Genomic DNA, 46,992 nt, shown 5'->3' with positions numbered 1-46,992 from the left:
CCCGGGAAGATTTTGTGGGAAGAAGTGATTTAACCTTGTCTGGCAGGTGCTCCTCTACTTGGTGTATACTGGCAAACACCTCACCTTTGGCTATAGGTGTATCAGGTAGTCAGGCTGTAACCCAATAATACAACGGTGGAAAACACCTACTTCATAAACAAGCATAATAAATCTGTCTGAAAACTTGTGTTATTGTTTACAATGATCGTACTTTTCAACTCAAAGTACTTTATACAAAACCAATGAAAGAACAACAAGAGTACGTAGAAACCCTGACTGAGATTAGATCATTGATGGAAAAATCTTCCCGTTTTTTATCATTAAGCGGGCTTTCGGGCATTTTTGCTGGCGTATTTGCCCTCTTGGGTGCAGGTGCTGCCTTTGTATATCTTAAAGCACCTTACGCAGACTATTACACACGGGCAATCAATGCAGACGATAGTATCAATATAGATTTTCTTACCTTTTTCATCATCGACGCTTTAAGTGTATTAGTACTTTCATTGAGTGCCGGGGTTTATTTTACCTGGCGCAAGGCCAAACGTAAAGGATTAAAGCTCATGCCCAAGCCTGCCGTGCGTCTTTTTTGGAACCTCATGATTCCGCTTGCTACGGGAGGGCTTTTTTGTGTGGTACTGGGTTATCATGGATACTTTGCTTTAGTGGCTCCCTGTACACTTATTTTTTACGGGCTGGCTTTAGTAAATGGTAGCCGATACACCCTCAACGAAATTCGCTACCTGGGCATCACCGAAATTGCTTTAGGGTTAATTTCTTCTTTTCTAATCGGCTACGGTTTGTTATTTTGGGCGATTGGTTTTGGAGTATTGCATATTGTGTATGGAGCACTGATGTGGTACCGCCACGAAAGATAGGCACACACCAAGGCGTAAAACACAGCAAAACAAGGGTTTAAGGGGGTATTATGAGCATTATAGAAGGATTAAATAAGGCGTTTGAAAATAAATTCAGAATTGGCACTATGGCTATTCTGGTAGTAAACGATTGGGTGGACTTTAACACTCTCAAAAAACTACTGGAAGCGTCGGATGGAAACCTGGCGAGTCATTTGACAGCCCTTGAAAAAAAAGAATACATTAGGCTAAAAAAAGAATTTGTGGGACGCAAGCCTCGAACTTCTTATCAGGCAACTAGCTAGGCAAAAAAGAATTCAGGCACACTTAAATGCCCTTGAAAAGCTTTTAAAGGGTTTTTGACCCTCAAAAAAATCACTCATTATAAAAGTGTATTTTTTTTGTACATACACTTTGTAAAATAAAGTACTTTCTAAGGCAATGCTTATGTATGGCAATTATTTAATTACGAATGACGAATGAGTCAATTACGAACCGACCGCAGGGAGCTCTGCGTAAGCTAATTACGAATTGGTGAATTACGAATTACGAATGGGCGCGAAGCGACGCTAAAGCTACGAATTACCAACTCCTAACTAATTCGCAAATATGATAATTTAAAGCTAAAGGCTAAGAGCTCCCTACAAACAGTTAAACAAAAGCTAAAAGCCAATCGTAGCTCAAGAAAAGGCTAAAGGCTAAAAGCTCCCTACAAACAGTTAAACAAAGGCTAAAAACTCATCGTAGCTCAAGAAAAAGCTAAAGGCTCCCTACAGACAGTTAAACAAAAGCTAAAAGCCCCCTACAAACAGCCAAAAAAAGCTAAAAGCTCATCAAAAGGCTAAAAACTACAGTCTACTGACTCCCGACTAATCACTCGCTGCTTTTGACAGGAATAATTGCCACTGAAAACTTACAAATACGACGGCGCTCGTCTACTTCCAGGTAGTCTTTAATATCGCGGTAAGGGTAAGTTTCGCCCAAACCAATCACATTGTCAGGTTGGCGTACTATGTTGGCTTTACCCACCTCTTTGAGCGCCTTGTCAAGGTACTTGTATACTGACTTGGCACGCAAACGCGACAGTACTTTATTGAGGTATTTTCTGTTTTGGGGGTAGTTAATGCCCTTTTTGGGGCTCGGCATAGGTCCAGGAGCATTTTGTTTTAGCAAGGCAATAAGGTTAGGTCGACGCAATGGTTCTGCGTCGCTGTATCCGGTGGTGGTTATTTCTATCTGAAGCGATTGGGTAGCATCTAACTTGCCTTCATACTTGCCCAGAGAGTCTTTTACCTGCTTGACAAACAAATTGATACGTGACTTTACATCTGCACTCAAGGCAAACTCTCCTGACTCGAAAGTACCTTCTGATTTTACGGTACCAGTACCTACGTTTACAAAATCGTTCATCATGAGCAATAGGTTAATTTCCTCATCACGCTTTTTGCGGTACTCACGGGTAAGTTTTTCTATTTTTTCCGAGTCTTTTTTTATATCCAGCGACGCAAGCATTGTTTTACGGGCTTTGAGCTCAGTTTCAAGTGCTTTGAGTATGGGCAGGTAGCTTTTAATGGCATTGTTTGAGTCGTCTACCAACTTATTTTGAATCTTGTTTTCGAGCGTTTTTATGATATTCAACTGTGAGGTGGTCGCTATGATATTCTCATCCAGTGCCTGTTTGCGGCTATTTCTGAGCCCGGTACAGCTATAGCCAATGGTGGCCAGCAAACATAAAAAAAACAGATTTTTAAGCATTATTATGTGTTTATCAATCTCAAAAGTAGGCATCTCGTCAAACGTATATCAATATTAGCAAATTCGGGCAAATATCGCAACTAATGCCGTAGCACGCGCAGGTTTTGGCATAAAATGTTCCCAAACATTGCCCGACTTACCCCTTTACATCTATTTTTTTCTTAGAGTAGGCACTTGTTTTTAATAATCGAGTCTTATTTTTGACAAACTTGCTCAAGCAATGACCACCCAATTAGCCAAAAATAAAACACAGATGTTGGACAAAAATACCCAAACCAGTTCTATAGAAAGAGCCTTGCCTTTTGTGATTGCTTTTTTGCTGCCATTACTCAACTTTATAGGCGATGTTGCCCGGCAAAAATCACTGGATATCATAGAGTTTTTGCCTCGTTGGGTATGCATTAGTTTGTTTTTGCTTATTTTATGGTACTTCAACAACCAAATAGCACCTACTAAAGGAGGTAAGTTTTTGTTCACTTTTTTGCTGGGCAACCTGGGGCTTACCGCCTTTTACCTGTTCATTCTTTCCCGTTTTTTTTCAGTCAATTTTCAATTTCTTTCTACTCCACTTGGTTGGGCAGCCGGGCTTAAATTTTTACTGGCTTCGTGGTTGTTTACCGCTATTCAACACACCCTCAAAACCACTAAGTCGGTGGCTACGCTCAAAGCCGAAAACCTTGCCCTAAAATCTGAAAAATACAAAGCCGAACTAGACCAGCTTCGCAAACAGGTAAACCCTCATTTTCTGTTTAATTCGCTCAGTACTTTACGCACCATGATCAGGTCAAACAACGCCAATTCAGAAGATTTTGTAATGAACTTGTCCGATGTGTACCGCCAAATATTGCAAACACGTGCTACCAACACCGTGACGCTTAAAGAGGAGGTGGATTTTTTGAATGCATATATTTATTTGCTCAAGGTAAGGCACGAAGACGCCCTGCATGTAGACATTCAACTTGCCCCTGATGCCTTGGCTTACAGTTTGCCAGCATACGCCTTGCAACTATTGGTAGAAAACTGCATCAAGCATAATATTGTATCGACGAGCCGTCCATTGACTATCAAAATTTATCAACAAAAGCCCAGTAGTGTAACTGTGGCTAACAATTACCAACCCAAAGCCCCACAAGAAGATTCGCTGGGGGTGGGACTTGACAACCTCCGCAACCGTTATCAGTTGATGGGGCTCGACAATGGACTCACGGTTAGCCAAAACGAACACGAATATGCGGTCACCCTTAATTTATATTAAAAAATGAATGTATTGGTAGTAGAAGATGAACGACGAACTGCTGAATTGCTTACTGAGTTTATAGAAGCCAAAGCAACCTACCTGGTGGTGCAGGTGCTCGACAGCGTAGAAGCTACAGTAAATTACTTAAAAAAACACCAGACACAAATTGATATTATGTTTTTGGACATTCAGCTTGCCGACGGACAAAGTTTTGTGGTGTTTGAACAGGTAGAGGTAACCATACCTGTGATTTTTTGCACAGCTTACGATGAGTTTGTCATGAAAGCGCTCAAAAACAATGGCATTGACTATATTCTGAAGCCTTTCAAAGAGCAAGACATTTACCAATCGCTTGCCAAGGTTCAAAACCTACAGCAGGCATTGGGCAAAAACCACCCAAATATACCACAGGTAGCCCAGCAAATATTGGCACAAGCCCCCTACCCTGCTGACCAACCCACCTTGCAAAGGTCTTTTTTAGTGCGTTACCGCGATAAAATGGTTCCGGTAGAGGTAACAAAGATTGCTTTTTTTCATTTAGACAATGACACTGTTCATGTGTATGGGTTTGATGGAGAAAAGCAAGCCATTTTTAAACGCCTTGACGAGATTGAGGCCGTCATTGATCGTCAGCTGTTTTTTAGGATCAACCGCCAGATGATTGTAAACCGGGTGGCTGTCAAAGATATTGAACCTTACTTTAACCGAAAAATGGTGGTAAACCTCCACTTTGCTATTCCTGACAAGGCCATTGTCAGTCGTTTAAAGGTCACTCCTTTTCTGGAATGGTTGGAAAGACCGAGGTAAGTAAGTCAGGCTTTGTGCCAAAGGTTTATGCAAGGTAGAATTGCCTCCCAAATAGTTTTATAAGTGATGCAAAATTATATATTTGTGGTTTGAGTGTTTCATTGTACCAATTTTGTAAACCAAAACACATAGTGTAGGTGTTTTCAATGGATGAACAGGAAGTAAATACCAAGATTGAACATTTGCTGCGGTCGGCAGATAAAAACAACATTGAGCTTGCGTTTCAGCTTTGCGTAGGGCTTGGAGGCAACTATGGCTCAAGGGTGCGGATAGCCTTGCGAAAATACCCAGTGTTGTGTGTAAGGCACGGGCTAGAACTGGACTTTTGGCAAGACCTCACCGAGCTTTACCTCATTATGGAGCGCCTGGACAAGTTTCCGGAAGAAGCTTTACAAATGTTTGCCCTCAAAGAAATAAGCCTGAACCAAAATAAAATTACGCAAATACCTCTAGAAATCACACAATTGACCCGCCTGGAATATTTAAGCCTCAGGCACAATCAACTGACTGCGGTGCCTGCCGAGATTGGGCAATTGACCAACTTGCAAACATTGAATTTGAGCGGCAACCAACTGACTGCTTTGCCTGCTGAAATAGGGCAATTGCAGAACCTACAGTATTTTACTTTAGAAAAAAATAAGTTGACCACCTTGCCCCCCGAAATTTATCAGCTCACCAACCTTATTGGGCTCAGCATTGAGAGCAATCAGATCAAAGAGTTATCGCCAGAGTTAAAAAACCTGCAATGTCTGGAACACCTCAACATTGCCGATAATGCCTTTTCTGAGAGGGCAATCAAACAAATACAAGAGTGGTTGTCGTACACCAATATTAGCTTTTTTAGGTATTATTAGCAATTAGGGCTGTACGAAGTTTTAAAAATCTTTGATATACAAGGATTTATATCTAAATCAAGGGGCTAAATGTAGGGGCAATCCCTTGTGGTTGCCCACACGAAGAGCAAACATGAGCGTATAAAACGTCTTTTAAAGGAATAAACGATCTTATTTGAACTCGCTTTAACCCTATAAAATGCTTATTATCAGTAATTTACAAGACTTCGCACACTCCTAATTAGCAACCGGAAATATCTACAAGACTCAAGCGATAAGCCACAAGTGCCCCATGTTATGCAAGTAGCCTTTGTAAAAGTAAGTCCTTAGATACCAATGTATATCGGTACTGCAAACCTGTTCTATAAACTACCATGGTTTTATAGCACATTGATTTTTAATGGCTTATGAAATATGTAGAGGGGAACGCTGACAAGGTTTTAGGTACTAGCCACGCTTCGCAAACCATACAAGCATTTAAAAAAGTCCCTACCCTTCTTTATGCTGCATAAAATCAATCAATTTTGCGTAAAATACCCCTTCTCGTAATACCTCTTCATTGCCCAACAACACCACTTGTTCACGGGCACGGGTAAGCGCCACGTTTAGTTTTTTGTCTACGGTTTGCTCAGCATTAAAAGCCTGTAGGTTTTTGAGTTGTTCGGGATGGTTTACTGCCATAGAGATAATGATGATTTCACGTTCGCTGCCTTGGTAACGCTCCACGGTATCAATGCTCACTTTGTTTTGCAGGTCTTCGTCGAGTTGCCCATAAATCTCGGCAATTTGGGCACGATAAGGCGTAATAACGCCTACAGTTTCGGCAGTAAAGGTCTCTCCATACATCTCTCTTACCACGTGAAGCAATTGTACCACTCGTTGGGCTTCTACCCGGTTAATCTTATTATGGGGCTCTAGCGGTGACGCCCAAAACAACAATCTATGTTGGTTGAGCCAGGGCTCTAGCTCGCTTTGGGTGTGTCCCTGGGGGTGCTGCAAGCTTGCCTTTTGTCGCTCAGTGCCTATTTTTAGTTTTTTGTAAAAATGCTCATTCACAAACTGGGTAATGTCTTGGTGCATGCGAAACTGGGTAGTAAGCATAGCGTAGCAATCGTGCCAGCCTCGGTTTTGGGCATTGGTCAGCAGCCGCTCAAACATAGAAATGCTCAAATCTTTGATGCCCATTTCGTGCAAATCGGTTTGTTGAGTTTGGCACTTTTCGGCATCCTGGGTGACCACGGCGGGCAACTGTTTTTCGTCGCCAATCAAGATAAACCGTTTAAAACGAGGCAGCACCCCACACAAATGCGGCTCTAACAGTTGCGATGCTTCGTCTATGATCACCGTATCGAAGCTTTTAATACTGAACAAGTTCAAATGTTTGTAAAATGATGCCACGGTAGAAACAAATACGTTGGTTTCGACCAAAACCTGATGCATTTCCTTGACCAACTTGCCCTTGCTGATGTTGCTCAGGCTATAAGGCGCATTTTCTTTGCTGCTGCCCAGTCTAATCATTCGTTGTTGGCATATAGGGTAAATCTTCTTGCAAATTTCATCTACTGCCCGATTGGTAAAAGCCAGCAAAAATATGTTTTCTTCGGTGTGGTGGAATAAATGATTGACCATTTGCGCCAGCATTGCCGAAGTTTTGCCCGTGCCCGGAGGTCCTTGTAGCAAAAAATAATCTTGAGCAGCTAAAGCCTGATTCAAAATATGGTTTTGTTCTGCATTGAGGCGTTCAATCTCAATGCCTGGCAAGTTGCCAAAACGTGGCTGACTTTGCCCCAACAACATATCTTTGCGTTTGTCGGGAATAGACAAGTAATAAGCCAACGACGCCAGCAAGTCGCGGTTGCCGCTCTCTAATAAATTGGGCTCTAGCACCCAGTGGCGGTGTTTTTGCAAAAACTGCTCGTCGATGTGCTTGTTCCACGCCTGTACGCTCACCTCGGCTGCGTTGATGTGCACAATGTTGCATTTGAGCAATTGATATTTCAGTGCCGACAGGCTACCATCGGAATTCATGGGGTACAGCACGGCAATATCGCCCTTACGAAAGGTAGTAACACTGGTACGGGTTTGGTTACGCTGAAAAACCAAGGTAGACGTGTCGAGGTCGGAACGGGTAAAGTCAAGGCTCAGGTTTTCGAGCAGACTAAAGTTGGCTGTTTTGTCTTCTCGCGAGTTTTTCCACAGGTTGGCAAACCCATTCTGAAAGTCGTTTTCGGTAAGCCCAATCTTAGCCGCTATGTTTTCGCGCACCACCAATCCGGCAAAAGCCGTAAAATACGCTTTGTCTATTTCACGGCAACTGCGCCACATTTCGTCAAATATCTTGGCGTCATCTATCACATAAAAAGGCAGCTTACCCGCCTGAATCCGATTGAGCAATTGATCAAAAATCCTAGAGTTCTCGCGGGCAATCATAAAATCCAGAAACACCATCTGGTTGCGTAATAGCAAGGCATCTTGTTGTTCAAAATTGAGCTTGCCACAGTTACGCAAATGCTCTCCCTCTTCGGCTTGCGAGTACAAAATGGCACTAATGCCCCGTCGTGCCTCGAAGGTGTCATCCAACAAAAGATTGTAACAAGCCACCTGTACCAAGTCGTTTGCCCAGGCTTTAGAGCGCACCGGGGGCACACTTTTGGTGCTTTTTAACTCTATAATTTCCTTCAGGTTTTGTTTGTCCTGGTCTTCTTCGTGCTCAATCAACACATCGAGCCGCCCCTGTAACCCATAAGTAGACGACAAAAAAGTGGGCTCGGTAGTGAGCCTTTGCTGGTGGTATTTTTTCACAAATTGCTTGAGCGTAGTAAACTGGGTTTTGAGGTTGAGGTAAATTGCCCGGAGTTTGTCCTTTAAAAAAACCGCCTCTAAGAAACTCTTGTATAACGCCCCCTTGAAGGCATCTTCGTAGCTTATTTCTTCATTGTCAATCAATTGGTCAAGCATTTCATTGATCAGGTTTCCTGTAAAGGTGGCTTCCGACCCAGTGAAAAACCGCAAATTGCCCAACAAATAGTTGTAAGACGACCGCCCCCCAAATCGATCTACACAGCGGGCTATAGCCGAAGCATCTACCAAATAATCAGGTTCAAGTACCAGGTTGGAGCTTTCGGTAGTGCGAAAATTACTTGCCAGTGGTTTGGGAGTATCTTCGTCGCTTTCGCTGATGGGTTGCACTGCCAGGTCGGTCACATGAATGGTTTGGTAAGGCTGGGCAAACCTCCCAAACTGACTAATGGCTTTATAATTGGTGTCGGTCACTTGAATACACGCCCTGCCAAAGTGTTCGGTTTCGCATATCAGCATACAGCGCCCTTTGCCATTGTTGAGCAGTTCATAGCCTGTAGTACGCAAAATAACCGCCCGCAACAAGTCTATTTTCTCTGCCGGGTCGTTGCGTTGATACAACGAGGGCAAGTCAGCATCTTTGTATAAATTCAATAGCTCGGAGGGCACAGTTTCTTGCGAAAAATGATACACCAAACCTGCCACTATTTGCACTCCTGCCATTACCTGCCAGGGTGCAGGCGCAAAGCTGTCTTGGCGCTGGGTACGGCGGCACAAAATACGCCAGCTATGAATCTCGTCTTCAAAGCTTTTGTCAAGATCGTAGGCTTCGCACACAAAACTAATTTGGGCAAAATGGCTGTAAAAAATCTGGGATTCCTTCGCCGTAATTTCTTTGATAAGGTTATAAAAAAGTGCATTCAATTGAATAGTAGCCGAACGCAAGTCGTGCAACTCTTCGGTGGTAGGTGTAGGGGGAGCTTCTTCTGTGGTTACGTGCTCTAGTTGTATGCCTTGGGCTATTACCGTAAGGCTGTTGTAAAAGAAATTGGCGGCAATGGGAGATACTATAAAATACATACGCACTTGTCAACTTTTGGTGTATCGAAGGGGCAAGTTAGGCATTTTTTGGGCTTGTTGGTATTGGGTAGTTTTTTTTACTCCACCAGTGCTACATTTTTATTATACAAATCGTACCAGGGTATTATGCGCTAAAACCGTTTGAGCGTGTTTTTGCCTTGTAAGAATGCTGTAAGTTTTTAATAGAGAAAAAACTCTTTTAGCGAAATTTCACAAAACAGTATTCGTGATTTTCAGTTTTATTTATAATTATTCAAGAACTTTTGTGACTATAAGTACAGTATCCTGTTTTTAAAAAAAATATGTCATAAATTTGGAATACTGCCCTTTATAACAATCACTCTATTTACACGTTAACTACATTGAAAACTGCCAAAATCAGCCTAACAAATATACAAGTTGAAGGTGCATTATTACACATATATTATCAGAAAAAATTAAATGTTACTTGGAACAATACACCATGCATAAACAATGGGTCATTGCCGACATTCACGGCTGCTATAAAACGTTTGTCAATCTATTAGAATATAAAGTACAGTTATCACAGGACGATCAATTATTTTTATTGGGAGATTATATTGATCGTGGATCAGGTAGCAAAGAGATCATCGATTATATTGTAAACCTGCAAGAATCGGGGTATAAAATATATACACTTAGAGGCAACCACGAAGACGTACTCTTGCGTTGTTATTGGGCGCTACAGTCTAAGCAGTGGACTCTCGAAATAGAGGAACTGTTTGCTGGCTGGATAAGGCACGGAGGCAAGGCTACCTTGCAGAGCTTTGGTGTACAAGCCCTCGGCCAAATCCCTTCTCATTACGTTCAGTTCTTAGAAAATCTACGTTATTATTACCTGCTCAACAACCACGTGTTGGTACACGCAGGGCTCAACTTTCGCCATACCAATCCTTTTTTAGACATTGAGTCTATGTTGTGGATTAAAAATTTTGCTGTAGAAGCAGAAAAAATTGAACACCGCAAACTGGTACACGGGCACGACCCCAAGTCGCTCGACTATATCAAACAGTGCATTAACAACCGTAGCCTGACCATTCCTTTAGACAATGGCTGTGTATACGAAGGTTCAGGCGGAATGGGCAATCTACTGGCGCTGGAGCTTAACTCTAACCAACTAGAGGTGCAACGCAATGTAGAGTATAAGCCTCTGTTTTTGGTGGCTTAAGTAGTAGTAAGTCTTTAGGTGCTGATGTATAACTGTGTAGTAAACTCACTGGTTTAAGTTACTGCTTTGCCCAAACTTAAACCAATAAAATAACGAACAGTTTGTCACTACTCTTAGGAATTGTTCAAAAATAAATTTACACTCTGAGAGGTGATTTATTGCCTTGATACTTCGTTATTTTTAGCCTTTGGCACAGCGTAGCTGTAGCCATCGGTTTTTGCCCGTAGCGCTGCTATGGGCGCAAAAAATAGCCTCGTCTCAAAACAAAACCTCTACCTCAAGAATGGTAATTTAATTTCTCACCATTCCTTATGAAAATAAACAAGCCCAGTTCAGGCATTTACTGAACCGGGCTTGTTGCCAAAATGTTGCGCTCTGAAGCTGCTACTACTTTATCTCCTGACAAAGTTCTATCAATACCCCGTTGGTAGTTTTTGGGTGCAGAAAACACACTAATTTATTATCAGCTCCTTTTTTGGGCTCCTTGTTGAGCAAGGTAAACCCCTCCTTGCTTAGGCGTTCCATTTCTTTCAGAATGTCTTCTACCTCATAGGCAATATGATGAATACCCTCTCCCCTTTTGGCTATAAACTTAGCAATGGCGCTATCTTCGTTGGTGGCTTCCAATAACTCTATTTTAGACTCGCCCATTTGAAAAAACGAGGTGCTTACACCTTCTGACTCTACAGCTTCGGTTTTGTAGGGAGGGCGGGCAAACAGCTTGGTAAACAAGTCGTTAGACTCTTTTAATGACTTTACGGCAATGCCTATGTGTTCTACTTTTAACATTTTTTGAATGGTTTGTATGACTATAAGTAGTAACAAACAATGGTTGTTAGCCACAAGTAGGCTCACTCATTTATCATCAGCTCATCCTACCTACTTGTTAGACCTATTGAATGCTTGTCTTAGTACTTATTTAAAAAATAACCGACGCAAATTTAACAAGACATTATGATAGTTATACTACCATTTTTTTTACTTAACTTGCAAAAAAAACGTATTTATAAATAAGAGGACTCAAGTACTCTTAGTAAAACTACAAAAATATACTGCTCCGTAGCACACCGTCTCTGAATGTTGTGTTTCTATTGGAACATTTTATTTTTTTCGTTTTACTTATATCAATCGCCAAAATTGTAATTATTTGGTTTAAACTTTGAACTTAACACTAAAATAATTCTCCAGACAATGGTTCAAATAACAGAAAGAGCAAAAGACAAAATTGTAGAACTCCGTCAAAAAGATGGATTGGACACTGCCCACAATATAAGAGTATCGGTAAAAGGTGGTGGATGTTCTGGTTTAATGTATGACTTGAACTTTGATGCCGAAGTCAAAGATAAAGATGAAATTTTCGAAGATAAAGAAGTCAAAATATTGGTAGATAAAAAAAGCCTGTTGTATTTGTTAGGTACTACCCTTGACTTTACCGACGGACTGAACGGCAAAGGGTTTCATTTTGTAAACCCCAACGCCAGCCGCACTTGTGGTTGTGGCGAAAGTTTTGCGGTTTAACTGATTCAACTTATTTTGCAAGCCAATCCATTCGTGGGTTGGCTTTTTTTTATGTAAATACCGAAGTAAAACTAAGGGAGTACACTGAAAACACGTACTTTATTTACTGGTTGCTCCCTAAAAGCTTGATCATTTTTTATCACCAATCTCTAAACACAACGAGCCACTTGCTGCTCATTGCTTGTGCCTTGTCACTATGACCATGTCTCAAAAACTACTGCTTTATATTGCCGCATTTATGCTTATTACGTTGGTTACATGTAGCCATTCACAACAAAAACAAGCCGCTGATATGCCTTCTCATTTACCCGACAACAATCACGCACCTAAAACTACCAACCCTGCATCGATCCCAGTTGCCCTTAAGCAGCTGATAGACCAGCTCAACCGCGATGCAGTACTACGCCACGGAAGCTGGGCGCTATCGGTGCAAGATGTAACATCGGGCAGGCAGTTGGTACAGGTAAACCCTTATCAAACAATGACGGTAGCATCGAGTCTCAAAACCGTGACTACCTCGGCAGGCTTGGGCATTTTGGGGAGCAATTATAAGTTTGCTACCCAAATTCAATACGATGGGGCTTTGAATGGTGGGGTAATCAATGGCAATGTATATATCAAAGGAGGAGGCGACCCTACCCTGGGCTCACCTTTGCTGGGGTACTCGCTGGATAGAACGATGAACGAATGGATAGCAGCTATGAAAAAAGCAGGGATTCGGAGGATAAAAGGGCAGCTAATTATAGATGAGACGCTATTTGAGGAAAACGTTACTCCTTCGAGCTGGATTTGGGCAGATATGGGCAACTATTATGCAGCACCTGCCGGAGCTATTAATGTATTAGACAATACTTATAAGTTATATCTACAACCCGCCAATCGGCTCAACACTACACCCAAGGTATTGCGTACCAGCCCTTGGGTACCCCGCATTCAGTTTGTCAACCATTTGAAAACTGCGGCAGCCGGCACGGGCGATCAAGCCTATATCCACGGGGCACCTTACGACCACGTACGTTATATCAATGGTACCATTCCTATGGGAAGCACCTTTTCTATCAAAGGCGCTCTACCTGACCCAGGTTTTTATCTGGGGATAGCTTTTCGCAAAAAACTGATTCAAAACGGGTTAATGACGAATAAAAATAAGGCCACCACTACCCGGATGATGAAGCTTGACAAACAACGGATCAATTATAGGCGTACCCTAGTATACACACACCGTTCGACCACACTCAAAAGCTTGGTAAAATGGATTAACTTGTATAGTATAAATCTGTATGCCGAGGCGGTGCTCAAGGCCATTGGTATAAAACAACAGGCCGAAGGAAGCACAGCTGCCGGGGCAAAGGCAATCACCCAATATTGGAAAGCAAAGGGCTTGTCTACCAGTGGTTTATATATTGAAGATGGCAGTGGTTTGGCACAGTCTAACGGGATCACAGCCTACCAATTGGCGCAGGTACAACGCCTGACTGCCAAACAAAGTTACTTTAATGACTATTATCAATCTTTGCCTGTAGCAGGGGTATCGGGCACCATGCGGGGCTTGTGCAGGGGCACCCGCGCCCAAAACAACCTGAGGGCGAAAACCGGGGGAATGACCCGGGTCATTTCTTTTACTGGCTACTTTAAAAACCGGGCAGGGCAACTGCGAAGTTTTGCTTTGGTAGCCAACCAGTATACTTGCAAGTATAACATCATAAAGGCAAAACTGGCAAGGCTTATGGTGGCTATGGTAGAAGTTTGAATGGTCAATGATGAATAAGGTGATTCCTTTTCTAAAGCGATGCCAGCTCTGCTTCGGTGTATACTCTCGACTCGGTCACAAAACGCAAGCCCAGGGGAATTTCGAGCGAAAAACTGGCACCTCTGCCTTTTACTACATTGATAATGAGCTGGGTATGTTTCCAATATTCAAACTGGTCTTTGGCTATATAAAACTCGCAGTCTGCAATGCTTCCCAATAATACGTCGGTTTCGTTGGTCATGAGTTCACCTTTGGGAAAACACATGGGCGAAGAACCATCACAACAGCCGCCACTTTGGTGAAACATAAGCTCGCCGTGTTTGGCTTTCAGTTGGTGAATTACTTCTTCAGCTTCTGGGGTTACTACTACTCGGTGGGTCATCGTTTAGTCTTTTTTAAATCAATAAAAGCATTGGGAGTTTTTGGCTACCCAATGCTTGATAAATTTAAATATATCAATGAGTTATGATCACATTTCCTTAGTAACGTGTTCGCCCCGTAAACGGGATTTCGGGCGCAGCCCTCAACAATAACTGTCCGACTTAGAATAAATCCGCTTTACTGCTTTTCGTTATTTTTATTGCCCGTAGTACCGTCCCACGGTCTGGCTCAACATCCCTCGGATGTTGCCTTGAGCGCAAAAACCGATGGCTAAAGCTTCGCTTTGCCGAGCTCTGCCAAAGGCTAAATGCCTCAGTCAGTTGCACGTATTTGCCCTAAAAACCAGAAACTTATTTTGAACACGTTACTTAGCAAAGGATAAAAGTTTTTTATCCTGGCTAAAAAAAGCCTAGCGCATTCTTGTCATAAGAAATCAACATATTTTTGGTTTGTCGATAATGATTTAACATCATTTTATGCGTTTCGCGTCCAATACCTGATTTTTTGTACCCGCCAAATGGTGCGTGGGCAGGATAGGCATGGTAACAGTTTACCCAAACCCGTCCGGCTTGTACTGCCCTCGATATTTGGTAAGCCTGGTGGGTGTCGCGTGTCCATACGCCCGCCCCCAAACCATACAGAGTGTCGTTGGCTATCTCTATGGCTTCGGCTTCGTCTTTAAAGGTAGTGACACATACTACCGGCCCAAATATTTCTTCCTGGAACACCCGCATTTTGTTGTTGCCCTTAAGTATGGTAGGTTGAATATAAAAACCACCCGACAAGCCGTCGTTGTGGGCAGCTTCGCCTCCAGTGAGCACTTCGCAACCTTCTTCTTTGCCAATGTTGATGTAGTTCAAGATCTTTTCGTATTGGTCGTTTGATGCTTGTGCTCCCATCATAGTATCGGGGCTCAGTGGGTGCCCTAACTTAATGGCTTCGGTACGTGCGACTACTCTTTCTATAAAAGCATCGTAAATGCTTTCTTGCACCAGCAAACGCGATGGGCAGGTACATACTTCGCCTTGATTGAGGGCAAACATTACTGCTCCTTCCAGGCATTTATCAAAAAAGTCATCATCGGCATCCATGACACTTTCGAAGAAAATGTTGGGCGACTTTCCTCCCAGTTCCAAGGTTACCGGAATAATATTTTTAGAGGCATATTGCATAATCAACTGCCCAGTGGTGGTTTCCCCGGTAAATGCCACCTTATTAATGCGGCTACTGCTTGCCAAGGGTTTGCCAGCCTCTACCCCAAAACCATTGACTACGTTGAGCACTCCTGCGGGTAAGATGTCTTCGATCATTTCCAAGAGTACCAAAATACCTACCGGGGTTTGCTCGGCTGGCTTAAGCACTACACAGTTGCCAGCAGCCAGGGCAGGTGCTACTTTCCAAGTAGCCATAAGGATAGGAAAGTTCCAGGGGATAATTTGTCCTACTACCCCCAATGGCTCTAGTACATTCATAGACACAGTAGACGAATCTAGCTCGCTCATAGAGCCTTCTTCTGCCCTTATTACTCCGGCAAAATATCTAAAGTGGTCAATTGCCAATGGCAAATCAGCCGCCATTGTTTCACGGATGGCTTTGCCATTGTCCCAGGTTTCGGCTCTTGCCAATGCTTCCAGGTTTTGCTCCATTACATCCGCTATTTTAAGCAATAAATTACTGCGGTAGGCTGCCGAAGAGTTGTTCCACTGAGGGGCAGCTTCCCAGGCGGCGTCTATAGCCAGCTCTACATCTTCGGCAGTAGAACGTGCTACTTTAGTAAAGGTATTGCCATCTACGGGCGATACGTTGTCGAAATACTCGCCCTTAACAGGTGCTGTCCATTTGCCCCCAATAAAATTTTCGTACTGGGCTTTAAAATCGGGTTTTGCTACCAGGTTTCCGGCTTCGGTCAATACATCACTCATGATACAAGGTTGTTTTTGTTTGAAATAATTACACTATTAAACTAAATATATTATGCTTTTTTCGGTTTCTTTTGCCCCTTGATTTCTCATAAAAAATATCACGTAGCTGGTGGCTATGCTCTATTTTTTATAATCATCAGAAAACAAAATAAATCCGAACTAATCAACAATTTACTTAATTAACAGTGTAATGATATTTTTATGAAAAGGTCAATTCAAGAACAATAGTCTGTAAAAATTCACTTCTCAAAATTATTCAATTAAAAAACAAAATAATTGCATTATCCTCTTAACAATATGAACAATCCTAGCATTATTTGTAAAATAACAGGTAAATTACCTGTATAAGCGTCCTATTTTATGTAAATTGGGGTATCAGAAAAATGCACACGAATATGCGTATACCTCAAAAATTTTACGAAAACCGTACCCTTGAGACCTTGGTAGAAAACCAAACCAGTTATACTTTGAACAATGCCGAAATGCACGTGTTCGAAACCCATCAACAGGCCGAAAAGGTAGCCCTACAGTTTAAACAACCCATACTTGCAAGTATGCTTACTGGCAAAAAAATCATGTATTTTGAACATACCAAGTCATTTGATTTTTTGCCGGGAGAATCGCTCATTTTACCTGGCAATGAAACCATGTGTATTGATTTTCCGGAGGCAAGCCTACAAAAACCTACCCGATGTTTGGCGATGGCAATTAATGAAGATAAGATTAAAAAAATAGCGGCTTTGCTCAATGAAAATATGCCTAAAATAGATGGTAATGAGTGGCGTTTTATTGATTTTAATTTTCACTTTACCAACGATGTTGCCATTCATGGCATCATTCAACGACTCTTGTTTTTGTTTACCGAAAACCATCCATCTAAAGATATTTTTGCCGATTTTATGCTGAAGGAGCTCATTATCCGGATTTTGCAAAAAGAAAACCGCGAACACTTTAGTAGTGTACAAAGCCAACCAGACGACCACAGGTTGACGTATGTGATCAAGTACATTAAAGAAAACCTTGACCAACCGTTGAGCATTCAACACTTGAGCGACCAGGTACACATGAGTGAGTCTAATTTTTATAGGGTTTTTAAAAATGAGCTAGGGGTATCACCCACTGACTTTATCAACGATGAACGCATCAAGCTTGCCACTCGATTGTTGCATGACCCCCACAAAAAAATAAAAGAGGTGTATCTGGAGTGTGGCTTCAATAGTATGTCGTATTTTACCCGATTGTTTAAACGGAAAAAAAAGGCCTCGCCCAGTGAGTTTCAGCGCAAGCTTACCCAAAAGAAATATTGAGGTGAACCCGCCTTTATTTAAAGTTTGTGGACTTCTTTTGTCTAGAGCAGCTTGCACTTATCAAAACTATCTGATGCTATTTAGGGAGCAAACAAGAAATAACCTACCCATTTTGTAGCTACTCTTTTGCCCCGATACTTTGTTACTTTTAGCCTTTGGTAGAGCTCGGCACAGCAAAGCTTTAGCCTTGGTTTGCAGCCGTAGCTCTGCTATGACTTTAAAAAGTGCCGTGTCTCAGAATAAAATAGCTATCAAAGAACGGGGATCCTATTTTTTAATTGCTCCCTTAAGGCTAAACTCAGCCATTAGTGGCAAGTGATCGGAAATACTCCACGTATCTTTCTGTCCAATACCTGTTTTTCCCAGATCAATATTTTTAGAAAAAAATATGTAGTCGATGGTTCTATCGGGCTGCTTTACTCTGGGGTCGTTGGGAAAGTGCGTAAACCATTCTGCTCGATTTTCGCCACGAGTTTGCTCTATGTTGGGCACTGCCTGGTAGTCGTTAAAAAATGAGGCAATTTCGGTTTTTGGCTTGTAATACTTTTTCTGGTATTTGGGCAACGTTCTATAGGCATTGCCCACTGGCAACAGGTTAAAGTCTCCCCCCAATAACCAGGGATGTCCCTGTTTGGTACGCTCTTTTAGCATTTTGTTTACATGGACTACTTGTTGTTCCATGGTATTGGTGCCTTGGGCAAATGCCGAAAGATGGGTGTTTAACACTAACAAGTCTTTGTTGCCTTCTACGGGCATTTTTGTTTCCAATACAGCACGCTTGAGGTAAAACTGCTGCACTAAAAAGTTTTGAGGAATCAGGGGCAACTGATGACGAATGCCTTCACTTATTTTATATTTAGAAATGGTAGATAGTTTCATTCCCACCGAGCCCATTACGTGAGGGTCGGGCACAAAAGAAGCTTTCCAGTAAAAGGCTGAGCAATGGCATTGATACGCTTTGTTGATCAAGCCCAACAATCGCTTGAGTTGATCTTCTTTGTCGGTACGGGCAGCGCCTTCGTCTATTTCTTGTAGTAAAATAATATCGGGGTCTTCTTGAGTGATAATTCGGGCTACTTCTTTGATTGTTAAGGAAATAGAGTCTTTTGAAGGGCGTGTGTCCGGACCAGAGTTATCGAGCAGATCATAAAAAAACACATAGCCTTTGCCTGCCATATACTGCACGTTCCAGCTCAATACTTTGAGTGATTGCCCTGCTTTAAGAGTGGGGGCATCTTTGCCACAGGTTACTTGCTCTTGTTGAACAGCATTGGGGTGGTAGGTAGCCAAATATACCCAAGTAAAAAATACACCCGTTAAGACCAATACTGTGATCATAAACCATTTAAAAAATTTCCGCATAATTAATCGCAACTTGTTGCTTTCTCCTCCTTGTTTTGAGTGCTTGTTTAAGGGTTAGCCGAAAGACTGAGCCCTCTAACACTTAATTTGGAGGGTTTAGCCACTCGCTAAAGCTCGGTTTAATGCATCTGAGAACAACACTCAGCGAAAACCACCTAAACACGAATGCTTTAAACAAGTCCTTATCAGAAAGCCCTCATTGAACTTATTGTGTAAATAAAATGCAATAATAGGCAGGCTATGCGAAATATACTAAGTAACTGATCTAAAAATACCCAAAGGCAGGTTTATGAAGTTTGACTATTTAGCCCTGAAGCACACGCTTGATACAAAGGTATTGTTGTACAATTTATTACACTATGGCGAAAAAGTCCCCAGATTTATTTAGAGGTATTTTCCCACAAAAGCTTATACAACAAAGCCAGCCTCCATCTCTTGAGGCTGGCTTTGTTGCCAAGAAAAATTACTATTACTTCTTTTTGCTCATCTGTATTTTTTGAAGCTCCTGCGCTTTTTTCTGCACCTCTGGATCACTGGCAAACTTCATTTGTGACTTCATCAATGCCCCCATCGATGTATAAGGATTGTACCCCTTATTGATTAACATGGTTTCCATGTTTTGCATCATAGCCATCGCATTTACCATTTCAGCTTTAGCACCTTTTGTCTTTTTCATCGCCACGATCATGTCATCCATCATCTCTATGAGTCCTTTTTTGTCAAGCTCAGGCATAGTGGGCAAAGCTGATAATTCATCTACCATTTTTTTGCTGCGCCACAACCAACCAAACTCATAAGGATCAAACTTCATTTGTTTTGGCGTACCAGGCACACGATGTTCCATTTCTTCGGCAATGGCCTTTTCGGCGTTTTTAAACATATTTTCTGCCTTTGACCGATCATTCATTCCAGGATCAGCGGGCATCATGATCAACTCATCTTTACTTTTTTGATTGAAGAAACCTATAGAATATTTTTCTTTGTCTAATTCTTGCAATAACATTTTTCCTTTGCCATTCTTTACCACCGACTTCAGCACTTTAAATGTTTTACTTCTCTCTTTCATTTCTTGGCCATTGGTTGCCACCGCATATACCACTTGGTCTTTGGTAAAAACAGCGGTCATCTTTATACTCATCGTTCCCATGCTTCGCTGATAAATCCACTCGCCCTTTGGCAACTTGTTTTGGGCGTAAGTATGCAGGCTTAAGCCAGTCAATAGGATAAAAGTAAATAGCGTGTAAATTGATAATTGATTTTTCATAAAATAAAAACGTTAGTTATTATAGTGTGCTAAATAACGTAAAATGAGTCACTAAATAATCGTTTTTCTACAAAAAATCACCTTAGTAGTTCACCTTTCCCGTCTAGCCCTCTTCAAAGCCACCCGCTTTATTTTTATAAATCTTTGCTATATTGCCCACAAAACAAGCAGAAATTTTACTCACCCTAATTTTTTGTCAAACCCATGTATGTTGTAAAAACCCTAGGATTTAAAAAAGTGATTCAATTTACCGGGCATCACATCGTTTGGATTGCCACTTGGATGACCACCGTAGTTCTGGTATACAGGTATGCCAAATTAAACTGGTTGGTGGTACCTTGGCTACCCTTGTCAATCGTGGGTACGGCGGTTGCCTTTTACCTGGGATTTAAAAACAACAGTGCCTATGCCCGTATGTGGGAAGCCCGCAAAATATGGGGGGCTATAGTCAACTCAAGCCGTTCGTGGAGCATGTATGTCAACAGTTTTATTAGCAACCAGTTTGCGGCACAGGCTGTATCGCCTCAACAACTCCATGAAGTAAAAAAAGCCTTGATTTATCGTCATATAGGATGGCTGTATACCTTAAGGCAGCAGTTACTGGTAGTAACCCCTTGGGAGCACGCCAATCAATCGGGCTTGGTAGGCAAGCAAGGTCGAATGTATAGAAAAACTACGGGGGTGGGGCTTGTGGAGGAAGAACACAACCAGAGCACACTCGATAATTTTGTGTCTGCCGAAGAGCAACAGCGCATGAGCCAATATGCCAATCCTGCCACCCAACTCATCAACCAGCAAGCTACCGAACTTGCTGCCTTGCAGCAAAAAGGTTTGACAGATCATTTTAGGCATATGGAGCTGCAGACAATTCTTAAAGACTTTTATACTCAGCAGGGCAAATGCGAACGCATCAAAAAATTTCCGTTGCCCCGTCAATACAATAATATGAGTCTGACCTTTGTAGGTATATTTATTCTTTTGCTCCCTTTCGGGATGATTTCTGAGTTTAGCAAACTGGGCGAGCTAGGGATATGGTTGTCTATTCCTTTTGGTACACTGGTATCTTGGGTATACATTGTCATGGAACTGGTGGGCGAATATTCTGAAAATCCTTTTCAGGGAATGGCAAACGATATTCCAATGTTGTCGTTGTGTCGCACTATAGAGATTGACCTCAGAGAAATGTTGGGAGAAACTGACCTGCCTGCGCCTATTGAGGCTAAAAAAGGGATTTTGATGTAAAACTTCCCTCCCCACTATCGTTTAAGCTAAAACTTAGCCTTATGTAGCATCTATGAACGTTTGCTAAATAGGGCTTTGCATCAAGTACTATAAAAAAACTATCCCCGACTGATTTTTCAAAAACCTGTAAAGGATAGTCTAGCTTTTAAAAAATATTTTACCAACAACAACTATACGTGTGGGTTGTCTTTGTTAGTAATCAGCTGCACTACACCAGGCAAAATGCCCACATCAATGGTTTCTACCTCACCTATTACTTCACCGTCTAACTGTAGTAGTCTGGATTTTTCTAAGCAAATGCGGGCTTCTTTGGTGGTGATGATGGTGCTGTGCTCATCGTCGAAAAACCTAGGATCAAATTTAGACAATCCTGCATTTATCAATGATTTAACCCCTACTTTTTCTATGACTACCAGTTCAAACTGCCCGTCTAAAGGGTTGCCCGACAAATTGAGCGGTATACCTGTACCATACTTTTGGGCATTGCATATAGCCACCATAATGGCCGATTTTTCTATTACCTCTCCGTTGGCCTCTATCTTTACTTCAAAGGGAGTCAGGTTTACCAGTTCGCTCAACAAATACTTGGCATAGGTCATCATTCCCCGGCGCGAGTCATTTTCATATTTATTTACCAATTCAGCATTGGTGCCTACATCGCCAATATGCAACAATTGATGCGCTTTATTTACCTGCAATAGGTCTAAGGGTACGATCAGGTGTGACAATAGTAAATCTTTAAACGCTTCGGTAGGGTCATTATTTACGCCTAACTCTTCTGCCATGCCATTGGCAGAGCCCAAGGGTACAATGCCCATAGCATAATGAGTGCTTTGCAAAGCAATCGACGCAAATTGTACGGTACCATCTCCCCCTACTACTGCTACCCTATCTGGTTGATAATCATTTAATTGTTTTTCAAAACACTCTTTGTCATTATTTCCGGTAGTTTCAAATACTTGAAAGTCTATGCCATACTTGTTGCACAACTGATTGGCTACTTCCATAAAAGGGGTTTTGTCTACCCCACCCGAAATAGGGTTTACTAAAAATAAAAGCTTCATAAATGTTAGGTTGCCTGTTTTAGTTCCTTAAGTAACTCTGATTCTTTTTCTGCCGAGTCAGCATCATTAAAATACATCGCATTTACTCCTGTCTCTTGAAGTTTTTGCCATTGCTCCTCGTTTCTGCTAAACCTGGTTTGTCTGATATACACTTTTAGAATCTTGTCGGGATGCATTTTTGCCACCTGAGTATATATCTCCATATCCCGCTGTGAGTCATCGCCCATTAAAACCAACTTTTTATTGGGTAGGTTTTCACAAATTAACTTTAAGAAATCGAGCTTATAATCTTTGCCCTTTTTAGCATTAAATAATTGCCTTAGGCTCAAATAAGGGGTGAGTAACAGAGGTCCCTCGGGCAGTTGTTGGTATTGAACTACCGCCGAAATCAACCCAAATAAGTTGCTCTCACTTTTGGACAAATAAATCACCCTGGTACCAAAGTTTTTAAACTGTTTAAACAAGCCGTGTGAAAAAACAATGGTGCGACGTTTTTTTGGGCGCCGAAAAAGTATGGTGCCAATGCGTTTGATAAAAGAAGCCGTGTGTGAAAGCAGAATGGTATCGTCAATGTCTGACACAACTTCTATGTTGGCATTGGTGCGGTCAAATACCACCGGATAATGTGTAGGAAGTTCAAGCGATTGCCCTGCTACCTCTAGCCTTAACTCAGGGGTAACCTGCCCTGCTACCATTGTCGAGAAATACCCCTTGTAGTTGGTAGTAACAGATACTTGTTGTTGGTTGGCCAAATGAATGGTAACTGACTGGTGTTTGCAAACCGGACGAAAGTAAGAGCGCATCATGCGGATAAAGTGCCCAAGCCAAGTAGAAGATGTAGTACTACTGCGTGGTTTGCCCTGTAGTAGGGTACCAGTAATGAGTACTTTTTGATTGAATTGAACTGCTGCAAATTGCCATACATGCATTATTTAAAATAGTTTAGAAGTGGTGATTGGTTAAGCCTATAGATAATGATTACAAAAGTAATAGACTGAGCCAGTTTTTTACGTTTTCAGGTATAAAACAAACAGGCCATTTGATAAGTTTTGAAAAAAATGGTCTACCGCATTTAATTGTTATTAAATAACGGGGTTGAAAACCAAAAAACGAGGTACAAGCCCTATCTTTTGGGCTAGTTTTAACCCAACCTTGAGCACCACTCCATCAAACCAAGCATTCGTTCTATCAAAAAAACCTTGCCCTAAAAACATCACATTGTAGCAATACTTCCCTAAATTGCCTGCCTAAAATAATCGTATTCATGAAATCTTACTTAAAACAACACCCTCCTTTTATTTCCATTGTTTTTATTGCTTTATTACTGGGGTTTGCCTTGCTTGTGGCTTTTGTGCCCACCATTAGCCCTTACCTTATTTTACAAAAATCTGACTTGGCTACACCTACCCATTGGTACAAGTTATTGAGCTACTCACTATACATCAAAGGATTACAAAACTGGTTGGTACAAAGCATTATACTTTTGTTGTTGGGGGCAGTCATAGAAAAACAAATACGCCAACCCCTTCATGTGATTGGGCTCATGCTACTATCAAGCATTGTAGGTGGAGTGAGTTTTATGTTGCTAAGTACCCAGGCAGTGCCTTTGGCTTCGCCTGGAATGATTATTTGGGGCTACAGCAGTGCTGCTATAGTGCTGGGGCTTAGCCACTGGTATCAGTCAGAAAGTGCCGAAAGGGTTGCACTTATTGCTTGTGTTTTGCTATTGCTGCTGCAAGTGATAGATTTTAATCTGACGGTATTTCTTTCACAAATGGTAGTTATGCTAGTAACCGGTGCTTTGGTTTGGCTGGGGTATGGCAAAAAAAGTGGTAAGTCGGACAAGTGAGCCATTTAGGGCACGAACTCATCTCAACCAACTTTTCTGAGAATAACGCTTTGCGTACCTCTAAAAACGGGTTCTAAAAATACCGCCCTCACCTCAGATTGTGTCTCCAAGGGCTGATCGAAATCCCAAAACACAAGAGATTAGTTAAGGTAGGAAGTGAGGACACAACCCTCCTAGTTAAGTAAATGCGCTATTATTTGGGATGAGTTTTGTTTTCTGACGCACTTCAAAAATCGCCGAAATAACCGAGGCTACAGTTCTACTGTGCCGACCTCTGCTTTAGCTTATGGGTTAGGTATTTAGTAGTTGAGGTACTAGGACAAGCTCGCCTGTTCCGAACTTGATTCGGAAGAGCAGGCGAGGCGGAAATAATCTGGCTAACAACCAATAAGAAAAACACTATTCCGCAAGCATCTCCTGATAAATTTGGTCTTGACTGAGTTAGCTCAATTGCCTTCAAACTGCTTAAAGCCGCGACTTGTCGGGGAAAATCTATTTTTTATTTATTCCTTCAACTAACTTGGCTATTCATCTGCCAAAATTGATCATTGGGCGAAAGCCCTATAAATATTGATGTTTTATACTGTAAAAATATTATTTTAGGTTAATTTATGTTTTAAAAATACGAGCTGACACTCACATATTATTTAATACCCCCTAATGAACAACCTGGCGAAAAGACTGATCGAAGAAAATTTGCACACCAAAAACTCTATCCTTGACCTTGGCAATTGTGGACTGGATGGCACTGAATCCCTACTTGAACGTCTTGAAGAGTGTAACCATTTGGAGACATTGATTTTGGGAAACTCCTGGTTTGAAGATGTCTCTCAAATCAGCACATTTGAGTTTACCCAAAATACAGATAATGACAACTACCCAAATAACTTAAGGCAACTTCCTTTGTTATTACCCAAAAACCTGAAGCGATTGGTTGCAGGATGTATAGTAGAAAAATGGGGCATACAAGATTTATCTCCTTTGCAAAATTTGACCTCCCTGCAGCAGTTGTATCTGGCCAATAATAATATCACAAATTTAGCCCCTTTGGGTCACTTAGTAAACTTGCAAGTGCTAGATGTTAGTTTCAACAATGTTGTAAATATCACCCCTTTGGCTACCCTCAAGCAGTTGAGAAAATTTACTGCGGTAGATTGTGCTATCAATGATTTAACTCCTTTGCAGCACTTAGGTAAACTGGAAAAACTAGCCCTTAATACGAATAAAATAACTGACCTGGCACCTTTGGCTCAACTGGCTAACTTAAAAGCGATTGATCTAAGTGACAATCTTATTACAGGTATTCATCCTTTGGAAAACCTTGTAAACATAAGGCAGCTGAACCTAAGTAACAACACCATTGTAGATATAACCCCTTTAGAAAACTTAGCTTTACTAAACCGTTTATATTTAGATCATAACAACATTGTTTATTTACCATTGTTTCATCAACTCCAAAACCTCACCCTCCTTGATTTAAACTTCAATAAGATCAGAGAGTTTCCACACGATTTTTTAAAGCCGCTGATTGGCCTGCACATTTTATACTTACACAATAATCCGATTGAAAATATTCCCTCCAGTATCATTGGTGGCAAACACAAAGCAGACTTTATTGCCCGATGGTTTGCCAAACAAGAAGGAAATGTATTGCCTAAACTACGTAACTACCTACAATCTATAGAAAACAAGGCAGACCGCCGCCCTCTGCACGAAGCTAAACTCATATTTGTAGGGGTGGGCGATGTGGGTAAAACCGAATTGGCCGAGGCAATCAGTAATCCAGCCTATTCTTTTGAGCAACACAGGACTACCACTCAAGGCATTTGTATCAAGCAGTGGCAACCGCCTAATTGTGAGTTAGACGACGAGGTGATTGACTTTACTGCCAATATTTGGGACTTTGCCGGGCAGGAGATCAACTATGGTACCCACCAGTTTTTTTTAACTAAAAATTCGGTGTATGTGTTTGTGTGGGAAACCCGCAAAGGTGAGCAAACCGAAGCGTTTAACTATTGGTTGCGCATTGTATCGCTACTTTCAGACAATGCGCCTATTATAGTGGTGCAAAACAAAGTAGATGTATATGAAAGTGAAATAGACCAAAAAAACTGGAAAAAGCGCTTTCACAACATTGTAGGCTTTTTAAAAACTTCGTGTAAAACCGGGCAAGGCATTGATATTTTGCGTGAGACTGTGATAGATGAACTGTTGGCGTTGCCCCATATCCGTGAGGTATGGAACAAACACCGATTTGCTGTGCGCAAAACGTTAGAGCAATACAGCGTCGACTGTATCTCTAAACGCGAATATCTTAAGGTTTGTGCGGAACACCGGGTAAACCGAACCGATGCAGGCTTTTTGAGTAACCAACTGCACGACATTGGCGCAATTTTGCATTTTGGCAATGAAGCCAAGCTTAAAAATACAGTAGTGCTTAAGCCTCAATGGGCAACTGAAGCTGCTTATTTGCTGCGCGATAGCAAACATGTAGTACAGGGCAGGTTTAGTCTGCATGACCTGGACAACATCTGGCCAGAAGAGCGTTTTGACGATAAGCACATGTTTCTGTTACATTTGATGGAACAGTTTGAACTTATTTTTCAGCTCCACGACGACATCAAGTACATCATTCCTGAACTGTTGCCCATTGAAATGCCCTCTCGGGTTATTTACCTTCAGCCAACTGCCGATGAAGCCCGACATTTACACTTTGAATACCACTATGAATTTATGCCCAAAGGGGTACTTAGTCGCTTTATTTGTCGTATACATAGGCTTATTCACGAAGAGCTTTTCTGGAAATATGGGGTGGTACTTGCCTACGAACAAAGTTATGCGAAGGTATTATGGGATGATACAGACATTCGCAAAACGATTGCCATTGAAGTGTGGGGACCTAAAGCTGATAAACTCTTATTTTTGATCCGAAACCACCTCGAACACATCCACGAAAAACTTAATTATCCTCCCTTGCAAGAAAAAGTGCCTTGTGTGTGTCCGGTGGGCTGCCCACACAAAACCAAGCCGCACCTACACGATTACCAAACCCTGCGTAAGTTTCAGGCAAAAGGAAAAAGCAAGCGGGTATGCGACAAATCAGTAGAAGAGGTATCTATTCAATCCATGCTGGAAGGTATCTTGGATAATAAAGAAGACCACACCCGGCGTTTGTTTTACTTGATTAATACCAATAATGTGGCGGGTTTTTTTGATCTGCTCGATCAAATGGGCATCCAGCAAAGTCAACTCAGCGCTTTAAAAGATGAGTTTGTGCATGGCAACACCTCTTTTCAGTTTGCCGAGCGTCTGATAGTATGGGTACAAACCCACTTTAGGGGGAGGGGATGGTAAATAAGTAGCAGCAAGTAATTAGCTATAAGTCCTTAGATACCGATGTATATCGGTGCTACAAGTAAGAATAACCCACTCATTATAAATCTGTTACATCTACTCATTAGATATATTTAATTCTGCCTTGGCACTTACATTGAAAAAATAGTTGTTTAAACCCAATCGTGCAATTATTTGTTTTCAAGGGTTATTTAGCATTTAATACCCCCAACCTTTCGAGAATTATTTATGCATGAATTTAGGAGAGTGAATAAAATCTCCACTCTCCTGAAATTATATATCAGCCAATTTTACTTCTTGTTGATCACCAAACGTGTTGTTTTTCGAGTGTTGGTGGTTGGGTCAATTACTACCATTTGGTAAGTACCAGCTTTTACACTGGCAGGTACCATCCAGGTGTTATTGCTTTGAGTAGCAGTAAAGCTTCCCACCTTTTTTCCGGTCATCATATCATACAATACTACCTCTGCTTTTTCTACATGGTCAGCCAGTTTTACATTTACCTGGTTGGTTGTAGGGTTAGGGTAAACCTTTACATCCAATGTTTTTTGAGCGTTGGTTAGCTTCGTTTTTTTGATAGGAAGAATCTCTTCGCCTATAGGAAGAGGCACTCGCCCACAAACAGTTTCTATGCGAATAGCGTCTACCTGCAACTCAGCTTGTCCATTGTTAGGAGCCGTTTTTAGTAATGGATAAATCCATAGTTGAGAGAAGTTAGCCGAAGCAGTGAAAACCACTGTTTTTTCTACCCATTTTGGATAGTTCAACCCGTCGGTAAAAATAGTTTGTTGACTATTCACTGAAGGAATCACTACCGAAGTAGTCGTTCCGCTAGGTACACCGTTGGCAGCCTTTACATAAAATGCCCCATCAGGGTTAGAAGTACGCACCCAGAATTTGACTTTATAAGTTTTACCTGCCACAAAATTTACATTGGTTACTATACCTTCGCCGCGTCCATAGTAAGACCACATCCAGGCAGAGTTTGAACCTTGGCCTGGTGCACCACCAAACATACTTGGGGTTCCGTGAGACTGAGCCCAGCCATATACCAAACCACTTGAAAAAGGACGTACCCGGTCGGTTCCCTTTCTTTCTTCAAAGCTGTAGTTAGGCACAGCAATGCTCATAGGGGTACAAGCAGTAATTTTGATTCCATCTACTTGTACTTCGGCTTGCCCATTGGTAGGAGCACCTGCCAAATAAGGGTAAATCCATAGTTGGGCATAACTTGTACTTGGGGTAAAAGTAACTGAGATGTATTTCCAGTTATTGTATACCAAGCCATTAGAGAAGATAGTTTGTTTACTGCTTACTGATGGGAAAGTACTGGCGCTGCTGGTACCATTGGGTACACCGTTGGCAGCCTGTACATAAAATTTACCATCAGGGTTATTGGTTTTCACCCAAAAATTTACCGTGTATACTGTGCCAGGAGTAAAGGTATAGTTTTGCACAATACCTTCGCCTCGTCCGTGGTAAGACCACATCCAGGCAGAGCGAAGCCCTTCACCAGGTGCTCCTCCAAAAATACTGGGCGTTCCATGCGATTGTTTCCAGTCGGTTACTTGTCCGCTGGCAAAAGCACTGCCATAGTTTGTGCCCGTCAAAGACTCAAAACTACCATTACTCTGTGCATAACTGTTTATGCTGATGACAGCAAAAAAAAGCAAAGCGATCAATTGAACAAATTGTCGTTTCATAGTTAGTTACTATTAAAGGTTTAGAATTATTTTGTGATATTATGTTTTGTTTTGTGCTACAAACCTAGATGAAAACTTACATCAAAATTCAAGGCAATTCATAAACGGTAGTTTTAACTTCACGAATGGTGAGTTTGGGTTTATAAGACTGTGGAAGGATGAATAAAAATATACAACCGATATCAACACAAATAAACACCTTAAAATCAGCGTCTTACGACACTCTCTTCAGGGGGTGTTTGGGTAGCCCGCACGGTGGAAACAATAAAAGAAAGCGAAGTGAATTGGTTTTTCAAAGTTGTTTTGGAGTAAATAAATCACAAGACCAGCAAGGAATGTTTAATAAATATTAAAATTGCACAATTGAAATATATACATTTGTTGGCATAACTACATTTTTATATAGAACTCGCCTTGGTTTTTAGGGATGTAGAAGTATAAAATTTTGAATATTTTTTTTTATAAGCATACAATACTCCTCCACTTTTTTAACTTTGTCAGTTTATTCCGACATAAGTACCGAGGCAGAATGAAATATACCTAATGAGTAGGTGTAACAACCATATAATGAATGAATTACCCTTACTTATAGCTCATTACTTGCTGCTACTTATACATAAGCATTTCACCGCAATGCAACTGTTTATTTGAGGGCGCTTGGCACACAAACAAATAAAGACCACTAACAGGTAATGATTAAAGAATCTATTTTACAACAGTATGAGGCTGAAGTACAAGTTTTGAACAAAGGCGATATTTTGTTTATGGAGGGGGAAATGCCTCGTCATTATTACCAGATCAAAGAAGGAGAAATCAAGGTTTCCAATTACAACAATGAGGGCAAAGAGTTTATGCAGGGCATTTTTTATGAAAAACAAAGCTTTGGTGAGCCACCTTTATTGGGTAACTTTCCTTATCCGGCTACTTCACAGGCTTTAAAAACCACCACAGTGTACAGGTTACCCCTGAACCGCTTTATTGAATTGCTGCAAAATAATTTTGAAGTGCATTGGCAACTTACCTCTACTCTTTCGCAACGTTTGCGTTACAAGGCAATGATTATGAAAGAAATTTCCAGCCATTCGCCCGAACACCGCATACTTACCCTGATAGATTATCTGAAAAAACATACTACAACCACTGATCGGTTTGAGGTGAAACTTACCCGACAACAAATAGCCGACTTGACAGGGTTACGGGTCGAGACCGTGATCAGGGCAATCAAGAACCTGGAAGCCCAGCAAGAAGTACAGATTATTGGGCGTAAAGTATACAGGTAAAGTGTACCATCGGTGGTGAAGGTCAACAAGTCATTCCCCAAAAACGCACCCCATTGATTTCAATCAACTGATCGAGACGCAACGACGAGCCATCGTTCCATTTTACATACTCTACCTTGTCTTTGATGTACAAATCTACAATGGTTTTGGTAAAATACGCTTCCTTATTTTGGGCATCAAGGTAAGTTACTTTACAAGGAGTTTGTGTAACTGCCCAAGCTTCAAGATAGTCATACAAACTACAATTAATGGGGTTATAAGGCTTTGCTTTATTCATGGTAAAATATTGTTGTATTAGTAACGACGATAAAGAATAGTAGACCATCACTTGTACAATCGCTATTTTGTCAAGATAGTTCTGCAAGGATTGTAAACAACTGATTATAAGGTAATTAATATTAAGAGTAACGCTCAATCGAAGAAGTGCTTAATAGATTTAATAACTAAATTTTAAAACTATTTTGTTAAACATTTATTTTCTCGTTTTTACCCAATTTTACCCATTAACACAGAAACAATCCTTGGTTGTAAAAGTTCTTGAAGCGTTGATTGTTTGATTGTAAACCAAAATAATAATTCACAAAACGAGAATTTTTAAATCTATGAAAATCATAAACACCTATGCATTGTTGGCTTTATTACTTAGTAGCCTAATGGTGGCTTGTAATACCAAAGAAAAACAAAACCTTCCAGCACCAGCAACCAATCAAAGTGAAAAAATTGAGGGGTATGTAATTGTTCTGAAAGACAAATTGAGTCGCCGATTAAGCGGGCAAAACACCGAAAAAATCGCTCAGGAGGTGATAAAAGATTATACCACCAAATCACCCAAAGTAACTGTTTTGTCAGACCAAGGTAAACTGGCATTTAGTGCTGATATATCTTCGGAAGAACTACAAAAAATAAATCAAGATGACCGCGTAGAGTTTGTGGAATACTTCAAAGGAACAAAAGCTAAATTTCTTGATTTCCTTTTTAACCCTGTACAAACGGCAGATTTTGTAGACCTTGACCGCTATGTAGGAAAATGGTATGAACTCGCCAGTTTTCCGCAAGACTTCAGCACCGACTGTGAATGTACTACTGCCAATTATTCGCCTGGTGCCCTTCGAGGAATTGTCAAAGTATTTAACCAGTGTAACTCTACCGAAGGATCGGGGCAGGCAAGAGGAACCGCCTTTGTAATGAACCCTGGAGCCAACTCCCGTTTATTGCTTACATTGCAAGAACCATTGGTACCTGTTCCTGGCTTGTACTGGATTTTAGAAGTACGCGAAGCTTCCTCAGACAAACCTTACACATTTGCCGTAGTAAGTAATCCGTTCAGAAGTAGTTTGTTTATTCTTAGCCGAAAGCCTACACTAGAAACCGATGAAGAAAAAGCCATTTATCAGGATATTTTGAATAAACTAAAAAAGCAAAAGTTTGACCTTGACAAGCTTCAGGTGACCAACCAGGAAAACTGTAACTTGTAAATGTAAGTAGCCTCACTATACTATATATGACAATCAACATTTAGAGTAAAACCAGGGTTGTCTCATCATAATTTCAAATACCTTAAAGCCCATTTTTTCTTAAAGAAAACCTGGTAAGGTTTGAATGATGAGGCAGCCCTTCTTTTTTGTCTGATAATTAAGTTAAACACAGTAGTGGATTATCAACACCGCCCAAACACACTTGCAACAGCAATGAGCAGAGTACCTAAGTGGTTTGCCTAATGTTTTGTCCCTTAGGAAGGTCTGGGTTTTGGCCATATTGATTAAATACAATTTGACAAAAAGTAACTTGCTATAAAACTATAGTTGCAATATTTTAATGATAGTTTGTACTGTGACAATGGCGTGTTTTTTTTCTCTAAGGCATTGCCAATTGCTATGCTTCTTTTTGCTAGATTTGCGGAAATTAGAAAAAGATAAAACTGAAAATAATGCAAGAACAAACAGATTTTTCTATCGATGTAGTGGTAGAAATTCCCAAAGGTAGCCGCAATAAGTATGAATATGATTATGACAAAAAAATGATTCGTTATGATCGAATGCTTTTCTCTGCTATGCACTATCCTAGTGACTATGGATTTTTTCCTGAAACATTGGCACTAGATGGCGACTCGCTAGATGCGTTGGTATTGGTAACCGAGCCTACCTTTCCTGGATGTTTGATCGAAGTTCGTCCAATAGGTGTGTTTAACATGAGAGACGAAAAAGGACCAGATAAGAAGATATTATGTGTTCCGATAAGTGATCCTATTTGGAATCATATCAAACGCCTGGATGAAATTCCTCCCCACATGAAGCTTGAAATTGAGCACTTCTTTCAAGTGTACAAAGACCTAGAAAAGAAAAAAGTAGGGGTAGAAGGTTGGGAAGACGAAACCTCTGCCATTAAGGCAATCAAAGAGGCTCAACAAAGATATTTAGAGAGCAAGTGGAAAAAACAAAAGCACTAGTACTAGTACACTGATTACTAGGCAATTGTATCACATACACGACTTTTCAGGCTGCGTACTTCATTGTTACGCAGCTTTTTTTTGTATCACTATATTAGGTTGGTGCGTAGAAGTAAATATACCTTGGCAAATAGGGTGAGGCTTACTGTTTCGTGTCTAAACCAGCAGAAGCTCAATATGTACCCTGCCCAAAAGTACTTTAGGCAGTTTTGCCATTCAGCTTCTGACAACCGTTTGAAAATACCAATGAATGAAAAACTATATACTGTGTTTTTTGTTGATTTTTTGCATAAATTTACTATTCTGACTAAAAAATATTACAGAAAACCTGGTTTGTGTGAAAAGTTATAATGAACTCAAAATCAATAGTTCGCAGCACCGACAAGGTTCTGGCGACTAGGTGCAAGGTTCTAGGTACAACCTTGTTTAACTCCGTTGAGCTCATCACAGCAAGCTGCTGTAGATTCGGTTCATAGGCAACTAACACACTTATCTTCAATGGGTTATAAATTTATTAGTTAGAAGCAGACTCGAATAAATGCTCACCTTACTTGCTTGATAATCAAAGGGTGAAAGTGATTTTGTTTACTCAATTCTTTTTTGAAGTGTTTGTATTTACACCATAAATGCTCCTATAAATAGGGGTTGACTGACTGATTATCACCAAATATTTTCACTTGTTCTGCCTTGCACATCTTTGATTAAACAATGAAAGAAATATTTGCACAGCCTTGGCTACAGAAGTCTCTTAAGGATTGAATATTTGAAGAAGTACAACAATCAGAGACAAAGTTCAGTGGATTAGCTGCGTAGGGCTTGACCTGAAGATCTGTGGTTAGGTTATTTTTGCAGTTTTACTTATATCTAAATTACCCATGTTTTTAGCACTCTTAAGCTTTATTTTAGACTTCTGCCTCCTGTCCAACCCCTGTCTGCCTCAGCCTCATGCATACCCTGCGTCATGTCGTGTTACTCCTGCAAGCGATAGTACCAAAGCTACACCTTATACTATTATTCGTACCATTACCATTACCGGAAACAAGAAAACCAAACGTAGAATTATATTAAGAGAGTTAGATGTTCACCCAGGTGACAGCTTGCTCAATCACCGCATCGACACGGTGTTGCTGTCCAATAAAAATAAGATTTTTAATACCAACCTGTTCATTACTGTAGATTTGAGTCTACAAAACAAAGAAGGAAATGTGGCCGACTTGCATATTAAACTCAAAGAACGATGGTATTTTTTTCCTGCTCCTTTGTTTGAACTGGTAGACCGCAACTTCAACGAATGGTGGCATCAACGCAACCGCGACCTCACCAGGGTACGTTATGGCCTTCGGCTTACTCAAGACAATGTATTTGGACTCAACCAAAAACTAGAACTACTTTTCCTGACTGGTTTTATCAATCAATACAGCTTGAGCTACAGAATGCCCTATATAGACCGGGCGCAAAAAATGGGGTTAAGTTTTCAAGTATCTTATACCCAAAACAAGTCTATTCCTTACCGTACCGAAGGACACCAATTGGACTTTTTGGAAAGTGAAAAAATTCTCAAAGAACAGTTTTCGTCTGCGGTATCGTTGCGCAGACGTAGCAAGTTTTACGACTTTCATACAATAGCCCTTTCGTACCATCAGTCTAAGCTTGCCGATACCATTCCCCAAATTAACCCATTGTATTTTTTAGATGGCAAAAACACCCAAAAGTATTTCAAGCTTCAGTATACGTTTGAACACAACAAAACCGACATCAATGCCTATCCGCTGAATGGTTCTATTTACAGGGGATCTATTGAAAAGTATGGGCTGGGTTTTTTCAACGATGTAGACATGCTCGCTACTACCTTTACAATGGCCAAATACAAACGTTTGGGGCGTGGTTTTTTTGCCGATGTATTGTTGCGTGGGCGTTATTTATTGCACCAACGGCAACCTTATTCTATATCCAGAGGGTTGGGCTATGGCAATAACCTGCTGAGGGGGTATGAGTTTTACGTACTTGATGGGCAGCACTTTGTTTTGAACCGTAACACACTTAAGTTTCGTTTTGTAAACACACGCAAAGAACTAGGCTTTATACCCATTCCTCAGTTTAGAACTTTACCTTTGGCAATGTACTTTACTTTTTATTTCGACACTGGCTATGTGTCCGATAGGTTTTTTACTGAAATTAACAACCGCTTTACCAACCGTTTTATTTATGGCACAGGAGTGGGCGTAGACATTGTAACCTACTACAACATGATCATTCGTTGCAATTATGCGCTCAACTCTGGGCTTGAGCATGGATTTTATATTACCTTTAGCGCCGACTTATAACCCAACCCTTTTTTTACCATGAAGTATTGTTTTACCCTGCTGGTTTGTTTATTGACGAGCGTTGTATACGCACAAGATTCGTTAAAACAAGCCCCTTTTTTCGACGACTTTGACAACAATCAGCACGGTTGGTATGAGTTTGATGAAAAGGAAGCCACCGGGAAGATAGAAAAAGGGCAGCTTTTTTTTTCGCATCATCGCACTAAAGGGTCTTGGTCTTTGTGGAATACGGTCAAGATAGATGAAACTAAAAACTTTAGCATCGAAGCCAAAATTCGTTTTTTGGGCGGGTTCGACAAACACGGTTATGGTATTATCTGGGGCGCAAACGACCTCGAAAACAAGTATTTTTTCATTGTCACCAGTTTGGGCTTTTATACCATCAGAAAAGTAGAAGCAGGCAAAATCAAAGATATTAAATCCTGGGCTCCCAATGTTTACATCAATCAAGGAAACAACGAAAATACTTTCACTATAAAAAAAGCAGGCAATAGTATGTTATTTTATATCAATCAAGAGCTACTTTTTGTCTCAGATAATTACCCGTTTTTTGGTGATAAAATAGGGTTTACACTGGCGCACAATATGAAGATAGCCGTAGACTACCTCAAAGTAACACAATAGCAGATAAATGCTCCTTTTAGGGCAATGCTGACTCTCCCTTTTTTCTTCTTGTTCTACACCACGCTCCTACCTTTATTGCCTCACAATCGTTTGCTTTTTGTTTACCTGTTGCCCTTGCCTTGGCTAAACACGACCAAATCCAACACCTTGCGCTCTTTTTTAATGTAAAAAACACTCATTAAGGAAACAGTGTTAGTGCTTAAGGGATTTGTGTTATTCGGTGATAAATATTTTGTAGATATTTGTAAGAGCTTGTTTAAATTTTCGTTTACAGGAGATTTTATGATGAATTTTTGGATTAGATGCGTCAAATTTTGAAGAACCGATGGCTAGAGCTATGCTCTGCCAAGCTCTGCGAAGCTAAATAGCAGCGCTATTGCCGATAACCGAACCTGTAGCTTTGCTACGGTGAGCTCTGCTTTAGCTAAATTTGACAATATATAATCAGAAAAGTCACGTAAAAGACCTAATCAATGAATTTTAAATAAGCTCTAACATCAAAATAAAGAAATATGGGGCAGGAAATAATCAAAATACAATCAATTAGTCAATTACACGATATGGCAGGCTTCGAGAAGCCCAAACACCCACTGATTAGTGTAGTTGATGTGTCAAAGATCAAAATCAACAAAGACTTGCTCAATGTAAAGCTGTCGCCTAATTTGTATTATATTGGGCTCAAAAATGCCGACTGTGGAATACAGTATGGGCGCAATCATTATGATTTTTCGGAGGGAGTACTCGCTTTTCAAAGTCCACATCAAGTAGTAGCTGTTACCTCTGAAACCGAGTTTGACAAAGAACAGGGTTGGATGTTGTTTTTTCACCCCGACCTGATCCGTACCACTCCCCTGGGTGAAAATATAGAAGATTACTCTTTTTTCTCTTACGATGTACACGAAGCCTTGCACCTGTCGGACAAAGAAAAGAAAACCTTGAACGACTGCGTAGAGAAAATAAAAGAAGAGTACAACGAGCGCATCGATAATCACAGCCATCGGGTCATTGTATCTACCCTAGAGTTATTGCTCAACTATTGCCTGCGGTTTTATGAGCGGCAGTTCAACACCCGCACCGCCAAAAATAAAGACATTGTAAGCCAAGTAGAAAACACCCTGAAAGATTACTACAAAACAGGGCAACTGCCCGAATATGGGGCACCTTCTATTCATTATATTGCCGATAAGGTGCACTTGTCGCCTACTTATCTAAGCGACTTGCTCAAGAAAGAAACCGGGCGCAGCGCCAAAGATCATATCAACGATTTTTTGGTCGACAAAGCCAAAACTTTGCTCTTAAGTACCGAAGACTCGGTATCAGAGATTGCCTACACGCTGGGGTTTAATTACCCACATTACTTTAGTCGTTTGTTCAAAAACAAAACGGGGTTTACTCCCCAAAAATACCGCGAGGTGGGCTAACCAGCCCCCGTTACAAATCTGTAAATACCAGTACATCAATAGGCGATGCTTTGAGTATTCAAGTCAACTTGTAGCCTATTGCCTATGCCTAAAAATTATTTTTCGATACATTCCTTGAAAAACTATGAATCAGATAGATAAAACAAAACCTGTATTAGTAACTGGTGCCACCGGATATGTAGCCGGATGGTTGGTAAAAAAACTATTGGAAAAAGGGATCACGGTACACGCTGCAGTAAGAAACCCGCAAAAACAAGAAAAACTGCAACACCTCAATCAGCTTGCTGCCAAGTCGAGTGGCTCTATCAAATACTTTAAGTCAGACTTGCTGCAGGAAGGCTCCTACGCCGAAGCAATGGCGGGTTGTGAGCTGGTATACCATACTGCCTCGCCTTTTGTGACTGATGTAAACGACCCACAAAAAGACTTGATTGACCCGGCGGTAAAAGGGACACAAAACGTGCTCGAAACCGCCAACAACACCCCCTCGGTCAAACGGGTAGTGGTTACCAGTAGTTGTGCTGCCATTTATACCGATGCTATAGACTGCCAAAACGCACCTGGCGGAGTATTGACCGAAGAGGTTTGGAACACTACATCGTCGTTAAACTACCAGCCTTATGCTTACTCAAAAACCCTGGCCGAAAAAAAAGCCTGGGAAATTAACAAAGCCCAGGCACGCTGGGACCTCGTGACTATTAACCCGTCGTTGGTGTTAGGGCCTCCACTAAACCCCCAAAGTGTTACTTCAGAGAGTTTCAATATATTGAGACAGTTGGGAGATGGCACCATGAAAATGGGTGCCCCCAAAATAGGCATTGGTTTGGTAGATGTACGCGATGTAGCCGAAGCACATTACAATGCAGGGTTTAAACCCACCGCCAAAGGGCGTTATATTACCTCAGGGCATAATACCAATTTTCTGGAGCTGGGTACTACCTTGTTGCCCAAGTACGGCAAAAAGTTTCCTTTGCCCAAAAAAGCCCTGCCCAAATGGTTGTTAATGCTGGTGGGACCTATGACCAACAAATTGTTTACCCGTAAGTTTATCCGCAACAATGTAAACCACGCGTGGGCAGCCGATCACTCAAAAATCAAAGAAGAACTAGACATTGAGTTTACTCCGCTCAAAGTTACTATGGAAGATACCTTTCAGACATTGGTAGACGAAAAAATACTACAGCCCAAATAACAATAGTCCCCCACTGGCTTAAGTTTTTTTAACTTATGCCTCCGAATAGAAGAAAGTTTTTCAACTTTCGTGCAATCACAAGTTGCCAACTTGCCTCTATTGCCAGGTATAAGGGAGTAACCAACAAAAAAGGGGCTTACCAAGCCCCTACCTTTAAACCTATAAAAAATTCCCTTGCTTAACCTCCCCACGCCCAAAAAACGGTGGTTGCCCCTGTTTGCCTTGCCATAGCTGCAGGCGGTGGTGGTGGCGGTGGGGTTGACCCTCCATCATTAGGACCACAGCCGCAGCCCCCGCGCAGTTGGGCTTGGGCAAGTGGGCTAAGCGCCACTTTGCGAAAATGTTGCAGCCCCTGGTTTGTTTTTTTCTGCTTTTTCATATTCTTTTGTATCCTCAAAAAAAAGTGTTGTATATTACAATAGCCCACTTGTTAAATACTGTAAACCAGTATTTTATACGAAGATTGCGTACTCACTTTATTTTTAAAAGTGTTTCGGTTTTATGCCTAAAGACCCAATTTAACAGTTTTTAAATTCATAACTGACCTTTCGCAGGTCAAAAATTTGTTTAACAAAATATTATACCAGTCTTCAAACAAGCTAATAAAACACAATGATTCGAGTATCTGTGAGCCGTTACTTCCCCGAATCAAGTTCGGGATCATGGATTTTCTATAGGTAAAAAAGTAACCAAAAACCCCACAGCTGTAGTTTGTTTTGCCTAAATCTGTTACACTACGCCGAAACAGCTCAAACTCGCTTCGCTCAAACAGTGATCTGTTTAGCTTACGCAGAGCTCGGCGCAGCAAAGCTGCAGCCTCGGTTTTACGGCTTCGTTTCACAGATTCTTAACGGCAACAAACTAAGGCTGAATCTAGCTGACGCGACCTTAGTCCTATGCTGTATTTTTTGGCTTAAAAACAAAAATACGTGCTACGAAAGGTCAGTTCATAAAACCCACTGGCTTAAGTTTTTTTAACTTATGCCTCCGAATAGAAGAAAGTTTTTCAACTTTCGTGCAATCACAAGTTGCCAACTTGCCTCTATTGCCAGGTATATAGGGAGTAACCAACAAAAAAGGGGCTTGCCAAGCCCCTACCTTTAAACCTATAAAAAATTCCCTTGCTTAGCCTCCCCACGCCCAAAAAACGGTGGTTGCCCCTGTTTGCCTTGCCATAGCTGCAGGCGGTGGTGGCGGTGGGGTTACTCCTCCGCTGTCAGGACCACAGCCGCAGCCTCCGCGGAGTTGGGCTTGGGCAAGTGGGCTAAGCGCCACTTTGCGAAAATGTTGCAGCCCCTGGTTTGTTTTTTTCTGCTTTTTCATATTCTTTTGTATCCTCAAAAAAAAGTGTTGTAATATTAGGTATATTTGCAAAAATACTGCCTTGGGCACAAAAAACGAAACATCTAAACATTATTACACCCAACTACTAAATTATATCTAACCTATAAGTTATGTTGTTATCCACTACCCTACGTCTTGCGGGGCTGGCGTTGTGCCTTGCCTTTGCCCAAGCTACCTACGCCCAAACCACCCCCTCAAAAAAAACAAAAAGCCCCTTTGACAGCCTCTACGCCAAAGCCTACCAAGTGGGCAATGCCCAACCCGACTCGGCGATACACTACGCCAGCCAAGCCACAAGAGCCAGCCAAAAACCAGAAGAACAAGCCAATGCTCATAACTTATTGGCTTTTTATGCGCTAAATCAAGGCTATTATGCCCTTGCTATCAAACACTACCAAAAAGCGTATGATTTGTATAAGCAACCTAGCCAAAAAGCGGTAATGCTCAAAAACATAGCTTTTTGTTACAAAAATGCAGGCAACTATGAAAAAGCCACATCTATAGCTAAGAAAACAGTGCAGAACTTTACAACACTACAAGATACAACTAACTTAATTGAAGCATTTAACTTACTAGCAAACTGTTATACTGTTCAGGATAACTTTGGCAATACCAGTGAAACTTTTAAAAAAGCGATACAACTTACTCAAGGAAAACACAAAGCCAAATTAGCAAATATCTACGACGACCTTGCCCGCCTCAAAGAAAACCAAACCCAGTACGATTCAGCAATACATTACCAACGCCTTGCCCTGGAGCGCTTTGCCGAACCCAATGCCGCCCGAAAATGTACTCGTTTGGTGCGGCTAAGTTGGTATTATATGCTCAACCAAAACGCCCGCCAAGCCCGGCAGCACCTCAACCAAGCCCTGGCGCTTAAGCAAACCAGCCCCGTGAGCCACATTATGCTACAAGCCACCCATGGGCTATTGCTGTTTGTAGAGCGGCAAGAGCCTGAAGCCCGCCAAGCCATAGGGCGCAGCGATACCCTGCTGAAGCATTTGCGCCAACGCTCAAGCCACCCCATCCAGCAAAAGTTTGCCCGTAAGCTTGCCTACGAGATCAACCAGAGCGGCTACCAACTCTTAAAGCATTTGTGTTTTTATAGTGAGCAACGCGCCCGTTTTGCCCCCCACAAACAATGGTTTGCCGAACGCCTGCAATACAGCCAACAGCTTTACGAAGAAATACAGCTAAGGGTACACGCGCGCGACTCGTTGGTGATAGCCCGCACCCAACCCAAAACCCAAGTGCGGGTAGTGCGGCAAATATCTCCTTGGTGGTGGGTGGTGATAGCAGCCACTATAGCTATAGGGGGGTTGTGGCTATACAAGGCACGCGCCCAAACAATAAAAGCCCGTATACAAGAGGTGCAAGCCGAAACCGAACGAGTACAAGCCCAAGCCGAACAAGTACAAGCCCAAGCCGATTTTGTGGAGGCAATGAAGGCAAGCCCTATAGAGGGGCTTGGAGACATAAAACCCCAGGAAACCCACCTGCTACAAGAGGCAGCCCACCGCCTGCAACGCCCCCTAGAGCCCGACGAAGTAAAGCTGTTGGTGCTAGTGGTGCGGGGCTGTGCCTACAAACGCATAGCTGAGGAGCTAAAGATAAGCGAAGGTGCCACAAAAATGAGGGCACAACGGCTCAAAGAACGCTTAAAGGTACATAGTTTTCAAGAGTTGATGTAGGGCTACAGCGTCAACCCCTATAGGGCTATAGCATCAAACCCCTACAGGGCTACAGCGTCAACCCCTATAGGGCTACAGCATCAAACCCCTATAGGGCTACAGCATCAAACCCTATAGGGCTACAGCGTCAACCCCTATAGGGAAACATAAAAAAAGCACTGAGAAAGGTTTCTCAGTGCTTTTTTTATGCTTATGTAATTTACTACAAGCCTTAGTGATCTTTCATAAATAATTTGAGCCATTAAAGTGTATCTATTGCCCTCATTCTTCTCAAAAAAAAAGCCTCATAGCTTTGGCTATGCACCGTTTTTTTTGAATTGTCTGAGAACAATATATTTTCTTAAATTGGCACAGCTTATTTCTTCCAGATCACTATGCTTTAGTTTACCACCAGCTCGTCGAGCAATTGCCCCTTTCTTATGCCCTTGCCGCCAAGCTTAGCCCTTACCTCTAGCTTGTAGTTGCCACTGGCAAGCCCGGCCGGCACCATAAAAATAAGCTCAGAGGGTTTGTTACGAATAGTAGTAGGCGATTTGGTTTCGGTGCCATTGCTGGCAATAAAAAAAACACCCTGGTCGTTGTCGGCAGGGTCTATTTTTAGGCGGCTGCCGTTTAGTTGCCCTACCCCACCCGCCGTGAGGGTGTCATTGCTAGAGTCGCTTGCCACGTCTTTAAAATTGAGCAAAGTAGGCACAGGTTTGCTGGCTTCGGTTTTGGTAAACGACAACTCACTCAAAACCTTTTTGAGACGGGTACCTGCTTGTACGTTTATTTTGGCGTGGTGGCGGTTGCTGTCGTAGCGGTCGTTGCTGTCGGTAAACACCCCCTTGAGGCTCACCGATATATTAATCAATTCGGTATTGATGGCCTGTCCGTTTTTGATGGCTTCGGTAATGGCATCAAAAAACTCCTCTAATACCGATAGTGCCTCGGCTTTGGTAATGGTAGAGCCTCGCCCTATCATGGTTTCTATGATATTGTCTAGAGTAAGGGTTTGGTCATGCTGTACTTGTGCCATGTGGTCGTCGGGATCACTGGTCATTTGATTGTCGTACAGGGCATATTTGATTGCCATAATGTTGTTGTTTAAGGGGTTAAAATTTATTGAATTATGTTTATTTACGGGGTTGCTCGATCAGATGTTTTGCCTTGCTCCAAAAAGGGTACATACAATATTTACCTTCAAAAAATCATATATACAAATATTGCTTTTGGGGGTCATTTTTCGCCTGAAACGACCATAAGTGGGCACTTGAAAAAAATAGTCACAAAAAAAACAGGTAACTTTCAATTTTTTTTTGCCTGTAAATTGTGTTTAGCCCGCTAAATATTAACCCCTTGAAAACAAGTGGTTTAAAATAAAATGTGACTATTTTGTTACTTTATTTTGCTCAGGTAACGGTTCTAAAGTCAAAAATTTAGTCTCCCTTTAGCCCTTGTTTTGTATGTTTTGCCCCCCTACTTTTGTTGCATCAGAGTTGCTGATTTTGGGGCGCTGATTAACCGCAGCGCGTCCTACTTTCGGCATCGGTTTTTCTAAAAACCAGAAGGCGTTCAGCGCCTTCTTTCCCTTGAAGCATACAGCGCCCGTAGTGTGGTGTTGTTGTATTAGGTATGGCTTAAGGGGTGGCTGCTGGCTGCCCTTTAGCTTATAGTCGAGAGTCAGTAGACGATAGTCGGGAGAAGAAAAGCATCAAACAGTCAAACAATATAAAAACTCAAACAAATGAAAAAGATCTTAGACCAACTCAAAAAACGCCTGTTGCCGGGCAAAGGTAAAAAAACAGGCAACAAAAAAAACAAAGTAGAACTGCCCCCGGTGCTGTTGCCCATAGACCAAGCCGCTCAAGTACGCGAAGCCAAGCTTGCCCATTTGCGCGCTACCTGCGACGAGGTAATAGCCAAACTGCGCAACGGCGAAAAACTTACCCCTTACGACCAGGCACGTACTCAAATAGCCATTCAGGAGTTGATTAATAGTCGTTTTAATTACGAGTGAGTCAATTACGAATGGTTTAATTACGAATTACGAATGTTCGCAAAGCGAGGCTAAAAACTACGGTCTACCGACTACCAACTCCGGACTAAAGTATGAATGGCTTCGCCCAATTCGTAATTCGTAATTCTCAAGTTCGTAATTCTCAAATTTGTAATTACTATAAATGATGGTAAACAGGGAGACCCTGGCAGGCATGGTTAGCACCCAATAAGTGGTCAAACTTAGTTAGGGATAATAGTAAGCCCTGCCAGAGGTTTAGTTAATGATCGCTGCTTAGAGGGTAGCTTTTGGCTGCCCTTTAGCTTTTTAGTCGAGAGACGAGAGTTCATAGTCGGGAGTGGCTACGCCTCACAAACCATCAAACAATCAAACCATTACACAATCTAAATAAAATGACAAACAAACAACAATACCAGGCGCGGCAACTTGCCGCCGTAGAACTAGAGCGCCCCCACCAGGCGCCTACCCTCATAAAACTAGAGGCTATAGTAAGCATATTGCCTGATATGTGGTGGGAGCAACCCGCCGTGCGGCTCAGTCTGACCAACGGCAGCCAACACCGCATTGCTTTTGCCAGCCAGCAAGCCCGGGGCGCTTTTTACAATGAGGTATGCGAGCACTTCAGTGTGAGTCGTCATCAGGTAATAGAAATGCACTCAGAAGAAGCTTGTTAATTACAAATTGGTTTAATTACGAATGGTTCAATTACGAACCGACCAGAGGGAGCTCTGCGAAGCTAATTACGAATGAGTAAACCGACCAGAGGGAGCGCTGCTTTAGCTAATTACTAATGGCTTCGCCCAATTCGTAACCGCAGACCTTTAGGTCAAGCTCTGCTTTAGCTAATTCGTAATTCTCAAACTCGTAATTGATTCACTCGTAATTCCCTCATTCGTGATTTTTTGAAAAAAATATTAACTTTATACCTTATCAAACTTAACCCATGCACAAAAAAACGCAAGCAGATGACAACCAAGCCCAGGATCAAACGCAGGCACCGCAACCTGTACAGAAAAAAACAAAAGCGCCTGAGAAAAAAACCGGGCAAAGCCAGGGTACTACCCATGGCATACCCACGGTAGGCGGCGACTTGCCCCCCATAGAGAGCAAGCACCTACCCCACCGCAGCAATTACAAAAACCACAAGGCAAAACAAACGCCCTACCAAAGCCGCCCACAGTTGCCGCATACCAGCGACTATACCCGGCGAATGACGGAGGAACAACGCAAAGAGCCAACCCTCCCCGTGGGTCTTACCGGAGACATTACTTTGTATAAATGGGTGTTTTTGGAAACCGACACCACCCGTGGTGGCAAAAAGCTGCCCTTTAAGCTGAGCGGCGAGGTGGCTATCATGATTCCTAAGCGCACCACCCAACCCATACCCACGGGTACGACGCTCGACAAGTATGTAAAAGCGTCGCGTTCGGGTGGGGGCACCACCATCAAAGAAGTGCACAGCCCCAAGGGGCAAAAAACCCTGGGCAAGTACTCTAGCAAGTTGTTTGACCTGAACACCCAAGAGGCAGTAATGGGCGGGATTAAGCTCAAGTTGAGCGCAGGCTTTATGGAGTTTAAAACCTCGATGAAAGATGCCAAAAAACTGAAAACCAACCCTCAAAGCAACCTCGCCAACGGAGTAAACCCCCACACTGCCCGTGTAGGCAAGGGCGTAATGGGCATGGGCTTTGATTTTGACCCCTTCAATATCTCGTTGAAAGTAACGGGCAGGCTCCACAAAAACAGCCCCCAAAACGAAATATTTGGGTTTATATCGCATTTGCCTTTGGTAAAGCAGGCATTGGCATCGGGCATTACTATAGACATAGTAGGGGCGCTCAAAATATCGCCTACTATAGGTTTTATGGAGTATGGCAAGGTAAAAGCCCAAAAAGAAGCCCTCAAAAAGCTGGAAACCAGCAAACGCCAACAAATAGGGCTAGAGGCCCAAGCCAGCACCCACCCAGAAAAACAACGCAAGCTCAAGAAACTGGGCAAGCAACGCCACCAGCTCAACCGGGCAATAAAAAAAGACCCCAAGCTACACCAGCTAATGGAAGACCTGAAGGCACAACAGAAAAAAATAGACCAACTCAACCAAGACCACCAGCTGGCGCGCCAAAGCCGAAAAGACCTCGCCAACACGCCGCGTAAAAAATGGAAAGAGGTGCCCAAAAAAAAGTTTGGGCAAGCCGTGCGCCAAGATGTAAACCTGACCTCGATAGACCGCACCATAGAGCAAAATAAACTAAAGCAACTCAACGCCCAAATGCGCGCCGAAGAAAACAAGCTGGCCAAAAAGCTGGGGCTGGACGCCGACATACCCTCGCAAAAACAGCTCATAGCCCAGCAAAAAGCCCTGAGCAAAAAAGCTAAAAACCAGGCTAAAGAACTTAAAAGGCTCAAGGCAGCAACAAAACAGCACCTGGCCGATGTAGAAAAAATAGCGGGAGAGTATAGCACCAAATACGGCAAAAAGATGGGGGCAAGGGCAGTGCAGTTTGCCCGGGTGGTGGCTCACCTCAACCTCGCCATGGACACCATAGACGGCTTGGCGCTGTTGCTTGCCTTTTTGATCAAGCCCGACCGTGCCACCCACATCTTTAACAGCAAAAACACCATAAGCGCCACCGACATGCTGCTGCTACTGGCGCAAGACCTGCCCGAAGGCGACCAGGAAAACAGTGCGCACGGCACCACCGACTGGCGCAAGGCTGCCACCAGCGACCAAAACAAGGCAGGCAAGGGCAAAGCCGCTGCCCGCACCCGCCAGGAGGCAACGGGCGACACGGTAGTGGGCAAGGGCAAAACCAGCCCCACCAAACCCCACGACAAACACGGCAACGGCAACCGAGAGGAGATAATGAAGGTGGTTTTTTCTAACCTTCAGGCCAAAGCCTTGTGGCAAACCCTGCTTGCCGAGGCCATTTTACGGGGAACCCACGACGCTTTTTTTGCCGACTTTACCCTGCAACACGCCCAGGCGTTGGTACGTATTGCCCAAAAGTATGGCGATGAGCTGGACATAAGCAAAACCGCCCGGGAGTATAGCCAAGCTGCCCAAAAAACCACTAAAGGCACGATGGACGACTACCTGGCGAAGCTAGAGGGGGCTTGTGCCCGCACCCTGGACCCTACCATAAAAAAGGGCAAAGAAGATGACCCCAAGGTAGACCGCGAAAATCAACACGTGGTGCACGATAAAGGGTTGGAGAAGGAAAAGGGGAAACTTGAGGGAGTAGCAAAAGAAACTAGAAGTATTCCTGTGGGTGTAGTAAGTGCCAAACCAGATGGGGGGCGTTATGTAATAGATGTGATAGAGAATGCCTACAAGGTAGGCTCTACCTTGACGTTAAATTTTGTGGGGACTACCAAGGTAAAAAGCATTTTAGGGATATAGT

General features: G+C 42.1%; 37 protein-coding genes. 23 read left to right on the top strand and 14 right to left on the bottom strand.

Annotated features, from left to right (window positions below):
* The first annotated feature begins 242 nt into the window (after window positions 1–242).
* Together M23134_RS33770 and M23134_RS33765 are read left to right on the top strand one after the other, a co-directional pair.
* Complete coding sequence (locus M23134_RS33770; protein WP_002704620.1) at window positions 243–875, top strand: hypothetical protein; 633 nt, start codon at window positions 243–245, stop codon at window positions 873–875.
* A 50-nt stretch (window positions 876–925) separates the two neighbouring features.
* A complete protein-coding gene (locus tag M23134_RS33765; protein ID WP_002704618.1) occupies window positions 926–1,159 on the top strand; it encodes a transcriptional regulator in 234 nt (77 codons plus the stop codon).
* Between the two features lie 568 nt (window positions 1,160–1,727).
* Here the strand turns inward: M23134_RS33765 and M23134_RS33760 are convergent.
* Entirely contained in the window at window positions 1,728–2,609 is an 882-nt protein-coding gene (locus M23134_RS33760) for a hypothetical protein (RefSeq protein ID WP_045114875.1), read from the bottom strand.
* 220 nt (window positions 2,610–2,829) lie between these two features.
* Between M23134_RS33760 and M23134_RS39345 the strand changes: the two genes are divergently transcribed.
* The 3 genes from M23134_RS39345 (at window position 2,830) to M23134_RS33745 (ending at window position 5,507) form a co-directional block, all read left to right on the top strand.
* The gene (locus M23134_RS39345) at window positions 2,830–3,864 is read left to right on the top strand and encodes a sensor histidine kinase (RefSeq protein WP_002704607.1); all 1,035 of its coding nucleotides are present in this window, start codon (window positions 2,830–2,832) and stop codon (window positions 3,862–3,864) included.
* Between the two features lie 3 nt (window positions 3,865–3,867).
* Complete coding sequence (locus M23134_RS33750) at window positions 3,868–4,653, top strand: LytR/AlgR family response regulator transcription factor (RefSeq protein ID WP_002704604.1); 786 nt, start codon at window positions 3,868–3,870, stop codon at window positions 4,651–4,653.
* A gap of 146 nt (window positions 4,654–4,799) precedes the next feature.
* Window positions 4,800–5,507, top strand: coding sequence for a leucine-rich repeat domain-containing protein (locus M23134_RS33745; protein WP_002704602.1), 708 nt, complete (start codon window positions 4,800–4,802; stop codon window positions 5,505–5,507).
* Window positions 5,508–5,975: 468 nt separating this feature from the next.
* Here M23134_RS33745 and M23134_RS33740 read toward each other — a convergent pair whose 3' ends face one another.
* The gene (locus tag M23134_RS33740) at window positions 5,976–9,365 is read right to left on the bottom strand and encodes an ATP-dependent helicase (RefSeq protein WP_002704600.1); all 3,390 of its coding nucleotides are present in this window, start codon (window positions 9,363–9,365) and stop codon (window positions 5,976–5,978) included.
* Between the two features lie 463 nt (window positions 9,366–9,828).
* Here M23134_RS33740 and M23134_RS33735 point away from each other — a divergent pair, with 463 nt between their 5' ends.
* The gene (locus tag M23134_RS33735) at window positions 9,829–10,554 is read left to right on the top strand and encodes a metallophosphoesterase family protein (RefSeq protein WP_002704598.1); all 726 of its coding nucleotides are present in this window, start codon (window positions 9,829–9,831) and stop codon (window positions 10,552–10,554) included.
* A 387-nt stretch (window positions 10,555–10,941) separates the two neighbouring features.
* Here M23134_RS33735 and mce read toward each other — a convergent pair whose 3' ends face one another.
* Complete coding sequence (gene mce / locus M23134_RS33730; protein ID WP_045114873.1) at window positions 10,942–11,343, bottom strand: methylmalonyl-CoA epimerase; 402 nt, start codon at window positions 11,341–11,343, stop codon at window positions 10,942–10,944.
* A 402-nt stretch (window positions 11,344–11,745) separates the two neighbouring features.
* Here mce and M23134_RS33725 point away from each other — a divergent pair, with 402 nt between their 5' ends.
* Together M23134_RS33725 and dacB are read left to right on the top strand one after the other, a co-directional pair.
* Entirely contained in the window at window positions 11,746–12,072 is a 327-nt protein-coding gene (locus tag M23134_RS33725; protein WP_002704596.1) for a HesB/IscA family protein, read from the top strand.
* 202 nt (window positions 12,073–12,274) lie between these two features.
* A complete protein-coding gene (dacB, locus tag M23134_RS33720; protein ID WP_002704594.1) occupies window positions 12,275–13,822 on the top strand; it encodes a D-alanyl-D-alanine carboxypeptidase/D-alanyl-D-alanine endopeptidase in 1,548 nt (515 codons plus the stop codon).
* Window positions 13,823–13,853: 31 nt separating this feature from the next.
* Here dacB and M23134_RS33715 read toward each other — a convergent pair whose 3' ends face one another.
* Window positions 13,854–14,204, bottom strand: coding sequence for a DUF779 domain-containing protein (locus tag M23134_RS33715; RefSeq protein ID WP_002704593.1), 351 nt, complete (start codon window positions 14,202–14,204; stop codon window positions 13,854–13,856).
* A gap of 397 nt (window positions 14,205–14,601) precedes the next feature.
* Window positions 14,602–16,125 carry an acetaldehyde dehydrogenase ExaC gene (exaC, locus tag M23134_RS33710; protein WP_002704592.1) on the bottom strand — a complete coding sequence of 508 codons (1,524 nt, stop codon included), beginning with the start codon at window positions 16,123–16,125 and terminating at the stop codon, window positions 14,602–14,604.
* Window positions 16,126–16,520: 395 nt separating this feature from the next.
* On the opposite strand from exaC, the gene M23134_RS33705 reads away from it, so the two are divergent.
* Window positions 16,521–17,432 carry an AraC family transcriptional regulator gene (locus M23134_RS33705; RefSeq protein WP_002704591.1) on the top strand — a complete coding sequence of 304 codons (912 nt, stop codon included), beginning with the start codon at window positions 16,521–16,523 and terminating at the stop codon, window positions 17,430–17,432.
* 267 nt (window positions 17,433–17,699) lie between these two features.
* Here the strand turns inward: M23134_RS33705 and M23134_RS33700 are convergent, their stop codons facing one another.
* Both M23134_RS33700 and M23134_RS33695 read right to left on the bottom strand, forming a co-directional pair.
* Window positions 17,700–18,794: an endonuclease/exonuclease/phosphatase family protein gene (locus M23134_RS33700; protein WP_157558782.1), complete on the bottom strand. Its 1,095-nt coding sequence runs from the start codon at window positions 18,792–18,794 to the stop codon at window positions 17,700–17,702.
* A gap of 469 nt (window positions 18,795–19,263) precedes the next feature.
* Window positions 19,264–20,058: a hypothetical protein gene (locus M23134_RS33695; protein WP_002704588.1), complete on the bottom strand. Its 795-nt coding sequence runs from the start codon at window positions 20,056–20,058 to the stop codon at window positions 19,264–19,266.
* Between the two features lie 204 nt (window positions 20,059–20,262).
* Between M23134_RS33695 and M23134_RS33690 the strand changes: the two genes are divergently transcribed.
* Window positions 20,263–21,300 (top strand): bestrophin family protein, encoded by a 1,038-nt coding sequence (locus tag M23134_RS33690; protein ID WP_002704587.1) that lies wholly within the window; start codon window positions 20,263–20,265, stop codon window positions 21,298–21,300.
* A gap of 170 nt (window positions 21,301–21,470) precedes the next feature.
* Here the strand turns inward: M23134_RS33690 and M23134_RS33685 are convergent, their stop codons facing one another.
* Window positions 21,471–22,364, bottom strand: coding sequence for a diacylglycerol/lipid kinase family protein (locus M23134_RS33685; RefSeq protein ID WP_002704585.1), 894 nt, complete (start codon window positions 22,362–22,364; stop codon window positions 21,471–21,473).
* A gap of 5 nt (window positions 22,365–22,369) precedes the next feature.
* Entirely contained in the window at window positions 22,370–23,293 is a 924-nt protein-coding gene (locus M23134_RS33680) for a phosphatase domain-containing protein (RefSeq protein WP_002704583.1), read from the bottom strand.
* Window positions 23,294–23,628: 335 nt separating this feature from the next.
* On the opposite strand from M23134_RS33680, the gene M23134_RS33675 reads away from it, so the two are divergent.
* Complete coding sequence (locus tag M23134_RS33675; RefSeq protein WP_002704579.1) at window positions 23,629–24,213, top strand: hypothetical protein; 585 nt, start codon at window positions 23,629–23,631, stop codon at window positions 24,211–24,213.
* 660 nt (window positions 24,214–24,873) lie between these two features.
* Entirely contained in the window at window positions 24,874–27,567 is a 2,694-nt protein-coding gene (locus M23134_RS33670) for a COR domain-containing protein (RefSeq protein WP_002704578.1), read from the top strand.
* Window positions 27,568–27,857: 290 nt separating this feature from the next.
* Here the strand turns inward: M23134_RS33670 and M23134_RS33665 are convergent, their stop codons facing one another.
* Window positions 27,858–29,270: a T9SS type A sorting domain-containing protein gene (locus M23134_RS33665; protein ID WP_002704576.1), complete on the bottom strand. Its 1,413-nt coding sequence runs from the start codon at window positions 29,268–29,270 to the stop codon at window positions 27,858–27,860.
* A 692-nt stretch (window positions 29,271–29,962) separates the two neighbouring features.
* Here M23134_RS33665 and M23134_RS33660 point away from each other — a divergent pair.
* Entirely contained in the window at window positions 29,963–30,550 is a 588-nt protein-coding gene (locus M23134_RS33660) for a Crp/Fnr family transcriptional regulator (protein WP_002704571.1), read from the top strand.
* Window positions 30,551–30,572: 22 nt separating this feature from the next.
* Here M23134_RS33660 and M23134_RS33655 read toward each other — a convergent pair whose 3' ends face one another.
* Window positions 30,573–30,827: a Rho-binding antiterminator gene (locus M23134_RS33655; RefSeq protein ID WP_002704569.1), complete on the bottom strand. Its 255-nt coding sequence runs from the start codon at window positions 30,825–30,827 to the stop codon at window positions 30,573–30,575.
* A 325-nt stretch (window positions 30,828–31,152) separates the two neighbouring features.
* Between M23134_RS33655 and M23134_RS39340 the strand changes: the two genes are divergently transcribed.
* The 6 genes from M23134_RS39340 to M23134_RS33625 all read left to right on the top strand — a co-directional run bounded on the left by M23134_RS39340 (window position 31,153) and on the right by M23134_RS33625 (window position 38,557).
* On the top strand, window positions 31,153–32,025 hold the full coding sequence (locus M23134_RS39340) for a lipocalin family protein (protein WP_002704567.1): 873 nt from the start codon (window positions 31,153–31,155) through the stop codon (window positions 32,023–32,025).
* Window positions 32,026–32,477: 452 nt separating this feature from the next.
* Entirely contained in the window at window positions 32,478–32,996 is a 519-nt protein-coding gene (locus M23134_RS33645) for an inorganic diphosphatase (RefSeq protein WP_002704565.1), read from the top strand.
* An 875-nt stretch (window positions 32,997–33,871) separates the two neighbouring features.
* Window positions 33,872–35,320, top strand: a complete 1,449-nt coding sequence (locus M23134_RS33640) for a BamA/TamA family outer membrane protein (protein ID WP_002704561.1) — start codon at window positions 33,872–33,874, stop codon at window positions 35,318–35,320.
* Window positions 35,321–35,338: 18 nt separating this feature from the next.
* On the top strand, window positions 35,339–35,944 hold the full coding sequence (locus M23134_RS33635) for a hypothetical protein (protein WP_002704559.1): 606 nt from the start codon (window positions 35,339–35,341) through the stop codon (window positions 35,942–35,944).
* A gap of 512 nt (window positions 35,945–36,456) precedes the next feature.
* The gene (locus tag M23134_RS33630) at window positions 36,457–37,365 is read left to right on the top strand and encodes a helix-turn-helix domain-containing protein (protein WP_002704557.1); all 909 of its coding nucleotides are present in this window, start codon (window positions 36,457–36,459) and stop codon (window positions 37,363–37,365) included.
* A gap of 124 nt (window positions 37,366–37,489) precedes the next feature.
* Window positions 37,490–38,557, top strand: a complete 1,068-nt coding sequence (locus tag M23134_RS33625) for an NAD-dependent epimerase/dehydratase family protein (RefSeq protein WP_002704555.1) — start codon at window positions 37,490–37,492, stop codon at window positions 38,555–38,557.
* Window positions 38,558–38,735: 178 nt separating this feature from the next.
* Here M23134_RS33625 and M23134_RS33620 read toward each other — a convergent pair whose 3' ends face one another.
* Together M23134_RS33620 and M23134_RS33615 are read right to left on the bottom strand one after the other, a co-directional pair.
* Window positions 38,736–38,936, bottom strand: a complete 201-nt coding sequence (locus M23134_RS33620) for a hypothetical protein (RefSeq protein WP_002704551.1) — start codon at window positions 38,934–38,936, stop codon at window positions 38,736–38,738.
* Between the two features lie 746 nt (window positions 38,937–39,682).
* Entirely contained in the window at window positions 39,683–39,880 is a 198-nt protein-coding gene (locus M23134_RS33615) for a hypothetical protein (protein ID WP_157558781.1), read from the bottom strand.
* A gap of 131 nt (window positions 39,881–40,011) precedes the next feature.
* Here M23134_RS33615 and M23134_RS33610 point away from each other — a divergent pair, with 131 nt between their 5' ends.
* Window positions 40,012–41,592, top strand: a complete 1,581-nt coding sequence (locus tag M23134_RS33610; RefSeq protein WP_002704547.1) for a tetratricopeptide repeat domain protein — start codon at window positions 40,012–40,014, stop codon at window positions 41,590–41,592.
* 379 nt (window positions 41,593–41,971) lie between these two features.
* On the opposite strand, the gene M23134_RS33605 is transcribed toward M23134_RS33610, so the two are convergent.
* Window positions 41,972–42,667: an HU family DNA-binding protein gene (locus M23134_RS33605; protein WP_002704545.1), complete on the bottom strand. Its 696-nt coding sequence runs from the start codon at window positions 42,665–42,667 to the stop codon at window positions 41,972–41,974.
* A gap of 651 nt (window positions 42,668–43,318) precedes the next feature.
* Between M23134_RS33605 and M23134_RS33595 the strand changes: the two genes are divergently transcribed.
* From M23134_RS33595 to M23134_RS42355, 3 genes are all read left to right on the top strand, one after another.
* Complete coding sequence (locus tag M23134_RS33595; protein WP_002704541.1) at window positions 43,319–43,591, top strand: hypothetical protein; 273 nt, start codon at window positions 43,319–43,321, stop codon at window positions 43,589–43,591.
* A gap of 392 nt (window positions 43,592–43,983) precedes the next feature.
* Window positions 43,984–44,265 (top strand): hypothetical protein, encoded by a 282-nt coding sequence (locus tag M23134_RS33590; RefSeq protein WP_002704539.1) that lies wholly within the window; start codon window positions 43,984–43,986, stop codon window positions 44,263–44,265.
* A gap of 269 nt (window positions 44,266–44,534) precedes the next feature.
* Window positions 44,535–46,991, top strand: coding sequence for a hypothetical protein (locus M23134_RS42355; RefSeq protein ID WP_002704537.1), 2,457 nt, complete (start codon window positions 44,535–44,537; stop codon window positions 46,989–46,991).
* Window position 46,992: the final 1 nt, after the last annotated feature.

It is taken from the genome of Microscilla marina ATCC 23134, assembly GCF_000169175.1.
Classification (GTDB): domain Bacteria; phylum Bacteroidota; class Bacteroidia; order Cytophagales; family Microscillaceae; genus Microscilla; species Microscilla marina.
The sequence above is the reverse complement of the archived record's forward strand: the minus strand, read 5'-3'. Positions and strand labels throughout refer to the sequence as shown.

What these genes read in the sequence shown, in the direction of transcription:
- M23134_RS33770 (WP_002704620.1), top strand. Translation starts at nt 243, where the DNA reads ATGAAAGAACAACAAGAGTACGTAGAAACCCTGACTGAGATTAGATCA.
- M23134_RS33765 (WP_002704618.1), top strand. Translation starts at nt 926, where the DNA reads ATGAGCATTATAGAAGGATTAAATAAGGCGTTTGAAAATAAATTCAGA.
- M23134_RS33760 (WP_045114875.1), bottom strand. Translation starts at nt 2,609, where the DNA reads ATGCTTAAAAATCTGTTTTTTTTATGTTTGCTGGCCACCATTGGCTAT.
- M23134_RS39345 (WP_002704607.1), top strand. Translation starts at nt 2,830, where the DNA reads ATGACCACCCAATTAGCCAAAAATAAAACACAGATGTTGGACAAAAAT.
- M23134_RS33750 (WP_002704604.1), top strand. Translation starts at nt 3,868, where the DNA reads ATGAATGTATTGGTAGTAGAAGATGAACGACGAACTGCTGAATTGCTT.
- M23134_RS33745 (WP_002704602.1), top strand. Translation starts at nt 4,800, where the DNA reads ATGGATGAACAGGAAGTAAATACCAAGATTGAACATTTGCTGCGGTCG.
- M23134_RS33740 (WP_002704600.1), bottom strand. Translation starts at nt 9,365, where the DNA reads ATGTATTTTATAGTATCTCCCATTGCCGCCAATTTCTTTTACAACAGC.
- M23134_RS33735 (WP_002704598.1), top strand. Translation starts at nt 9,829, where the DNA reads ATGCATAAACAATGGGTCATTGCCGACATTCACGGCTGCTATAAAACG.
- mce (WP_045114873.1), bottom strand. Translation starts at nt 11,343, where the DNA reads ATGTTAAAAGTAGAACACATAGGCATTGCCGTAAAGTCATTAAAAGAG.
- M23134_RS33725 (WP_002704596.1), top strand. Translation starts at nt 11,746, where the DNA reads ATGGTTCAAATAACAGAAAGAGCAAAAGACAAAATTGTAGAACTCCGT.
- dacB (WP_002704594.1), top strand. Translation starts at nt 12,275, where the DNA reads ATGTCTCAAAAACTACTGCTTTATATTGCCGCATTTATGCTTATTACG.
- M23134_RS33715 (WP_002704593.1), bottom strand. Translation starts at nt 14,204, where the DNA reads ATGACCCACCGAGTAGTAGTAACCCCAGAAGCTGAAGAAGTAATTCAC.
- exaC (WP_002704592.1), bottom strand. Translation starts at nt 16,125, where the DNA reads ATGAGTGATGTATTGACCGAAGCCGGAAACCTGGTAGCAAAACCCGAT.
- M23134_RS33705 (WP_002704591.1), top strand. Translation starts at nt 16,521, where the DNA reads ATGCGTATACCTCAAAAATTTTACGAAAACCGTACCCTTGAGACCTTG.
- M23134_RS33700 (WP_157558782.1), bottom strand. Translation starts at nt 18,794, where the DNA reads ATGCGGAAATTTTTTAAATGGTTTATGATCACAGTATTGGTCTTAACG.
- M23134_RS33695 (WP_002704588.1), bottom strand. Translation starts at nt 20,058, where the DNA reads ATGAAAAATCAATTATCAATTTACACGCTATTTACTTTTATCCTATTG.
- M23134_RS33690 (WP_002704587.1), top strand. Translation starts at nt 20,263, where the DNA reads ATGTATGTTGTAAAAACCCTAGGATTTAAAAAAGTGATTCAATTTACC.
- M23134_RS33685 (WP_002704585.1), bottom strand. Translation starts at nt 22,364, where the DNA reads ATGAAGCTTTTATTTTTAGTAAACCCTATTTCGGGTGGGGTAGACAAA.
- M23134_RS33680 (WP_002704583.1), bottom strand. Translation starts at nt 23,293, where the DNA reads ATGCATGTATGGCAATTTGCAGCAGTTCAATTCAATCAAAAAGTACTC.
- M23134_RS33675 (WP_002704579.1), top strand. Translation starts at nt 23,629, where the DNA reads ATGAAATCTTACTTAAAACAACACCCTCCTTTTATTTCCATTGTTTTT.
- M23134_RS33670 (WP_002704578.1), top strand. Translation starts at nt 24,874, where the DNA reads ATGAACAACCTGGCGAAAAGACTGATCGAAGAAAATTTGCACACCAAA.
- M23134_RS33665 (WP_002704576.1), bottom strand. Translation starts at nt 29,270, where the DNA reads ATGAAACGACAATTTGTTCAATTGATCGCTTTGCTTTTTTTTGCTGTC.
- M23134_RS33660 (WP_002704571.1), top strand. Translation starts at nt 29,963, where the DNA reads ATGATTAAAGAATCTATTTTACAACAGTATGAGGCTGAAGTACAAGTT.
- M23134_RS33655 (WP_002704569.1), bottom strand. Translation starts at nt 30,827, where the DNA reads ATGAATAAAGCAAAGCCTTATAACCCCATTAATTGTAGTTTGTATGAC.
- M23134_RS39340 (WP_002704567.1), top strand. Translation starts at nt 31,153, where the DNA reads ATGAAAATCATAAACACCTATGCATTGTTGGCTTTATTACTTAGTAGC.
- M23134_RS33645 (WP_002704565.1), top strand. Translation starts at nt 32,478, where the DNA reads ATGCAAGAACAAACAGATTTTTCTATCGATGTAGTGGTAGAAATTCCC.
- M23134_RS33640 (WP_002704561.1), top strand. Translation starts at nt 33,872, where the DNA reads ATGTTTTTAGCACTCTTAAGCTTTATTTTAGACTTCTGCCTCCTGTCC.
- M23134_RS33635 (WP_002704559.1), top strand. Translation starts at nt 35,339, where the DNA reads ATGAAGTATTGTTTTACCCTGCTGGTTTGTTTATTGACGAGCGTTGTA.
- M23134_RS33630 (WP_002704557.1), top strand. Translation starts at nt 36,457, where the DNA reads ATGGGGCAGGAAATAATCAAAATACAATCAATTAGTCAATTACACGAT.
- M23134_RS33625 (WP_002704555.1), top strand. Translation starts at nt 37,490, where the DNA reads ATGAATCAGATAGATAAAACAAAACCTGTATTAGTAACTGGTGCCACC.
- M23134_RS33620 (WP_002704551.1), bottom strand. Translation starts at nt 38,936, where the DNA reads ATGAAAAAGCAGAAAAAAACAAACCAGGGGCTGCAACATTTTCGCAAA.
- M23134_RS33615 (WP_157558781.1), bottom strand. Translation starts at nt 39,880, where the DNA reads ATGAAAAAGCAGAAAAAAACAAACCAGGGGCTGCAACATTTTCGCAAA.
- M23134_RS33610 (WP_002704547.1), top strand. Translation starts at nt 40,012, where the DNA reads ATGTTGTTATCCACTACCCTACGTCTTGCGGGGCTGGCGTTGTGCCTT.
- M23134_RS33605 (WP_002704545.1), bottom strand. Translation starts at nt 42,667, where the DNA reads ATGGCAATCAAATATGCCCTGTACGACAATCAAATGACCAGTGATCCC.
- M23134_RS33595 (WP_002704541.1), top strand. Translation starts at nt 43,319, where the DNA reads ATGAAAAAGATCTTAGACCAACTCAAAAAACGCCTGTTGCCGGGCAAA.
- M23134_RS33590 (WP_002704539.1), top strand. Translation starts at nt 43,984, where the DNA reads ATGACAAACAAACAACAATACCAGGCGCGGCAACTTGCCGCCGTAGAA.
- M23134_RS42355 (WP_002704537.1), top strand. Translation starts at nt 44,535, where the DNA reads ATGCACAAAAAAACGCAAGCAGATGACAACCAAGCCCAGGATCAAACG.